A 56,079-nucleotide genomic window follows, 5' to 3' on the forward strand; every position below is an offset into this window, starting at 1 on the left:
GGGGCGCGGCACCTTCGTACTGTCGCGCAAGCGGCTGTCCTATCCGATCGGCGCGCGCACACGCTTTTCGACAGGGCTGCAAGGGCAAACGACGGAACGGCACATCGTCCTGCTCGCCTCGTCGATCGAGCCGGCCAGCCAGCGCGTTGCCGAGGGCCTTGGCCTTGCCAGGGGAGCCGATGTGATCCGGTTGGAAACGCGCGGCGAAGCCGACGGACGGCCGGTGTCGCGTGCTGCCGGCTGGTTCGAGGCCCGGCGCTTTGCCGGCATCGATGCCGCGATGGCGCAAACCGGCTCGATCACCGCATCGCTGGCGCGTTTCGGCATCGACGACTATCTCCGGCAATCGACCGTGCTGTCGGCGCGCCATGCCGATGCGGCGGACCTTGCCGACCTCGACCTGCTGCCGGGCGCCATCGTGCTGGTCACGGTTGCCGTCAACGTCACGCCGGACGGCCAGCCGATCCAGTTTTCCGAGTCGCGCTTCCCGGCCGAGCGGGTGGAGCTGAAGCTGTCGGCGCTGTAGCTAACGTCGTCGTCCTTGGGCGAAGCAGGAGCGCAGCTCCGTCGCGGAGACCCAAGGATCCATGCCGCGATCTCGGGCGAAGAGCGCAGCGGCGCAGAATTCTGCACCGAAGCAACGCTCTCAGGTCACGGCATGGATCCTATGGTCTGCGCCGCGTCGCTTCGCTCCTCGCTCCGCCATAGGATGACGAAGCGATGGATGTTGCGGCTAGTCGCCAAAGCATCAGATCTACCAAGTTGGGCGCTCAACGATCTCCGAATTCGTGTCGAACAGGCGCCTCTATCCGACCTCGATCACAGCCTTGATCAGGCCGGATTTCTCGTGTGCCCAGCGGGCGAGATCGCGCGGCGTGCCGGCGAGTGTGGTGCGGTGTGTGACGAGCTTGGCCAGGGGCACGGCGCCGTTGCGGATCGAGGCGGCGACGTGATCGAAGTCGGCGCGCAGCGCGTTGCGGCTGCCGATCAGCGTCATCTCGCGCTTGTGGAATTCCGGATCGGAAAAGCTGATGTCGTCCTTGACGACGGAGACCAGCACCAGCGTTCCGCCATGCGCGACATGGGCGAAAGCCGACTGCACCGATTGGGTGTTGCCGGTGGCGTCGAAGACGACATCGAAGCCTTCGCCTGATGTCGCTCCCTTGACCAGATCGGGCACCGCGCCGCGCGACCCGTCGAGGGTCTGGAAACCAAGCTCATTTGCGGCGAAGGCGAGCCTTTCACTGCTCATGTCGAGCAGCGTCACGTCGAGCCCGGCGATGCGGGCGAAGATGGCGGTGCCGAGCCCGATCGGGCCAGCGCCGATGACCAGCGTGCGGGCGCCGGGGTCGGCGCGGGCGCGCCGCACTGCATGCGCGCCGATGGCCAGGAACTCGACTGCGGCGGCGTCGGCCAGCGAAAGGCCGTTGGCGGGATAGAGATTTTGCGCCGGCACCAGAATCCGTTCGCACATGGCGCCGTCTCGATGCACGCCCAAGACCTCGATCCTGACGCAGCAATTGGGCTTGCCGTGCCGGCAGGCGATGCACTTGCCGCAGGAAAGATAGGGGTTGATCACCACGGGCTCACCAACGGCAAGATCGACGCCGTCGCCGGCCTCGACGATCGTTCCCGACACCTCATGGCCCATGATGCGGGGATAGGCGAGGAACGGGTGCTTGCCCTCGAAAATGTGGTAGTCGGTGCCGCAGATGCCGACATGGCTGACCGCCACCAGCGCCCAGCCGGGAGGCGGTGCCTCTGGTGCGGGCCGGTCTTCAAGGACAAGATCGCCGGGCGAACGGCAGAGGACGGCTTTCATGCGCTAATCCAGTCATGAAATCGCCGGCCCGTTGGTGTGGCGGGCCGGCGGTTGATTGCGGGATCGCTACTTGCCGCGGCGGCGCAGGCCGTCGAAGTAGACGATGATGATGATCAGCGCGCCAGTGATGATGCGCTGCCAGAACGAGTTGACGTTGAGCAGGTTGGCGCCGTTGTTGATGGTGGCCAGGATGAAGGCGCCGAGCAGCGGCCCATGCACCGAGCCGACGGCGCCGAACAGCGAGGTGCCGCCGATGACCGAAGACGCGATCGCCTGCAGCTCCCAGCCCTCGGCCTGCGTCGGGTTGCCGATGCCGATGCGGGCCGCCAGCAGCACGCCGACAAAGGCGGCGCACAGGCCCGACAGCGTGTAGGCCATGTAGATGGTGCGCTGGACATTGACGCCGGACAGGCGCGAGGCCTCGGCGTTGGAGCCGACCGAAAACAGGTATCGGCCCCAGCGGCTGTGGTGCAGGAAAATATAGGCCGGAATGCCGACCAGGATCACCATCCAGAACAGGTTGGGGATGCCGATGAAGGAATTGCGCGAGAAGGCGGTGAAGGTGTCGCTGTTGATGTTGATCGAATTGCCGTTGGTCATCAAAAGGCCGATGCCGCGCAGCGAGGTCAGCGTTGCCAGCGTGATGATGAAGGGCGGCAGGCCCATCTTGACGATGCCGAAGCCGTGGAACATGCCGATGGCGACGCCGACCAGCAGCGTCACCAGAATGGCGAGCCAGATGGGGAAGCCGGCATTGATCATCATGGCCACGACCACGGTGGCGAAACCGACCACGGCGCCGACCGACAGGTCGATGCCGCCGGTGATGATGACGAAAGTCTGGCCGACCGCCATGATGGCGATCATCGAGCCCTGGCGCAAGAGATTGGCCATGTTGTTGGCGGAGGCGAAGCTCGTCGTCGCCACGGAGAGAAGGATCCAGAGCAGAACCAGCAGCGCCAAAAGCGTCAGCCCAAACAGGACATTATAGTTGCGCTTCGGTTTTTCGACGGCAATCGCCTCGGTGCTCATATTTGTCCTCCCAGCTTTTCTTGTTTCTCGGCGAGCGCCTGAGTAAGAATATCCTCGTGGCTGGCGGCGTGAAAACCGTGCGTCGCCACCAGTTTGCCGCGCCGGAACACATGCAGCGTGTCGGCGAGTTCATAGACTTCCGGCAGATAGGACGAGATCAGGATGATGCCGGCGCCCTTTGACAAAAGTGCGCCGAACAGGCGGTAGATCTCGGCCTTGGTGCCGACATCGACGCCGACCGTCGGCTCGTCGAAGATGAACAGCTTGGCGCCGTGCGCCAGCCATTTGCCGATGACGATCTTCTGCTGGTTGCCGCCCGACAGGCTGGATGCCAGCGCGCCGCGCGTCGGTGTCTTGATGCGCAGATCGGCGATCTGGCGATCGGCTTGCGTCTTCTCCTGCGTGCTCGAAATCAGCAGATTGTTCGAGATACGCTTGTAGATCGGGAGGTTCAGGTTGAAGCCGACCGGCAGGTTGAGGCAGAGGCCCTGGTCGCGGCGGCTCTCCGGCGCCAGCGCCATGCCGAGCTTGATCGCGTCATGCTCGGAATTGACCTGCACCTCCTTGCCTTCCCAGAGGATCTGGCCGGCGGATTTGCGGTGGCGGCCGTAAAGCGTGGTGACGAACTCGCTGCGTCCGGCACCGATCAGGCCATAGAGTCCGACGATTTCGCCGGCGCGGACCGTCATCGAGACATTTTCGAAGCCCTTGCCGGACAGGCTCCTCGCCTCGATGATGGCGGCGCCCGGCGTGAAATGCTCCTTATGATAGACCTGCTCGATCGAGCGGTTGATCATCATCTTGACCAGCTCGGCATCGTTGGTCTCGGCGATGTTGCGGGTGCCGACCAGCGTGCCGTCGCGCAGCACGGAAACACGGTCGGCGAGCTCGAACACTTCCTCCATACGGTGGCTGATGTAGATGATCGTCACGCCTTCGCCCTTCAGCCGACGGATCAGGGTGAAAAGCTGGTCGGCCTCCTTGCGGGTGAGGTAGGCGGTCGGCTCGTCGAAGATCAGGAATTTGGTGCCGCGCACGGTGGCGCGGGCGGCGGCTATCAACTGCTGCTGGCCGATGGTCAGGTCGCCAAGCGTGACATGCGCCGGCAGGTCGAAACCGAGGTCGTCGATGATCGTCTGCGCCTGCCTGACCATGGCGCGCTGCTGCAGGATGCCGAAGCGTGAATTCTCCTCGCCTAGGAACATGTTGGCGGCGACCGTCAGGTGACGGCACAGCACGACTTCCTGGTGCACGGCATTGATGCCGAGCGCCATCGCCTCGTGCGGCGTGGCCAGGGCGGCCGGTTGGCCCTCCCAGGCGATCTCTCCGGAGGTGCGCGGCATGACGCCGGTCAGAAGCTTGATGAGCGTGGATTTGCCGGCGCCGTTCTCACCGACGATGGCGTGTATCTCACCGGACTTGAAGGCGAGGTCGACCGGCTTCAGCGCGTGGGTGCCGGGATAGCGCTTCTCCAGCCCGCGCAATTCGAGGATGGTCCGCCCCGGTTCCAGAACGGGTGTGGGATGCAGTTCCTGCGCCGTCGAAATCATGACAATCCTCCCAGATTGGCCTCCCGGATTGGCTTCCCAGGCTGGCCTCACGATTGGCACGCGGCGAGGCAAGGATATGCCTCGAAAACAGCCTAGCTCAGGCGTGCGGATTGCCAAGCCGTTTGTGCGGCAGCTTGTGTCTCCGGGGCGAGGTGCCCCGGAGACGATTGCGGATGCGACGGCTCAGAGCTTCGGATTGAGCAGCGCGTCGATCTTGGGGTCTTTCATGTTGTCCTTGGTCACCAGATTGGCGCCGGTGTCGACATTGGCTTCGACCTTCTCGCCTTTGGAGGCGGCGAGTGCGGTCTTGATGCCGTCATAGCCCATCCGGTACGGATCCTGGACGACGAGGGCGGAAATGACGCCGTCGTTGAGGAACTTGATCAGCTTCTCGTCGCTGTCGAAACCGACCAGCGCCAGTTTGCCGCCAAGGCTGTTTTCCGCGACAGCCTGGCCGACGCCCTGCGCCATGATCAGGTTGGAAGCGAAGATGCCCTTGAGGTTCGGGTTGGCGGTGATCAGGTCGGTGGCGATGTTGAGGCCGGTGGTGGCCTGGCCGTCGGCATATTTATCGGCGACCAGCTTGAGGCCCGGATATTTGGCGGCCAGCTGTTCGGTGAAGCCCTGCTTGCGCTGTTCGAGCGAGCCGGCGCCCGGTGCGTTGGTGATCAGGGCGACGTCGCCCTCGATCTTGCCGCCGTTGGCAGCGCCGATGGCGGCTGCGAGGCCGTCGGCGGCGACGCGGCCGCCCTGGACGTTGTCGGTGGTCAGGAACGAGGTGAAAGCCTTGGAGTCGGCGCCGGAGTCGATGCCGATGACCTTGACCTTGGCAGCGGCTTCATCGATCGGCTTGCCAAGCGCCTTGAACTCGGTCGGCGCAATGACGATGGCCGCCGGGTTGCTGGCAACGGCGTTCTCGAGGATCGAGACCTGGCCGTTGACGTCGGTTTCAGCCTGGGCACCGAGTTCCGGCACATTGACGCCGAGATCCTTGCCGGCCTTGCGGGCGCCGGCCAGAACGATCTGCCAGTAGAAGGACGTGGTGTCCTTGACGATGATCGGAATGGTGACGTCCGCCGCCGAAACCGGCGCCGAATGCATGACGCCGGCGAGCATCGAAGCTGCTGCCAGCGCCATGACGGCGCGGCGGTTGAGAATGCTGGTCGCGAATTTCATGAGGTTTCCTCCCTAAGTCGCCCGGTGAACGTTACGGAAGCTCCGTCCGGATAGGCGCGGCCCAAACAGAACTTTATCAATAAAAAACAATTGCCATGTTTTGATAATGCATCGAACAGATCGATGCAAGCGGTGTTTGATCAATCCTTGCGAGGTCTGGCAGAGGCAGATCCACCGCGCTGCTCCCCATTGACGCCGTCACGCTTCCGTTCCGTTCCGGGAATGTATGGAATATTAATTCCACCATTTCGTCAATATGGAATATCCATTCCTTCGTGTGACCGCAAGAATATGAAGTTTCACGCCAGCTCCTGCACCAGTGTGTAGGGACGATATCTGGCGTATTCCGTCTCCGGCACGTCGATGTCGAGCAGTTGGAGGTTACGCGTCAGGTTCGCCAGCTTGGCGGTGCCGGTCAGCACGGTGGCGACGGCAGGTTCATGCAAGGGGAATTGGAACGCTGCGGCGGCGAGCGGATAGCCACCCTCGGCGGCGATCCTTTCCATTGCGCCGACGCGGTCGAGCACGTCATGGCTGGCAGGGCGGTAGTCGAAATGCGCGTCTTGCACCGGCCCGGTCGCCAGGATGCCGGAGTTGAACACGCCGCCGATGACCAGGGAGGTCTGCCGCGCCCGGCATAGGGGCAGCAACTCCGCTTCGGCACTGCGGTCGAGCAGGGAATAGCGGCTGGCGAGCAGGATGCAGTCGAGCGGCGCCTCGCGCATCGCGTCCAGACAGATCTGCACCTCGTTGACGCCAAGCCCATAGGCGGAAATGACGCCGGACCGTTTCAGCTCTTCGAGTGCCTTGAGGCCGCCGTCCATCAGGTCGCGAAAGTGCAGCTTGGTCTTCTCGACACCATGGGTGTAGGCGCCGATGTCGTGGACAAACAGGATGTCTATCCTGTTTAGGCCAAGCCGCGCATAGCTGAACTCGACCGACCGCATGATGCCGTCGTAGGAATAGTCGTAGTCGAGCGCGAAGGGCAGCGGATCGACATAGGAGTGATCGGGAACCTGATCCTCCGACACCGGGCGGAACAGCCGGCCGACCTTGGTCGACAGCACATAGGAATCGCGCGGCTTGTAGCGCAGGAAGTCGCCGAAGCGGCGCTCCGACAGTCCGAAACCGTAAAAGGGTGCGGTGTCGAAATAGCGCAGGCCGGCATCCCAGGCGCCCTGCAGCGTCTCCATCGCCGCTTCGCGCGAACAGGCGCGGTAAAGGCCGCCAAGTGCAGCGCCGCCAAAGCTGACCTCGGTGACTTCCAGCGCTGTCTGGCCGATGCGGCGTCTTTCCATGCACAACCTCCCCGTGGCCAGCCAACTGGCCGGCGCGCAGTCTACTTTATATCAGTAAAATCTAAAGTGTGGCGCCCAGATGCCAGGGCACGAACTCGTTGTCGCCGTAGCCGAAGTCCTCGCTCTTGGTCTTGCGGCCGGAAGCCGTTTCGACGATCAGTTCGAAGATCTCGCGGCCCATGCCGGCGATGGTCTTTTCACCCGAGGCGATGACGCCGCAATTGACGTCCATGTCCTCCTCCATCTGGTGGTACATGGTCGAGTTGGTGGCGACCTTGATCGACGGCGTCGGACGGCAGCCGAAGCAGGAGCCACGGCCGGTGGTGAAGACGATGACGTTGGCGCCGCCCGCCACCTGGCCGGTCGCCGAAACCGGGTCGTAGCCGGGCGTGTCCATGAACACCAAGCCGCTGCCAGTGACTTTTTCGGCGTAGCCGAATACGCCGTTGAGCGGCGTCTGGCCGCCCTTGGCGACCGCACCGAGCGACTTCTCCAGGATGGTGGTGAGGCCGCCGCGCTTGTTGCCGGGCGAGGGATTGTTGTCGATCGAGGCGCCATGCTTGGCGACGTGGTCCTCCCACCATTTCACGAAGCCGTCGAGCTTCTGCGCGATCTCCGGCGTTGCCGCGCGGTAGGCAAGCAGATGCTCGGCGCCGTAGATCTCCGTCGTCTCGGAGAGGATGCCGATGCCGCCGACGCCAGCCAGGATATCGACAGCCGCGCCGAGCGCCGGATTGGCTGTAATGCCCGACATGCCGTCGGAGCCGCCGCATTGCAGGCCGACGACGATCTCGCTGACCGGGATCGGCTCACGCTTCAGCTGGCCCACTTCCTCGGCGATCTCGGCCAGCACGTCCATCGCCTTTTCCACCGATTTGCGCGATCCGCCGGCGTCCTGGATGTTGAAATGGCGCTTGCCGGCAGCGACGCCCTTTTGGCCGTAGAGGGTGAGCTGGTTGACCTCGCAGCCGAGGCCGACCATCAGCACGCCGCCGAAATTCGGGTGGCGGGCGTAGCCGGCGAGTGTACGGTGCAGCACCATCATGCCGTCGCCGGTGCCGCTCATGCCGCAGCCTTGGCCGTGCACGATCGGCACGAAGCCGTCGATGCCGGGGTATTTCGGCAAAAGCGTGCGGTTGGCGGTGTCGGCGATGGAATGGCAGACGGTGGCCGAGCAATTGACGCTGGCGACGATGCCGATGAAGTTGCGCGTGCCGGCGCGGCCATCGGCGCGGCGATAGCCCATGAAGGTGCGGGCGCGGTCGGCCTCCGTCGCGTGCTCGGCCTCGCTCGGCGGCACGACCGGCAAGCGGCCGGATTCGAACACCAGATTGTGCGAATGCACGTGCTCGCCCGCCGCAATATCCTGTGTCGCGCGACCGATCGCCTGGGCGTATTTCACCACGGCCTCGCCGGCGGCGATCGGCTTGATCGCCACCTTGTGGCCGGGCTCGACCAACACACTGGCGACGGCACCGCCCGGCAGCGCGGTGCCGATCTCGACGCGGCCGTTGGCGACGGCGACATTGTCGGCGGGGGACAGAAGAATGCAGTTGGAGGCGTTCACGGGCGGTTTCCTGGGTGATCCTGGGTTGCGCGGACGGATTGACACGCGTCTGTTTAGCGATATTGTCTTTTATCGTGAAAAAACAGTTTTGCGTCAATTGTTTTTTCACTGGGGAGTTCCGCATGCCTTGGGTGTTCCGGAAAGCGAATTCGCTTTTCAGGGCCATGGGAACGTCATATCGCGCTTCAAACCGGCCGCGGCAAGCGACGGGTGCAACGGATCAGGGATGTCGAAGAGCAACAACGTCTACAAGGATGCCTACAACCGCTGCCTGCGGCTACTCGACGAAACGCGCAGCCTGCCTTCGGAGCCGGAACTGGGCACCTTGCTTGGCGTCAGCCGGACCACGGTGCGCACCATTCTGGCGCGCATGGAAGAGACCGGGCTGATCGCCTGGAACAAGCGCGCCAAGACGGTGCTGCGCGAGACGCGTCCCGATGATTTCTTCCCCGAGGAAGAGACCGACACGCTGGCCGAGATCATCGAACGGTCGTTCATGCGTCGGCTGCTCGCCGGCGGCGCCGAAGCCGGCATGCAGATCAACGAACTCGAACTGGCGCGTGAGATCGGCGTCGGCACCACCAGCGTGCGCGAGTTCCTGATCCGCTTCTCCCGCTTCGGCCTGATCGAGAAGCGTCGCAACAGCCACTGGGTGCTGAAAGGTTTTACCCGCGCCTTCGCGCTGGAGCTGACCGAAATCCGCGAAATGTTCGAACTGCGCTCGGCGGCTGCCTTTGCCGCTTTACCGCAGGACAGCGCGGTCTGGACCGATCTCGACCGCCTGGAAGACGAGCATCGCCAGTTGGCAAACGACATCGCCGCCCGCTTCACCGAGTTCTCCGAGCTCGACGAGCGCTTCCACCGGCTCATCCACCGGGCGTCGCGCAACCGCTTCATCGTCGATTTCTACGATGTCATCGCCATGATCTTCCACTACCATTACCAGTGGAACAAGGCGCAGGAACGCGAGCGCAACGAAGTCGCGATCGGTGAGCATCTGGTCTACATAGAGGCGCTGAAATCACGCGATCTCGGCAAGGTCGACGCCGCTTGCCGCAAGCACCTGAAGTCGGCGCGCCAGACATTGCTGACCTCGATCCCGGAGAGCCGGTCGCTGCAAAAATCCTGAGCCGCATCGCGGCTCGGAGCCTTGTTTCATGCATGTCGTTGTCCCAAAACCGCTATACGCTTTTGGGCGGCATGCATTGAGCCTGCCGCGTCGGCGCCGCGGCGATTTGGCGATTTTCCACCCGCCGGCCCCGTGCTAGGAATGTCGCATTGCTGCGAAGAGGCAGGGCTTTGAGCGTATCGAGGAGACGATGGAGCATGCCGGTCGCGCTTGTCGCGGCCTATCTGCTGTTGCTCCAGTCGGCGCTTGGTGCATTCGCCTTCGGCGCCGGTCCCAATGCATCGCAGCTCGATGCCTTCGGCAACGTCATCTGCACCCATGAGGGCGCAACCCAGCTTCCGGACGGCAACCAGCCGCCGTCCCATCTTCCGGCATGCTGCGTGCTCGGCTGCAGCATGGTTTCGGCGGCCTTTGCGCCGCCGCCCGGCGCTGGCTTGGCGCTGGGCAGCCTTTCCTTCAAAACGGTCGCCTTTGTCTTTCCGGCCGCCATCCATCTCGACTTTGCGCGTGAGCGCTCGCCGTCGAACCCGCGCGCGCCGCCGCTGACGGCCTGAGCCTGTTTGCCCGGCGGAACCTTTGTGGGCGTACCCATCCAAAGATCAAACTGCTCGCGACCGACAACGGCGCGACCTTCACTCCATGGAGCAACCATGTCCTATTTTTTCCCTGACGCGGCGCGTCCTATGCTCGGCGGCATTCTACGCAGCGTCGAAGAGCGTGTCGGCATTGCCGTGCTGGCTCTTGCGCTGCTGTTCACAGGCGCCCAGTCCGTCCTCGCGCATGAGTTCAAGGTTGGCGATCTCGAGATCGGCCACCCCTGGTCGCGCGCCACGCCGGCCGGCGCCAAGGTCGCCGGCGGCTATTTCACCATCACCAACAACGGCAGTGCGCCGGACCGGCTGGTGTCGATTTCCTCCGATGTCTCTGAAAAGGCCGAGCTGCATCAGATGGGCGTCAAGGACGGCGTCATGACCATGCGTCCGGTTGCCGGCGGCCTGGAAATTCCGGCCGGCGGCAAGGTAGCCCTTGCGCCTGGCGGCTATCATTTGATGTTCATCGGCCTGAAGCGACAACCCAAACAGGGCGAAAAGTTCTCCGCTACCCTGACCTTCGAAAAGGCCGGCGCCGTCAGCGTCGATTTCGCTGTCGAAGGCATGGGCGGTGGCGCCATGGACGATCACGCCAATTGACCGCGCCAGTTCGACAAATTTTGAAATCCGAGGGACCATCATGAACAAATATCTTTTGTCAGCCGGCGCACTTCTCGCGCTCGGAACCAGTGCTGCCTTCGCGCATGTCACGTTCGAAACCCAGGAGGCGGCGGTCGGCTCGACCTACAAGGCCGTTTTGCGGGTGCCGCATGGCTGCGACGGCAAGGCGACGACCGCCGTGCGCGTGCAGATTCCGGAAGGGGTGATCGCGGTGAAGCCGATGCCGAAGCCTGGCTGGACGCTGCAGACCAAGAAGGGCAAGTACGACAAATCCTACCAGCTCTATGGTCAGGCGGTTGCCGACGGGGTCAAGGAGGTCGACTGGAGCGGCGGCAGCCTGCCAGATGAATTCTACGACGAGTTCGTCTTCCGCGCGACGCTGACGGCGGATCTCCCTGTCGGCCAGAAGCTTTACTTCCCAGTTGTGCAGGAATGCGATGGGGCCGCCGACCGCTGGATCGAAATCCCGGCAGCCGGCCAGGATGAGGACGCGCTGGAAAACCCGGCACCCGGCATCAAGGTGTTCCCTAATAAATGTTCCCCACGGCGGCGCGCTAATGCGAGCGCGCCGCTCTTTTTCGTGGCGGTGACATGAGCACGACCCCCCTCCTGCAAACGGCTTCCATGGCCTGCAAACCTGCCGGCCGGCTTGCCGCCGGCCTGTTGGCCGTGATCGTGTTTCTTGCCAGCCTTGCCGTGTCAGATCAGGCCTTTGCCCATGCCGCGCTGATCAAGACCGATCCGGCCGACGGCGCGGTGCTGGAACAGGGGCCGGCACAGTTCTCGCTGACCTTCAGTGAGCCGGTGTCGCCACTGGTGCTGACCCTGGTGAAGCCCGACGGAACGCCGGTTGCTCTGACGTCATTCCGTCTCAGCGACCAGACGCTCGAGATCGACAATCCGCAACCGCTCAAATCCGGTACGCATGTACTGAGCTGGCGTGTCATTTCGGCAGACGGTCATCCCGTCGGCGGATCGCTGCTGTTTTCCATCGGCGCGCCAAGCGAACCGCCGGCCGTGTCCGAAGCCGTCGACTGGCCGTTGCGGTCGGCGATCTGGCTCGGCAAGGTTTTTCTCTACCTCGGGCTTTTCCTCGGCGCCGGCGGCGCCTTCGCGCTTGCCTGGCTGGCCGGGGGCGGACAGGCTGGCCGGCGTTTCTCCATCGTTGCAATCCTGTGCGGGCTGGTCGCGGCACCCTTGTCGCTCGGCTTTCAGGGGCTGGACGCACTTGGGGCCCCGCTCTCGCATCTGGCGCAGCCGGTCATCTGGCGGACCGGGCTTAGCACCAGTTTCGGCTGGACAGTGCTGGTCGCGCTGATCGCGCTGGGCCTTGGCCTGCTGTCGCTGGCCGGCCCCCGCGCTACCGCCAAACCATTGGCGCTGGCCGGCCTGGCCGGGGTGGGGGTTGCCCTTGCCGCCAGCGGCCATGCCAGTGCCGCCGAACCGCAATGGCTGACACGGCCGATGGTGTTCCTGCACGGCGTCGGCATCGCATTGTGGGCCGGCGCATTGGTCCCACTCGGGCTGGCGCTGAAGGGGCAATCGGCGGGGGCCACGCCATTCCTGCGGCGGTTTTCTTGGGCGATCCTGCCGGTGGTGGCCGTGCTTGCCTCTGCCGGCATCGTGCTTGCCGTCGTCCAGGTGCAAACACCGTTGGCGCTGGTCGACACCGCCTATGGAAGGCTGCTGTTGATCAAGCTCGGGCTGCTGGTCTTTCTGTTCACGCTCGCCGCCGTCAACCGCTGGAAACTCACGGCATCGGCCGAGGCGGGATCGACGGAAGTTCAACGCAGGTTGGTCCGCTCGATCGGCGTCGAGATGTTGATCGTGTTGGCGATTTTCGGCGTTGCCGCGGGCTGGCGCTTCACGCCGCCGCCACGAGCCCTCGCGATTGCGGCAGCGCAACCGGTGTCGGTCCATATCCACGCGCTGAAAGCGATGGCCGATCTCAGCATCACGCCGGGCCATGCCGGACCGGTCGTCGCCTCGATGATCATCATGAGCGGCGATTTCGGCCCGCTCGACGCCAAGGAGGTGACGCTTGTGCTGTCGAAACCCGATTCGGGCATCGAGCCCTTGAAGCGCGCGGCGGCCAAGCCCGGCGACGGCAGTTGGCGTGTCGACAACCTCGTCATCCCGGTGGCCGGCCGGTGGACGGTGCGCATCGACATACTGGTCTCGGACTTCGAGATGGTGAAGATCGAGGCGCCCGTCGACATCCGCGCCGAGTGATATTCAGGTGATGCCGGCCTGCGAACGGCGGCTTCCTGCGCTTCCGGTGCTCACGTACTTTAAGTACGCTCCGCTCCGGTTCTCGGAAACCACCATTCTCGACTCGGCCTGACCTGAATCTCACACGCCGCGGCATCAACACAATTCGGCGAGGCGGTTGACGCAGCCCGAAAGGCCCGTCAATCATCGCGGCAAAACGCGATCTCAACAAAATCCGAAGGCAGGAAAAAAACGATGGAAAAAGCCGAAATCGGCCTGATCGGCCTTGGCACGATGGGCTCCAACCTGGCGCTCAACATCGCCGAGCACGGGCATCGCATCGCCGTCTTCAACCGCACCAGGGCGCGCACGGACGCTTTCATCGAGAATGCCGGCGCGCTCAGGGACATGGTCGTGCCCTGCTACAGCCTGGAAGAGCTTGCCGCCGCGATCCGGCCGCCGCGCCCGATCATCATCATGGTGCTGGCCGGCATGCCGGTCGACGAACAGATCGCGGCTCTGCGCGGCGTGCTGTCGGCCAACGACATCGTCATCGACGCCGGCAACGCCAATTTCCGCGACACGATGCGGCGCTTCTCCGAGCTTTCCAGCTCGGACCTCACTTTCATCGGTATGGGCGTGTCCGGGGGTGAGGAGGGCGCGCGCCATGGGCCGTCGATCATGGTCGGCGGCACGGAGGACTCATGGAAGCGCGTCGAGAAGGTGCTGACGGCGATCTCCGCCAAGTTCAAGGACGAACCCTGCGCGGCATGGCTCGGCACCGACGGCGCCGGACATTTCGTCAAGACCATCCATAACGGCATCGAATATGCCGACATGCAGATGATCGCGGAGATATACGGCATCCTGCGCGACGGCCTGGGCATGGACCCGAAGGAGATCGGCACGGTGTTCGCCAACTGGAACAAGGGCCGGCTCAATTCCTACCTGATCGAGATCACCGCCAAGGTGCTGGCATCAGACGATCCGAAGACCGGCAAGCCGGTGGTCGACATCATCCTTGATCGCGCCGGCCAGAAGGGCACCGGCAAATGGTCTGTCATCGAGGCGCAGCAGCTCGGCATCCCGGCCACCGCGATCGAGGCGGCGGTGGCGGCGCGCGTTCTATCGTCGATCAAGGACGAGCGGCTGGCGGCGGAAAAGGCCTATGGCAACATCGGCGTGACGAAGATTTCCGGTGACAAGGACGCCTTGCTGAAAGATCTGGAACTGGCGCTGTTCGCCGGCAAGATCGCCGCCTACGCCCAAGGTTTTGCGGTGATGAGCGGCGCCTCCAAGGAATTCAACTGGAACCTGCCAATGCCGACCATCGCCAGGATCTGGCGCGCCGGCTGCATCATCCGCTCGCAGATGCTCGACACCATGGCGGAGGCCTTCAGCAAGGGCGGCGCCTCGACCAACCTGCTGATGGCCCCGGCCTTCATCGCGCTGATGCAGGAAGCGCATCCGTCGCTGCGGCGCATCGTGGCGAGGGCTTCGGAGGCCGGCTCGCCGGTTCCGGCGCTGTCTTCCGCACTTGCCTATTTCGACAGCTACCGCCAGGGCCGCGGCACGTCGAACCTGATCCAGGCGCAGCGCGACTTTTTCGGCGCGCACGGCTTCGAGCGTATCGACGACAAAGGCGCGTTCCATGGGCCGTGGGGAAGCGGTGCGGCTGGTTAGCCCAAGGGCCTAAACGGAAACCGGCGGGCTGAACGCCCGAACCTCGCTGGTGGCGACCAGGCGCTGCAACGAGCCGGGTGCGGCGCCGCCGATCCAGCCGAGCACGGAGCGGGCGAGATCGGAGCCGGCCAGGCGGAAGTTCTCGTTGACGACGAGCAATTCCGGCCGGAACAGGTGCAACAGGTCCGACGACTGCTTGGACACGACATCGACGTCGCGGCCAAGCTTGAGGCCGGCATCCTCGATGCCGGCGACGATCGCCAGTGTCGCGGCGGCAGCGCTGCTGACGAAGCCGTCCGGCCTGTTCTCGCGGCGCATCACCTGCGCGGTTCTGGTCCTGATCTGCTCGATCGTGTGATCGATGGAAACGGTGTTGAACGGAATTTCGCTGGCTCCGACCTCGCTTAGCGCATCGGCAAAGCCGTTCAGCGTGTGGCCATAATAGGTCAGCCCGGGCGGCGGCGACAGAAGCGCCAGCTTGTGCCTGCCCATGCTCGCCAGGCGGCGCACGGCTTCCATCGCGAAAACATGGTTGTCGAAGTCATGGTAGGGATGGACGAGGCCCATGTCGGTGCGCCCATGCGTGGCAAAGGGCATGCCGTGCTCGAGCATGTAGCGGGCGCGCGGATCGTTCGGTTGGGTGCGCGAAATGATGACTCCGTCGGCCGAGCCGGTCTCGACGAGATAGCGGATCGGCTCCATCGGATCCTGCGAGCGGGAATAGGGCGTGACGATCAGGTGATAGGGCGTTTCGGCGAGCACTTCCGAAACGCCGTAGATGATGTCCGAGACGAAGCTCATGATCTCGCGGTCGGTGTTGAGCACGAGGCTGATGACATTGGTCCTGCCGGTGCGCAGACGCACGCCGGCGCGGTTCGGCCGGTAGCCGATCTGCTTGGCGACGAGCTGGACGCGACGCCTGGTTTCGGCGCCGATTTCCGGGGCATCCTTCAAGGCGCGTGACACAGTGGTGACGCCGAGCCCGGTCATGAAGGCAAGCGTCTTCAACGTCGGCCGTCCCTGTGCCGAGGTCTCCCCGTTCTTGTCCGTACGCTGTCTGTCCATTCGTCCCGCCCGTCAGGCGCATAGCAGCCGCGAGCCATGTCGGCAATCGCCGCCATAGCGGTACGATATGCGTTCCAGCCCCGGCAAAGCCTCAATATACTGAAACGTTACAGATTGCCATATCGAGTTACATGTCCATCGCCACGAGGTGGATGGTTCTTTTGCGAAACGCATTGGGATTCCAGGAGAAATCGCCTCTGCCGACGCCTTTTGCCCGTATCAGGCGGCATTTCGGTGTTTGCGCCGCAACAAACCATGCTGCAGTGCATGGGAAGCGCGATCATTCATGCGAATTTGTTCGCGGTCCGAAAAAATATCGAGGGCGCTTCGTTGATGGGTTGCACAGCCCGCGCAATTGCCGTATCGAAAATCTGTAACGTTTCAGATCTGGGAGGAGCCGAAATGCGATACAAACTTTTGACCGCTGCGCTGGCAGCGACGGCCGCGTTGCAGTTTGCCGGCCAAGCGGCCGCGACGGACCTGGAAGTCACCCATTGGTGGACGTCGGGCGGCGAGGCGGCGGCGGTTGCGGAACTTGCCAAGGCATTCGATGCAACCGGCAACCACTGGGTGGATGGCGCCATTGCCGGCTCCGGCGGCACGGCGCGGCCAATCATGATCAGCCGCATCACCGGTGGCGATCCGATGGGCGCCACGCAGTTCAACCATGGCCGGCAGGCGGAGGAACTGGTGCAGGCCGGCCTGATGCGCGACCTCACCGACGTCGCCACCAAGGGCAAGTGGACTGATGTCGTCCGGCCGAAGAGCCTGCTCGACGGCTGCACCATCGACGGCAAGATCTACTGCGTGCCCGTCAACATCCATTCCTGGCAGTGGCTGTGGCTGTCCAACGAAGCCTTCGCGAAGGCCGGCGTGCCGTTGCCGAAGGACTGGAATGAATTCGTGGCGGCAGCGCCGGCGCTGGAAAAGGCCGGCATCATCCCGCTCGCCGTCGGCGGTCAGGCCTGGCAATCCTCCGGTGCCTTCGACGTCCTGCTTGCGGCTGTGGGCGGTACGGACACATTCCTCAAGGTCTACAAGGACAAGGATGCCAAGTTCGCCGCCGGGCCCGAAGTCGCCAAGGTCTTCAAGGCCGCGGACGATGCCCGCAAGATGGCGAAGAACACCAATGTGCAGGACTGGAACCAGGCGACCAACCTGGTCATCACCGGCAAGGCCGCTGGCCAGATCATGGGCGACTGGGCGCAGGGCGAGTTCCAGGTTGCCGGCAAGACCGCCGGCAAGGATTATACCTGCCTGCCGGGCCTTGGGCTGAACGAGGTCATAGCCACGGGCGGTGACGCCTTCTATTTCCCGCTGCTCAAGGATGCCGACAAGAGCAAGGCGCAGGAGGTGCTGGCCGAGACGCTGCTCGATCCCAAGACGCAGGTTGCCTTCAATCTAAAGAAGGGATCCCTGCCGGTGCGCGGCGACGTCGATCTCAATGCGGCCAACGACTGCATGAAGAAGGGCCTCGCCATTCTTGCCAAGGGCGCCGTCATGCCGTGGACGGACCAACTGCTTTCACAGGACACCCAGAAACAGAAGGAAGACCTTTTCGCCGAATTCTTCGCCAAGCCGGAACTGACCATCGAAGACGCGCAGAAGCGCTTCGCCGACCTCATCGCTTCGGCGGACTGACGCTGGAGGCAACCCGCCTCATTCCCGGCCTTGCGAATGCAGGGCCGGGAATGCACCGCCCTTACCCAGCCGGCTGACGAGATGAGCAAGAGCGAACGCCCCAACCTTCTGTTCCGCAACCTCAATGCGAAGGTCGCCTCGATCCCGATGATCCTCACCGCCATGGTGGTTTTCGTCGGCGGCACCGTTTGGACGGTGCTCTATTCCTTCACCAATTCGAAGCTCCTGCCGCGCCTGAATTTCGTCGGGCTCGACCAGTATTACCGCCTGTGGGCGGCGCCGCGCTGGCTGATCTCGATCGAGAACCTGTTGATCTACGGCGCGATCTCCCTGGTGTTCTCGCTGGTCATCGGTTTTCTGCTTGCCGCGCTGCTCGATCAGAAGATCCGCTTCGAGGACACGTTCCGCACCATCTTCCTCTATCCTTTCGCGCTCTCCTTCATCGTCACCGGCCTGGTCTGGCAGTGGTTGCTCAATCCGGATTTCGGCATCCAGCATGTCGTGCGGGACTTGGGCTGGACGAGCTTCAGCTTCGACCCGCTCTACAATTCCAGCATCGTCATCTACGGCATATCGATCGCTGCGCTGTGGCAAGGCACCGGGCTCATCATGTGCCTGATGCTGGCCGGCCTGCGCGGTATCGACGAAGACATCTGGAAGGCGGCGCGCGTGGATGGGATCCCGATGTGGAAGACCTATCTGTTCATCGTCATCCCGATGATGCGGCCGGTCTTCATCACCACGCTCGTCATCATCGCTTCCGGCATCGTCAAGGTCTATGACCTGGTCGTGGCCCAGACCAGCGGCGGCCCGGGCATCGCATCCGAAGTGCCGGCCAAATACGTCTACGACTATATGTTCTTCGCCCAGAACCTCGGCCAGGGTTTTGCCGCCTCGACCATGATGCTGCTCTCGGTGGTGATCGTCATCGTGCCTTGGGCCTATCTCGAGTTCGGGCGACGCAAATGAGCATTGCAGACATCACCGCTCAAGCAAGCACTGCCGCCGGCGCGCGCCAGGACATCGCCGGGCCCTACGGTCCAAAGCCGCGCCGCGTGATTTCGCGCCGCAACGTCTTCCTCTACGGCACATTGTTCGTCATGGCGGTCTACTACCTCTTGCCGCTCTATGTCATGGTCGTCACCTCGCTCAAGGGCATGCCGGAGATCCGGCTCGGCAACATCTTCTCACCGCCGCTCGAGATCACCTTCGAGCCGTGGGTCAAGGCGTGGTCAACGGCCTGCACTGGCCTTAACTGCGACGGGCTCTCGCGCGGTTTCTGGAATTCGGTGCGGATCACCGTGCCGTCGGTGCTGCTGTCGATCGCCATCGCCTCGGTGAATGGTTATGCACTGGCCAATTGGCGCTTCAAGGGCGCCGATACGTTCTTCATCATCCTGATCGTCGGCGCCTTCATTCCCTACCAGGTGATGATCTATCCGATCGTCATCATCCTGCGCGAGATCGGCCTCTATGGCAGCCTCAGCGGGCTGGTGATCGTCCATTCCATTTTCGGCATGCCGATCCTGACGCTGCTGTTCCGCAATTATTTCGTCTCGATGCCGGAAGAGCTGTTCCGGGCGGCACGCGTCGACGGCGCCGGCTTCTGGGGCATCTTCCTGCGCATCATGCTGCCGATGTCGCTGCCGATCTTCGTCGTCGCCATCATCCTGCAGGTGACCGGCATCTGGAACGACTTCCTGTTCGGCGTCGTCTACACCCGCCCCGACACCTATCCGATGACGGTGCAGCTCAACAACATCGTCAATTCGGTGCAAGGCGTGAAGGAGTACAACGTCAACATGGCCGCAACCATCCTGACCGGGCTTGTGCCGCTCATCGTCTACTTCATTTCCGGCAAGCTTTTCGTACGCGGCATCGCCGCCGGCGCGGTGAAGGGGTGATGGCGATGACGGCAGCCAACGATACCAGCGTTTCGATCCAGGACCTGTCGCTGAATTTCGGCGCGGTGACCGTCCTGGAGACGCTCAATCTCGATGTCGCCGATGGCGAGTTCATCGTGCTGCTCGGGCCGTCCGGCTGCGGCAAGTCGACCTTGCTCAACTGCATTGCCGGCCTGCTCGATGTCTCCGAGGGCCGCATCTTCATCAAGGGCAAGAACGTCACCTGGGAAGAGCCCAAGGATCGCGGCATCGGCATGGTGTTCCAGTCCTATGCGCTCTATCCGCAAATGACGGTGGAGAAGAACCTGTCCTTCGGGCTGCGTGTCGCCGGCACGCCAAGAGAAGAGATCGCCAAGCGGATCGCGCGGGCGGCTGAAATCCTGCAGATCGAACCGCTGCTGCAACGCAAGCCGGCCGCCCTTTCCGGCGGCCAGCGTCAGCGCGTCGCGATCGGACGGGCGCTGGTGCGCGATGTCGATGTGTTTCTGTTCGACGAGCCGCTGTCCAATCTCGATGCCAAGCTGCGCGCCGAACTGCGCGTCGAGATCAAGCTGCTGCATCGCAAGCTGCAGAACACCATGATCTACGTCACCCACGACCAGATCGAGGCGATGACGCTGGCCGACCGCATCGCGGTGATGAAGGGCGGCGTCATCCAGCAGCTCGATGCGCCGCAGACCATCTACAACCGTCCGGTCAACCGCTTCGTCGCCGGCTTCCTCGGCTCGCCCGCAATGAACTTCGTCGATGGCCGTCTGGAAGACGCGGACGGCGGCTGGCGGTTCGCGGCCGACGATATCAAGATCCCGCTCGGCACTTACGACTTTGCCAAGCCTCCGGCTCCAGGCCCCGTCACATTCGGTATCAGGCCCGAGCATGTCAGTCTGAACAGTGGCACCGGCTGGCCGTTCTCGATAGCCGCCAATGTCGAGGTGGTCGAGCCCATGGGCTCCGACACGCTGGTCTGGCTGAAGCTTGCCCAGCAGAATTTCAGCGTCCGGGTGACCTCGGAACGCACGCCCAAGAACGACGAGGCGGTGACGCTTGGCTTCGATCCGATGCGCGCCTCGCTTTTCGACACGGCAACCGGCACACGCATCTAGCTTCCGAGAACCAACCTTCCAACGACAATCCCCAAGCGAAACGGACAGAGACGATGAATTGGTCATTCCAACTTTACAGCGCCCGCAATTTCCAACCCTGGGACGGTGTGCTCGCCACGCTCGGCAAGCTCGGCTACGCTCAGGTCGAAGGTTTTGGCGGCGTCTATGATGATCCCGAGGCATTCCGTGCCGAGCTCGACAAGAACGGGCTTGCCATGCCGACTGGGCATTTCTCGATCGACGCTCTCGAGAACGATTTCGACGGCGTGCGCAGAACCGCCGACGCACTCGGTATCACGCTGCTCATCTGCCCTTTCCTGATGCCCGACCAGCGGCCATCCGACGCCGCCGGCTGGAGCGGCTTTGGTGAGCGTCTGGCAAAGGTCGGCGACGCCGCGAAAAAGGCTGGCTACGGCTTTGCCTGGCACAACCATGATTTCGAGTTCAAGAAACTTGCCGACGGATCGGTGCCGCAGGACCACATCCTGTCATCCGCGCCCGATGTCAGCTGGGAGATGGACGTTGCCTGGGTGGTGCGCGGCGGCGATGATCCGTTGCCGTGGATCGAGAAACACGGCAAGCGCATCAGTGCCGTCCACGTCAAGGACATGGCCAAGCCCGGCGAGGGGCTGGATGAGGATGGCTGGTCGGATGTCGGCCATGGCACCATCGACTGGGCCGGTCTGATCAAGGTGCTGCGTGCCAAGAGTGCTGCCCAATACTACGTCATGGAACAGGACAACCCCAACGACATCGAGCGTTTCGCCCGCCGCTCCATCGCAGCCGCCAAAACCTATTAGGAGCAATCAGCATGGCAAAGAAACTTGGCATCGGCGTCATCGGCTGCGGCAACATCTCGAAAGCGTATTTTTCGCTGGCGCCGCTGTTTCGCGGCATCGAGATGCGTGCCTGCGCCGACATCAACATGGAGGCGGCCAGGGCTCGGGCGAAGGAGTTCAAGCTGCGCGCCGAGACCGTCGAAGACCTGCTCAGGGCCGACGACATCGACATCATCGTCAACCTGACCATCCCGGCGGTGCATTATGAGGTGTCGAAGCAGATACTCGACGCCGGCAAGCACGTTTATTCGGAAAAACCGTTCGTGCTGTCGGTCAAGGAAGGGCTCGACCTTAAGAAGCGGGCGCAGAAAAAGGGTCTTCGGATCGGCTCGGCGCCAGACACTTTCCTCGGCGGCGCGCACCAGCTGGTGCGCAACCTGATCGACACCGGCAAGCTTGGCAAGGTCACGAGTGGTACCTGTCATGTCATGGGCCACGGCATGGAGCATTGGCACCCCAATCCGGATTTCTTCTTCCAGCCGGGCGCCGGTCCCGTGCTCGATATCGGACCGTATTACATCACTAATCTGATCCAGCTGATCGGGCCGGTGAAGCAGGTCGCGGCCTTCGCGACGACGCCGGCCAAGGAGCGGACGATCAGTTCAAAGCCGCGCGCGGGTGAAAAGATACCGGTCAACACGCCGACGACCATCCATGGGCTGCTGGAGTTCGAGAACGGCGCCGTTATCACGCTCAACACCAGCTGGGACGTCTGGGCTCACGGCCACGCGCCGATGGAACTCTATGGCGAGACAGGCACGGTGTTCGTGCCGGATCCGAATTTCTTCGGCGGTGACGTTCGCTTCACCGACGCGGCCAAGCCGGTCAAGAAGCTGCCGAACTGGCCGCATCCGTTCGGCGTGCCCAACGAGATGCATTCGCAAGGCATGATGGCCAACTACCGCACATCAGGCCTCGCCGATATGGCGGTGGCAATCGCGGAAGGCCGGCCGCACCGCTGTTCGATGGAGCTGGCGCTGCACGCCGTCGACGTGATGACCGGGCTGTTGCGTTCCGGCGAAACCGGCAAGTTCGTCGCCATGCAGACCACCTGCGAACGGCCGGCGGCACTTGGCGTCAAGGAAGCCAAGGCGCTTTTGGCGAAGAAGAAATAGGCAGCACACCTCAACCCTCTCCCCGTTTCGACGGAGAGAGGGTAAGGGTGAGGGGCAGAGCCAACTCGCCGCGTTGTCGCGATGCAGCCGACCGGCTCGTTTCCATTTGAGGATTTTCCGATGCCCTACACGCCTGCCGAAAACCGCTATGAAAAGATGATCTACAACCGCTGTGGCCGCTCCGGCCTGAAGCTGCCGGCAATCTCGCTGGGGTTGTGGCATAATTTCGGCAACGACACGCCGCACAAGACCAAGCAGGCGATCGCGCGCAAGGCCTTCGACCTCGGCATCACGCATTTCGACCTCGCCAACAATTACGGTCCGCCGCCCGGTTCTGCCGAGACCGCTTTCGGCGAAATCCTGCGCACCGACTTCGCCGCCTACCGCGACGAACTGATCATCTCGACGAAGGCCGGCTACGAAATGTGGGCCGGCCCCTACGGCGAATGGGGCGGGCGCAAATACATTCTGGCCAGCCTCGACCAGAGCCTGAAGCGCATGGGGCTCGACTATGTCGATATCTTCTATTCGCACCGTTTCGACCCCGACACGCCGCTGGAAGAAACGATGGGTGCGCTCGACCATGCGGTGCGCTCGGGCAAGGCGCTCTATGCCGGCATCTCGTCCTACAATTCGCAGCGCACGCGCGAGGCCGCCGATATATTGAAGCAGCTTGGCACGCCTTGCGTCATCCACCAGCCGAGCTATTCGATGCTGAACCGCTGGGTGGAGGAAGACGGCCTGCTCGACACGCTCGAAGGGCTCGGCGTCGGCTCCATCGTGTTCTCGCCGCTGGCGCAAGGCATGCTGACCAACAAGTATCTCGGCGGCATTCCGGACGGCAGCCGTGCTTCCCAGGGCAAGTCGCTGAAGACAGCCTTCATCAACGACAAGACCATCGCCAACATCAAGGCGCTCGACGCCATCGCCAGCAAGCGTGGGCAGACGCTGGCGCAGATGGCGCTGGCCTGGGTGCTGCGCAAGGGCAGGGTGACCTCGGCGCTGATCGGTGCCAGCCGGCCGGAGCAGGTCGAGGACTGCGTCGGCGCGCTCAAGGTGCTCGACTTCAGCGATGCCGAACTCGCCGAGATCGATACCTACGCCCGGGAGTCCGATATCAATCTGTGGGCAGCTTCGGCCGAGCGCAAAGGCCCGCCGCGAAAATAAACCACTCAAGCCGGCAAAATAAGAGCGGCGGGCACTCCCGCCGTTTTTCATGGGAAGCCAAATGGCCGCGGTTCAGGGCGTTTTCGGTTTCTGCGCCGTGCCGAGTCCCGCCTTGGGTTTGGCAGGCGCCGGAGCAGAGCTTTTCATCTTCGCCTCGATCCAGCCGGTGTAGTTGGCCAGCCGCGTGTAGATGCCGTAGGCGTCCTTGTGGCCGCAGGCCGCACTGCCGTCAGCCGGGCCTTCGCCCCAGCTGACGACGCCGATTTGGACCGGGCCTTCGGCACCGGTCATGAACAGCGGGCCGCCACTGTCGCCGTTGCAGGCATCGCGCACGCCGCTGGAGGTGCCGGCGCAGATCATGTTGCCGGTCAGCGGGTCGGTCATGTCGGCGGCGATCGCATTGGCGGCCGCGTCGATGCCTTTTTCCGAATAGCGCATACGGCGGGACAGATCACCGAGCGCTGCCTTCAGATCACGCGCATAGATGGCCTTGATGCCGCTGTTGCAGGCCTGGTTGGGCTGCAGGTCGAGATCGACAACCATCAGCGTGGTCGGGAAGGTGCCATCCTGCATCTTGCCCCAGCCGGTGACCGTCGTTTTGCCTGTCTCGGGCGTTGCGTCATGGGTGACCTTGATGGTCGACGCATCGGCCGGTTCGGCAAGCCGGAGCAGGCCGATGTCGTTGTCGAGGGTCTGTTCGCTGTAGGCTTCGTTGACGATGACCTCCACCACCTTGTGGCGCTTGCCCTCGCTGAGATCGGTTGCACCGGTCAGCACGGTGACGCTCTCAGGCGAAACCGGCTGGCCCTTGTCGTTGAGGCAGTGTGCTGCCGTCAGCACCCATTCAGGCGCGATCAGGCTGCCGCCGCAGAATTGGGCGTTGGCCTGCGATGCCGGATTCTCGTCCAGCCTGTCGGTGGTGAGCAGCGCGACCTGGAACGGGTAGGCTCCCTTTTCGGCCTGGTTGCCGCCATAGACGCGGTCGGCCGCGTCGGGGTTCTCCGCCGCTGCTTTCGCTCTGGCTTCCGTCACGCGCTTCATTGGCGAGACCGCTGCCTCCGGTCGGGTGACCGCTTCGTCGGCCTGGGTGGAATTGGCTGCCGCAAGGGCGGCCGCGATGCCGAGCAGCGATGCGGCGGCGATCGGCCTGAACCGATGGATGATGTTCATCTGAAGCCCTCCTGATATGTTCCCGAGCGGACCAGCCCCTGCGCATGATCAACAAAGCAAGCCTCAGACTGATGGTCAGGCCGCGCAGCTTTTGTTGTAGCAGCACGGCAGGGACACCAAGTCAGGCACTGCTTCGCTTATCGCGTTCCTGTGCAGACCCCGCTCAAAACCCTATAGCCCCCCACGGGCTATGTGGAAGCTAATTGTCATTCCAATGTTGTATTAATTTAGGCAATATATCCGCGCCGGTGTCTTTGGCGGGGGCTTTGACCGACCGCATAGGCGATGGTCATATTTCAAGTGCGGTAACCAAACTCCTTTTTCGACCCCACCACGATCTCGACAATATTTCTGTATCTTGATCCAGTCCTTGCTGACTTTTGGGAGAGTCTCACCATGACAAAACTGACAAACGCACTCATTGCGTCCACATTACTTTCCGCCGCAATGTGGGCGGTTCCAGCTTTCGCCGCCGATCCTGGCTCCGCCAGTGCCGGCAATGGCGAAAGCGCGCGCGACGCGACTTCAGGCGACTACAAGCCCGGGCGGGCAAAGCCAATCGCGCCACCGAAGCTGACCGACGAAGACAGCCGCGCCGCGCCGCTTGCCGACGAGGCAATAGCTGTCAAATCCTACGGCATCGTCGGACGGTCCGCCGATGGCAAGGAGATCAAGATCGAGCCGAGCGAAGCGCTGCGGGAGCTTATCATCAAGGAACTGAACGCTCCGGCCACTGGAAAAGACGGGGCTGAGCGCAAGACCGAGGATCCGGACCTCGGCGAAGGCGAAGCCGGCCGCCAGGTTTTCGGCACCGACGATCGCGAGCAGGTCAAGAACACCAAGACCTATCCGTTCTCGGCAATAGGCTATCTCGAAGCCAAATCGCCGAAGACGGGCAGCTTCGGCAGCTGTTCGGCAACGCTGATCGGTCCGCGAACCGTACTCACCGCCGCGCACTGCCTCTACAGTCATGAGGACAAGGATTGGCTCTCCGACTACCTGTTCGTGCCGGGCCTTAACGGCAGCACGGCCGACGACGCACCGTTCGGCGCCTTCGCCTTCGAAAGCGCCTATGTGCTGCAAGGCTTCATCGACAACTACCAGGGTTATTATGGTTCGGTCCTGCTGTGGGATCTCGGCATCGTCACGCTGAAGCAGGATGTCGGCACCAATCTCGGCTGGCTGGGCTATGCGAACTATGACGATCTCGGCGACTTCACCGCCAATCTCGTCGGCTATCCCGGCGACAAGCCGATGGGCACGATGTGGAAGGCAAACTGCGAAGTGCACGCCGAAAACATCGCGCCGGAATATTTCCAGTACGACTGCGATACGTTCCCAGGGTCGAGCGGCAGCTCGGTCTATGCCTACGACAACAAGGCCAAGCAGCGCATCGTCACCGGTGTCAACGTGGCGGAAAGCCCCGACGCGAACACCGCCGTGCGCCTGAACGCCGCCAATGTCCAGTGGATCAACAGCCTGTATAAGTAATCACTGCGCCTTCGCGGTGGAAAAAGGCGGCGGAGCAATCCCGCCGCCTTTTTCGCGCCGCTATTTGGCTTCGGCTGCAGGCGTGCCGTTGCGCACGTAGCTCTCGATTGCCGAAGCGAAAGTGGGAGAACCCGCCTTGCGCTGCTTATCTATGTAGCCGGCAAAATAGCTCCAGAAAGAGACGGCATAGTCACGGAAATAAGCATCGGTCACTTTGCGCGAACACAAATCGCCGTCGATGCAGAAGGACAGCCGGTTGAGGAAATAGACGATGCGATCGAAATTCTCGCTGAAATCGGCGAGCGGCATGTCGCCGCCGGAGGCGGTCATCGCCTCGATGCCGATGCGTTGCCGGAACACCTGCTCCTCGGTTGGCGAGGGGTTGGCGCTGAGCAGATTGTCATATTTGGCGTTGAGCGCCGTCAGACGATCTTTCAGCGCGCGCTGCGCCTGCTGGTAGTCCTTGTTTTCCCAGAGCTCGACAAGCGACATGGTCTGCTCGACGCGCTTCTGCTCTTGGTTGGCCAGGAACTGGTAGACCGAGAACATCAAGGTGAAGATGATGGCGAGACGCACGGCCATGCCCGACCAGGCATAGACCAGCATGCGCCAATCGCGGTCTGTGAAGGGGTTGCTCTCCTTCTTGATCTCGTGGCTGCTTGGCCACGGGAAACCCTCGGTGGTTTCCTGCGGGGCCGGTTTGCCGGCCTGCGCTTTTGCGGGTGCGGTCATTGCTGTCTGCCTGGTGTTGCCCGTCGGCTTCTTCATCCGCAGCTGTCCAGTTCAATGGTGGCGGAGGGATCAAGCACAATGCCCGGCGTCTCCAGCTTCTTTTTCAGGCATTGCAACTGCAGGCGCGAAATCATGAACTGTACGTCAGGCTCCGCCGCCCCCTTGTTCGGGGACGGCAAGGCTTCGACGACGCCACGCGAGGCGCAGTTGCTGAGATCGACGACAACCGCGTCGCTGCCGCTTTTGGCGAACTGGTCGTACTGATCGAGAAAACATGTCGCCAGTTCCGAGTTGGTGACGATCTGCTTGACGCATAGGCCGCAGGCCTCGTCCGCCGACGCGTTGGCGATCAGCAACAGGCCGCCGGCAAGGCCGACTACCGTTCCACGCCAGGAAAACACAGAATTCTTCACAATCGATCCTATCCATTTCATCCGCCGTCATGCGTCAGCGGCCGGGAATGTTCTCATATCGCGCCGATCGCGCAAGAGCCGCCGCAGAGCCCTGCGCGCCGGCATCCGCTCAGGCGCGCGGCACCGTCTCCATCGGGAAGATCATCACCGCGCCTTTCGGGCCGCTCTTGTCGGCAAGCCGCATCACCGAGCGGGTTGCCGGCGCCATGCCGAGATCGGTCAGCATGTCGGAGAAGCTGGCGGAGCCCATTCCGCGTGTCGCCGAGGCGACGCCGTCCTGTGCCAGGAAGCTCAGATCCTGCTTCTCGCTCTCCGGCGGCGCCTCGGTCAAAACCGCGATCATCCGTTCCATGCCGAAGCTGGTGTCGGTGAAAGCCAGCAGCCCCTCTTCGAGTATGGCTTGCGGGGCGAGGCGTTCGGCAACGATATGGGTGATCGAATAGTCGCTGCCGACATAGAGCACGTTGATGTCGACCAGCAGATCCGAGCCGTTCTTGGCCAGCACATGCACTTCGTCGCCCGGCGAGACGCGCGGCACAACCGAAGCCTGCAGCGGTTCGAGGCCATCCTTGTCGCGACGTTTGACCTGGAACTGGACGTCGACGTCCTCGGGCCTGTAGTCCGAGGCCGCCGCCAGCCGCGAAAGCCCGGTGGCGCGGAAGATGGTGCGCAGGTTCCTGGTCGTTGCATCGGCCAGTTTCTGGCGGTCGTGAATGATGATCAGCGGCGGTTTGCCGCCCTCCTTCAAGGTCACGTCGCCCGACGCCGGCAGGAACCACAGCGCCGGCTTAGCGGTCGCATCCTTGGCGGCGCCGGGAACGGCATTCTCGCGCATCACCGCGAGGCGGAGGTCGGCGCTCTTGCCGGGCTCGACCAGCTCGATGTTGAAGCCGGTCTCCCTGGCTATGGCCAGTTCGTCGAGAACCGCATTGACCAGAGCGGTTTCCTTCTCAAGTCCCTTGGCCGCGGCCGGCCGCGCGACGATGAGCTTGTAGTCGACGGCGATCTCCGCCACCCGCGCATAGGAATTGGCGGGAATGTCGACGACTTTGAGCGCCGGCTTCTTGTCGAACTCGACCGGCTTGACGCGGCTTTCCAGGTTTTTTGCCGACTGCACTTCCAAAAATCCGACAGCGTCGGACAGCGGCGATAGCGCCGACGGCAGGATGGCGAGCTTGCTGCCGGGGGTGAGGCGGTGCAGCAGGCCGGCGCCGATCGTCGCTTCGCCGTCCTTGATGACGACAGGCCACTGCATGACCGCGTCTGTCTTGTCGGTGCCGAACACCCGCGCATCCAGTTCGCCCTCGAACAGCGGTGTCGGCCGGGTGCGGCTGTCGGCCGAATATTGCTGCAGCACGGCCTGGCCGAACTGGCGATAGGTGACGTTGGGATTCTCGGCCAGTTTCGACAGGATGGTGAAGGTGAACAGGCCGAACCGCGGCGCATCCGCGATGCCCTTGGGCAGCGGCATTTCCGGTGTCGTCTCCACCGTCTGCGCGGCATAGAAGGCGACCAGTTTGCCCTTGGTGATCGGTTCGCCACCGGTCGGCGTCAGGGTGAAGGCGGGCTTGCGCGTGCCATTGTCGTCGACGCCGCGCGAGCCGGCGACCGAAATCACCTCGTCATAGGCCTTGATCGCGGCAGCCCGCTCGGCCTCGTTGCCGCCGACCAGGTCGGCGAACTCGACCTTGCGCTCCAACTCGTCATCGACCTCGACGGCGCGTGTCGCGGTGCCGGAATGGCAGCAGTCGAACACGACCCAGACGAAAGCGCCCTTGTCGCGAATGGCGTCGAGTGCCGCGCCGATCTCGTTGTCGATCAGCGCATTGGGCACGCCGGCATCGCGGTTGATCCATTTGCCGATATCGACGGGCAGGAAGATCTCGTCGAGCCCGTCGGTTTCGTCGCCCTTGACCATCTGCGGCTGCTGGGCGCCGTGACCGGACAGATGCAGATAGACGAAATCGTCGCGCTGAACCTTGGCGGCAAGGTCGGCCAATGCGGCCTTGATGGCCGCATGGGTCGGCAGGCCACTGGCGCCGGGGACATCCTTGGCGAGCAGCGTGACGTTCTCCGGCGCGAACCGCACCGGGTCGGGCACATTCTTCAGGAGATAGTCGCGGACGAGGGCTGCATCGTTCTTCGGCCCGACCAGCCAATTCCTCTGCGGAAGGTTGGGATATTCGGTGCAGGCGACCAGCAGCGCATGATAGGTGCGCGATGCGGCCATGGTCCGGAACGACACCATGCCGGCCATGGTCAAAGCGGACGTGCCGACCAGCAGCGTCCGCCGCGTCAATTTGATCATGATTGCTTCCCCAAGCCCGACCGAAATTCCAAGCGCGGCAATCCTCGCTGAAGATATTGTCAGTATTTTGAACGTTACATCGCAGAGCAACCTGCCTGTTGCCCCGCTCCGATCGATGTTCTCGACCGCCTTGCGGGCAGAATGCTGGAAACAGTAGCAAAAATGCCTGTTCGTCGCTATCTGGATGGGACATGGATCGTTTGTGCGCGGCGCAAGCGACGCAAGGCGAGTTGGAAACAGGATCATGGCGGCAAGGGATGTGCTGACGAAGAACCAGCTGTGCGTGCTCGAGAAACTCGAGACCGCCAGCGGACCGCTCAGTGCCTATACCTTGCTCGACCAACTGCGCGAGCGCGGTTTTCGCGCGCCTCTGCAGGTCTATCGAGCGCTCGACACGCTGGTGAAGTCAGGTTTCGTGCATCGGCTCGAAAGCATCAATTCCTTCGTCGCCTGCGCCGAGCCGCACGACCACAGCCATTCGATGACTGCCTTCGCCATTTGCGACACATGCGGGCAGGTCACCGAAATGTCCGACCACGATGTCGGCCACCGGTTGGACGAATGGGTGCGCTCCACCGGCTTCGCCGCCAAGAAGGCGGTGATCGAGTTTCGCGGGACGTGTGCCAAGTGCCTCGCGGAAGCAGCTTAGGATCAGGCCAGCCAATCTATTGATGTTGGAGGGGCAGCACCCCCCTCTGTCCTGCCGGACATCTCCCGCAAGGGGGGAGATTGGCAGCTTCGGCGCTCCGCTCATTTCTGCAACGTTGGCGATTGGCGAAACCAGAAGTGACATCCGATCTCCCCCCTTGCGGGGGAGATGCCCGGCAGGGCAGAGGGGGGTGTGAAGGAACGCGATCTAGCCGGCCTGGGCGCACCCCACATCAGCCGCTAATGCGCCTCGTCCCAGTTGTTGGCGGCGCGCGCATCGACATGCAGCGGCACCGACATCGATACCGCTGGCATCGCCGCGTTTTCCATGACGTGACGCACGACCGGGATCGTCGCCTCGACTTCCGCCTCGACGGTCTCGAAAATCAGTTCGTCATGCACCTGCAGCAGCATGCGTGCGGAAAGCCCTGCTTTTTCCAGCGCCTCCTCCATGCGGATCATGGCACGGCGGATGATATCGGCGGCGGTGCCTTGCAGGCGGGCGTTGATCGAGGCGCGTTCGTTGAAGGCGCGAAGCGAGGGGTTGGACGATCTTATGTCGGGGTAATGGATGCGACGGCCGAAGATCGTTTCGACAAAGCCATGCTCGCGGGCATAGGCCTTGGTCTCCTCGATGTAATCGCGGATGCCGGGGAAGCGCTCGAAATATTTCTTGATGTAGTTGCCGGCCTCCTCGCGCGGGATCGACAGCTGGTTGGCGAGACCAAAGGCCGAAATGCCGTAGATGATGCCGAAATTGATCGCCTTGGCGCGGCGACGGACTTCCGAAGGCATGCCCTCGACCGGCACGTTGAACATCTCAGACGCGGTGATGGCGTGGATATCGGCGCCGTCGGCGAAAGCCTGCCGCAATTGCGGGATCTCGGCGACATGGGCGAGCACCCGCAGTTCGATCTGGCTGTAGTCGGCCGAGACCAGCCGATGGCTCTTGTCGGTGATGAAGGCGGTCCTGATCTTGCGGCCTTCGGCGGTGCGCACCGGGATGTTCTGCAGGTTCGGATCGGAGGACGACAGGCGTCCCGTCGTCGTCGCGGCCAGCGCGTAGGAGGTGTGAACGCGCTTGGTGTCGGGGTGGATGAAGCCCGGCAGCGCATCGGTATAGGTCGATTTCAGCTTGGTCAGCTGGCGCCAGTCGACGATCTTGCGCGGCAGTTCGTGACCTTCGGCGGCGAGATCTTCGAGAAGCTGCGCCGAGGTCGACCACTGGCCGGTCTTGGTCTTGGAACCGCCGGGCAGGCCCATGCGTCCGAACAGGATGTCGCCAAGCTGTTTTGGCGAGCCGATGTTGATGCGCTCGCCGATGAGCTGGTAGATTTCCTCTTCGAGGCGAGCGGCGCCCTGGGCCAGTTCGCCCGAGAGCCGCGACAGGATCTGCCGGTCGACCGAGATGCCGCGCTGTTCCATGCGCGCCAGCACCGGCACCAGCGGCCGCTCCAGCCGCTCATAGACCGACACTAGGCCTTTGGCGGCAAGCCGCGGTTTCAGCACCAGCCAGAGCCGCAGCGTCATATCGGCGTCTTCGGCGGCATGAGCGGTCGCCTTGTCGATGTCGACCTGATCGAAACCGACGGAGCTTTTGCCGGAGCCGGTGACGTCCTTGAGCAGGAGAGGGGTATGACCCAGCCATTTCTCGGCTAGCGAGTCCAGGCCGTGACCATGGGGCGTGCCGGCATCGAGCACGTAGGAGATCAGCATGGTGTCGTCGAACGGTGCGACATCGATGCCGTAGCGGCTCATGATGACAAGATCGTATTTCAGGTTCTGCGCGATCTTGAGAACCGATCTGTCTTCGAGCAGCGGTTTCAGCACAGCCAGCGCCTCGCGAAGCGGTATCTGGTTTTCGAGCGCGCCACCACCGAGCAGGTCGCCATTGCCGCTCATGTGGGCAAAGGGGATATAGGCGGCGCGCCCGGGCGCCGTGGCGATGGCCATGCCGATCAGTTCGGCCTGCATCGGATCAGCCGATGTTGCCCTGACATCGAAGGCGGTGATGCCGGCCTCTCGCGCCTCGGCGACCCAGGCTTTCAGGGCCGAGATATCGCGGATGCAGTGATAGGCCGAAGTGTCGATCTTGCCGGTGGCCGCGCGCTCCAGCCTTAGTGCCGCGAGCAGGGAAGGGGTATCGCCTTGTTTTGACGTCTCCGCCGTCCCGCCGGCTTCGTCCGATCCAGTGCCGGACGCGTTTCGGGCAACCGGCGGCAAACCGGCCCCAACATCCGGGCCATGGGCATGGTCGGCGCGTTCGACGGTGACCGCGACGGCCTGGACATCGCCGGCCTCGGTGCTGGTCGCCTCCGCGACACGGCGGGTCAGTGACGTGAATTCCATGGTCTTCAAGAAACCGATCAGCTTCGGGCCGTCCGGCGCGTGCAGGACGAAATCGTCCAGTCCCTCGGCGACCGGCACATCGTTCATCAGCGTCACCAGCTGACGCGAAATGCGCGCCTTGTCGGCGTTGGCGATGATCGATTCGCGCCTCTTGTCCTGCTTGATCTCGCCGGCCCGGGCCAGCAGCGTGTCGAGGTCACCGAACTGTTCGAGCAGTTGCGCCGCCGTCTTCGGCCCTATGCCGGGCACACCAGGCACATTGTCGACCGAATCGCCGGTCAGTGCCTGCAGATCGACCATCTTCTCCGGCGGCACGCCCCATTTTTCGATGACTTCCGGAATGCCGATCTGGCGGTCCTTCATCGGGTCGTACATGGCGACCGTGTCGCCGACCAGCTGCATCAGATCCTTGTCGGAGGAGATGATGGTGGTGTCGCCGCCAGCTTCGCAGGCCAGCCTCGCATAGGTGGCGATCAGATCGTCGGCCTCGTAGCCTTCGATCTCGACGCAGGGCAGGTTGAACGCCCTGGTCGCCTGGCGGATCAGGCCGAATTGCGGGATCAAATCTTCCGGCGGTGCCGAGCGGTTGGCCTTGTATTCGGGGTAGAGGTCGTTGCGGAAGGTTTTCGACGAATAGTCGAAAATGACGGCGAAATGCGTTGGCACAATGCCTACATCGGTGTTGCGGGCGTCGAGCATCAGCTTCCACAGCATGTTGCAGAAGCCGGAAACGGCGCCCACCGGCAGGCCGTCGGATTTGCGGGTCAGCGGCGGCAGCGCGTGATAGGCACGGAAGATGTAGCCGGAGCCGTCGACAAGGAAGAGATGATCGCCTTTTTTCATGTCGGCAGGGATAGCGCGGCGCGGCGGCTTGGTCCATGCCAAAGGCAGCCTCGACTATCGGTTCCGGCAACACCCTGACAGATCGCCGTCACCCCGCTCACGCCTATGTTACAAAACTGTAATTTTCGTGCCCTTGAATCGCCACGTTCAGAGACCCAAATACACGTCATCGGCAGTTTTCGCCGAGTCCGGAGCAAGGCCCGTCCCCCGCCTATCCCGGACACCTGCGGCAGCCTATCCCCCCTCTCCGGGCTGCCGCATCGTTTCGAGTAGAAGGCCGCCGTGGTTCCCCCTCCACCACGGCGGTCTTTTTTATCCCAGACAGACGTTTGCAGCCCGTGGTCCAATGATCGCGGGCTTTTCGTTTTGCTGTCCTGCCTTTACGGTTCGGGTTCTGAATCGAAAGGCTTCACATATGTCCGCAGTTTCCCCCGTCCTCGACCGTCTCGACAAGAATCTCGACCAGAGCCTCGAACGCCTGTTCGGCCTGCTCAGGATCAAGTCGATCTCCACCGATCCGGCCTATGCCGCCGACTGCCGCAAGGCGGCGGAATGGCTCGTGGCGGAGCTCAAGCTGATCGGCTTCGATGCCAGTGTGCGCGACACGCCCGGACACCCGATGGTGGTCGCCCATCACGATGGCCCGGCCGGTTCGCCGCATGTGCTGTTTTACGGCCATTATGACGTGCAGCCGGTCGATCCGATCGAATTGTGGGAAAGCGACCCGTTCGCCCCCGCGGTCAAGGAGGTCGGCCCGGATCACAAGGTGATCACCGGACGCGGCTCGGCCGACGACAAGGGCCAGCTGATGACCTTCGTCGAGGCCTGCCGCGCCTGGAAGCAGGTGCACGGCAATTTGCCTTGCCGCATCACCATCCTGTTCGAGGGCGAAGAGGAATCCGGCTCGCCCTCGTTGAAGCCGTTCCTCGAAGCCAATGCCGACGAACTCAAGGCCGATTTCGCGCTGGTCTGCGATACCGGCATGTGGGACCGCGACACGCCGTCGATCTGCGTCGGGCTGCGCGGGCTGGTCGGTGAGGAGATCACGGTGAAGGCGGCCGATCGCGACCTACATTCGGGCCTCTATGGGGGTGCCGCCGCCAACCCGATCCGCATCCTGGCCAAGGTGCTGGCCGATATCCACGACAAGGACGGTCACATCACCATTCCCGGCTTCTATGACGGCGTCGAGGAAACGCCTTCGCAGATCCTGAAATCTTGGGAGACGCTGGGCGAGACGGCCGAGACGTTCCTCGGGCCAGTCGGCCTGTCGATCCCGTCGGGCGAAAAGGGCCGCTCCGTGCTGGAGTTGACCTGGGCGCGGCCGACGGCCGAGTTCAACGGCATCATCGGCGGCTACACCGGCAAGGGCTTCAAGACGGTGATCGCGGCCGAAGCCTCGGCGAAGGTGTCGTTTCGCCTCGTACACAAGCAGGATCCCAAGAAAATCCGCGCGGCGTTCCAGAAATTCGTCAAGGAGCGGATTCCGGCCGACTGCTCGGTCGAATTCCATCCGCATGGCGGCTCGCCGGCAATCCAGCTTTCCTACGACTCGCCCTTCCTGGCCAAGGCCAAGGATGCGCTGTCCGACGAATGGCCGAAGCCGGCGGTGACGACGGGCAGCGGCGGGTCGATCCCGGTGGTCGGCGACTTCCAGACCTATCTCGGTATGGAATCGCTGCTGGTCGGGTTCGGCCTCGACGACGACCGCATCCACTCGCCCAACGAGAAATACGAGCTCAGCTCCTTCCACAAGGGCCAGCGCTCCTGGGCGCGGATTCTCGATGCGCTGACCCGCTGACGCGGCGTGAAAATCAACTTTCAGTTGATTTTTCAGCGGAACGCGGCGAGGACGGGCCACAAGACAAAGCGCTACAGCGTCCCTTGCGGGTCAAGGGACGCGCAAGGCTCGACCGGAGAAGACAATGGCCGATATCCGTTTCCACAAGCATGATCTGCCCGACCTCTCGCACTACAATGTCGGGGCAGTGGCCATCGACACCGAAACGCTGGGGCTCAATCCGCATCGCGACCGGCTGTGCGTGGTGCAGATTTCGCCTGGCGACGGCACGGCCGATGTGATCCAGATCGCGCCCGGCCAGAAGAAGGCGCCGAACCTCGTCAGCCTGCTGCGGAACCGCGGCGTAACCAAGCTGTTCCACTACGGACGCTTCGACCTTGCCGTGCTCTACAATGCGTTCGGCGTCATGCCCGAGCCGGTGTTCTGCACCAAGATCGCCTCGCGGCTGACCCGCACCTACACCGACCGCCACGGGCTGAAGGACATCTGCTTCGAGCTTCTTGGCGTCGGCCTCTCCAAGGCGCAGCAATCGTCGGACTGGGCGGCCGAGACGCTGTCGCCCGAACAGCTCGAATATGCAGCTTCCGATGTGCTCTATCTGCACCGGTTGCGCGATGTGCTTGCCGGACGGCTGGCGCGCGATGGGCGGATCAAGGAAGCCGATGCCTGCTTCCGCTTCCTGCCGACGCGTGCCAAGCTTGACCTGATGGGCTGGGACGAAGAGGATATCTTCGCCCATAGCTGACGGTCGTCGGCGCGCTCCGCGGCTGGAACCGATGCGGGCCGCGGCGTTCTGTCGGCTCAGCTTTGCCGGCTCAAAAGGGGATGACATGACGGACAGAAAGCCGATTGCGACCGCACCGACAGACGGCTCCAAGGTCTCCGTGACCTGGAAGGACAGCGACGGGGTCATCAATGAATCCATCGCGCAATATCGCGACGACGGCTGGTGGGTCTATATCGACAGTCACACGCAAAAGAAGGTCGAGCCGACCAGTTGGCGCCCTGCCGCAAGCGACGATGACGATCAATGATGGCGCCGCTGGTGAGGCCGACCGCTTTCGAATAGCCTGAAGCCGTTGATATCGAGGCCGATTCGGAGCTTTCCGTTCCGCCGTCGCCCTCTTGCTCGGAGGAACTCTCTATGGGTGTCGAAAGCCTGCTCGTCTTCATCATCATCGGTGCCATCGCCGGCTGGCTCGCCGGTCTTATCGTTTCCGGCTTCGGCTTCGGTCTGATCGGCAACATCATTGTCGGTATCGTCGGCGCGTTCATCGCTGGCTGGCTGTTTCCGAGGATCGGATTTTCCATCGGCGGCGGCACTCTCGCCGCGATCATCCATGCCACGATCGGCGCCATCATCCTGCTGGTGCTGGTCAAGGTCCTGAAAAGAGCCTGAGGCTCGACAACGCAAAGAGCGCGCCATGAAACAGAATACGCTCTATCTCGTCATTGGCGCGCTCGTCGTCGTGGTCATTGCGCTCGGCATCTACGTCTATCGCGAGCAGACCAAACCCAAAGGCGTCGAACTCAAGATCGACGACAAGGGCATTTCGATCCAGCAGAACTAGCCTGCACCGGTGGGGCAGATGCAGGAGCGCGACATGGGGGCTTCCGACGCGCCGGAAGACGACGATCCGCCCAGAATTACCGTCGCGGAATGGGAGAGGCTGAACAGGCCGCCAAGGCGCGAGGCGCTGTTGCGCTATCATTGGCGGGTGTTTCGCTTTCTGAGGACATCCGCGCCGGTCAGCGAATTGCAAGGGCAAGAGCAGGTATTCCGCGGTGCGGTCGTCGCCACCGTGGCCTTCAACCGGCCCGAAATGATCGAATGGCAGATCCACCTGGTGCGCCGATACGTTGCCGAGCACGAGAGCTACATCGTCTTCGACAACAGCAAGAAGGACGAGGCGAGGCAAGCGATCCGCGATCTCTGCCGTCGCCAGCATGTTCCCTATGTGGCATTGCCGAAGAACAGGCTGGTCGTCAGCAGATCGCACGGTCAAGCGCTCAACTGGATCGTGCGGAATTTCTTGCCTGGGTTCGGGCCGAAGCTTTTCGGCTTCATCGATCATGACATCTTTCCAACTGAACCATTTTCGATCCGCGACCGGATGGAGGGCAAGAGCCTCTACGGCAGCGTGCGGCGCGATACGCCGACACCAGGCGGCTGGTTTTTGTGGCCCGGCTTCTGTTTTTTCGATGGAAGCCTGTTGCGACGGCGGCTGGATTTCGCCCCGAGCTACAAGTTTCATATGGATTCCGGCGGCGGCAACTGGCCGGTGCTCTACAGGTCGATCGACCCGGCGATGGTTCGGTTCGCTGAAAACAAATCGCTTCGCTTCGGCGCTGGACATGATCAATCCGAGGATTTTTTCATGGTGGTCGATGGCTGGCTGCATGTAACGAACGCCTCGAACTGGAGGCGACAGCAGGTTGACAGGAGCGAACACATTCTCGCGCTGTTGCGGCAAGCGGGCGGTCCCGACCAGCCGGATGTGAAGTTCGAGCCCATCTGAAATCAGGTCTGAGGCGGGTGGTGTTGACAGAAAACGCTGAGGGGCCTGTTGCATTGCGGCCTGAAATCCAGGGGCTGCGTGGCATTGCCGTTGCCCTGGTGGTGGTTTTCCACATCTGGCCCGCGGTTCTTCCTGGTGGGTATGTCGGGGTCGATGTGTTCTTCGTCATCTCGGGCTATCTCATCACCGGTCTGCTTGCCCGCATGGCGTTGCGCGATGGTCGCATCTCGCTGATGGCCTTTTATTCGCGGCGAGTGCGGCGACTGCTGCCGACTGCGATCCTGGCCCTTCTTGCCACGCTCGCCGGAACGCTGGTCTTCCTGTCCATGGCCCGTTGGGAAGAGACGGCGATCCAGGTCGCTGCCAGTGCGCTCTATGTGCAGAACTGGCGGCTTGCCTGGCAGGCGGTCGACTATCTCGGCGCCGAGGAGGCGGCGAGCCCGGTACAACATTACTGGTCTCTATCGATCGAGGAGCAGTTCTATATCGTCTGGCCATTGCTGATGGTGGCAGGCCTTTGGCTGGCGCGCCGTCTCGGGCGGCCAGCGAAAGGCGTATTCCTCGTAGGGCTGACCGCGGTTTTTGCCGGATCGCTGATCGCCTCGGTTCTCATCACCCGGAGCGATCCGGCCGCCGCTTATTTCGTAACCCATACCCGTCTGTGGGAGCTGGCGCTCGGTGGCCTGCTGGCGCTGACGGTCCATCGGTTCAGGGCAGGGCTGCCATTGCGCACCGCAATGGCGATGACCGGTATTGGCGCTATCGGGTTTTCAGCGCTTTTCCTTTCCGCCTCGACGCCATTTCCTGGCGCTCTTGCGTTGCTGCCGACCCTGGGAACGGTGCTCATCATTGCCGCCGGCGGCATCAAACTAGGTCGGTTTCGCGCACTTGACGCCAGCATCCTTTGCTATGTCGGCGACCGGTCGTATTCGATCTACCTCTGGCATTGGCCGCTGGTTGTTTTCTATTCGGCGCATCGCCCCGCCGCCGGGCTCTTTGCAGGTGTCGTGCTGATCGCCCTGACGCTGGCAATCTCGGACCTGTCCTACCGATATGTCGAACAGCGCTACCGGCAGCCGCGGCCGGATACGGAACGGAAACCTCTGGCCTATGCCACTGCCGCCGTTGCCGTCTGCGTGATGGTGTCGGGTGGGTTCGGCTATGCGCTCGACAGGCAAGACGTCGATATCACCCTGATCGGGACACCGAATTATCCAGGGCCGGCAGCGCTGCTTGCCAACGCTTCGGTTCCGCGCGACGTGGAACTGCTGCCATCCCTCGGCAAACTCAGGCGTGACGTACCGATCGTCTATCGACTGAAATGCCATCAGGAGCAGGACAGCACGCAAGCTGTGGGCTGCCAGCTCGGCGATCCCCAGGGAACCAGGACCATTGTCGTCGCAGGCGATTCACACGCAGCACAATGGATCCCGGCCATCGACGAGATTGCCAGGGACCGCAAGTGGAAACTGGTCACCTTCACCAAGGCTGCATGCCCTTTCACCCTTGCCGCGGTGACGGATGACGGTAAGCCGTATGAGGCCTGCGCAACATGGCGCGACAACGTTCTCGCCGAGATCAGGAAATTGCGGCCAGACCTGATGTTCACCAGCCAGTCTCGCTATTCCGACACACCGGAGCCAGCAATGATCGACGGTTTGCGCGGCATCTGGAGCGACTTGAACAGAGCCGGCGTGCGCATTATCGCCATCCGGAACACGCCTTTCGTCAAGTTCGATCCCGGTGATTGCCTGGCCGCCGATCCCGACAAATGCGTCAACGCGCGACACGAGGTGGAGACGAGCGACGTCTTCGCCCTCGCCGCAGGGGCATTGCCGGGGGTCCGCGTCGTTGACATGAACGATGCCTTATGTGGCAAGAACAGCTGTTCGGCCGTGGTCGGCAACATCATCGTCTGGCGCGACCATCACCATATGACGGCCACCTATGCGCTGGCGCTGGCGCCCTATCTGGCGAAGGCGGCGGGTCTCTAGCGAGATATCAAGGCGTAGCGGCTTTTTCGCATCAACATCGTTGACCAATGCCAAGGCCGGCATTCGGACACGACTTAACCCGCCCTTAAATCGCCGCATCTACTCTTCAACCCGAACGCCATAGGCATCGGGGATATCAAGCACAGCGCATGGCGAACCGCAGGGACAGTCGCATCGAACCCAGTTTCGAGGGGCCGCCGCAGGCGCGGTCCTCGGCGGGTCTTTCGGTGAACGAGGAGGATCGCGTCGTGCCGAGCAATCGCAAAGCCTCCGCAAAACGCAAGCCGGCCAAAGGGAAATCGTCGCGGGCCAAGCGCGGCAGAAGCCGGCGCGGCCTGTTCGGTGTGCTCGGCCGGCTGTTCTACTGGTGCTTCGTGCTGGCCATCTGGGGCGGCATCGGCGTGGCCGGCATCGTCGTCTACTATGGCGCCAAGATGCCGGCGGCGACGACCTGGTCGATTCCCGACCGCGCCCCCAACATCAAGATCGTTTCGGCAGATGGCCAATTGCTCGCCAATCGCGGCATGAGCGGTGGCGAGGCCGTCGGCCTGCATGAAATGTCGCCCTATATCCCGGAAGCCGTCATCGCTATTGAAGATCGGCGCTTCTACTCGCATTTCGGTATCGACCCGATCGGGCTTTCTCGCGCCATGGTCACCAATGTGCTTGGCGGGCATTTCTCGCAGGGCGGTTCGACGCTGACCCAGCAATTGGCGAAGAACCTGTTCCTGACACCCGACCGCACGCTGGAGCGCAAGGTGCAGGAAGTGCTGCTGGCGCTGTGGCTGGAGCACAAGCACACCAAGGACCAGATCCTCGAAATGTACCTCAACCGGGTTTATTTCGGTTCCGGCGCCTATGGCGTCGAGGCCGCCTCGCGCCGCTATTTCGGCAAGAGCGCGCGTGACGTCACCCTGTCGGAAGCCGCATTGCTTGCCGGCCTGTTGAAGGCGCCGTCGCGGCTGTCGCCGGCACGCGATCCGAAGGCCGCCGAGGAACGCTCGCAACTGGTGCTTGCCGCCATGCGCGACGAGGGAAAGATCAGCGCCAAGGAACTGACCTCGGCAATGAGCGCGCCGGCAACGCGTGCGCCGTCCTACTGGACCGGCTCGGAGAATTACGTCGCCGATACCATCATGGAGGAACTGCCCGACCTGATCGGCGACGTACGCGGCGACATCGTCATCGACAGCACCGTCGACCTGAACCTGCAGAAGCTCGCCGAACAATCGATCCGCAGGCTGATCGACGACAGCGGCAAGAAGCTCAACGTCAGCCAGGGCGCCCTGGTGTCGATCGACGATTCCGGCGCGGTGCGCGCCATGGTCGGCGGCTACGACTATTCGACGAGCCAGTTCGACCGTGCTTCGGAGGCACGTCGCCAGCCGGGCTCGGCGTTCAAGCCGTTCGTCTATATGGCCGCGCTCGAAGCCGGTCGCACGCCCGACAGCATCCGCAACGATGCGCCGATCAAGATCGGCAATTGGACGCCCGACAATTACGGCGGCAAGTATTTCGGCAAGGTGACGCTGGCCACCGCGCTGGCCAAGTCGCTGAACTCGGTGGCGGCGCAACTGACCATGGAGGTCGGGCCGAACGCGGTCGTCGAGGCGGCGCACCGCATGGGCATCCAGTCCGATCTGCAGTCCAACACCTCGATCGCGCTCGGCACTTCGGAAGTGACGCCGCTGGAGCTGACCTCGGCCTATGTCCCCTTTGCCAATGGCGGCTACAAGCCCGACATCCATTTCATCCGGCGCGTGACGACCACCGAGGGCAAGGTGCTTTACGACAGCGGCGGCGGCAGCGCGCCGCGCGTCGTCAAGCCTGAGATCGTGGGCATGATGAACTCGATGATGACGGGCACGGTTGAGATCGGCACTGCCCGGAAAGCGGCTTTCGCCTGGCCATCGGCCGGCAAGACCGGCACCAGTCAGAATTCGCGCGACGCCTGGTTCGTGGGCTACACCGCCAACCTCACCACCGGTGTGTGGTTCGGCAATGACGATGGCAGCCCGATGAAGAAGGTCACCGGCGGCGCACTGCCGGCGCAGGCCTGGCACGAGTTCATGGTTGCGGCCCACGAGGGTGTGCCGGTGCGGCCACTGCCCGGCACCTGGAAATCGACGCCGGCCGACACATTCGTCCCCGACGAGATACCCTCGGCGAACAACACGGCGCCGGTTCCGTCAACGTCGGTCGGCCAGCAGGCTCCGGCGCGGCCAGCAGCGCCGGTTGCCCAAGCGCCGTCCCGCGCGGCCCGTCCCGCCCAAACCGTAGATGCCGATGGCCTTTCCATGCCAGAGGATGACGGCGCCACCGCATCGATCAAGCACCCGGTGCCGCCAGGCGACGTCGGCGGTCCGCGCAAAAAGCGGCAGACCTCCATCCTCGACCTCCTTGGCGGCTGATCCGATCCGCTAATTCCGTGGTTTGGCGTTGCCCAATTTCTTGCTGTCAAAGGTCAGGTTGTCGCTGTGAATCTTGCCATCGCGGACGGTAAGGTGCTTGGCGCAGGAAAGCGCGCCGGACGACTTTGTCATCAAGTCATACATCAGCAGCGCCTGGTGATCGTCGCCGAAAGCAGCGATCATGCGCACACCGGTCACATCCTGTGAAAGTTTGGTCAGGCCCTTCAGGTAGGGGGCCTTGCCGGTCGATTGCTGCATCGGCCCATCAAAAACGACGTCGTCGGCGACATAGGATGCTGGCTTTTCGAGGTCGTGGCCTGTCCACGCCTTGGTGAAGGCCGTGGCGATGTCGAGGGGTGCTGTCTGTGTCATGGCTCTGTCCGATTGATTTGATGTGAAACCCCGCACCCTTGTCCTGCACTCCCGAACCAACGGCGAGTTGGCTTCCCGGTTCCTCCTTTGACGTGAATGGTGACATTTCGGCCTCTCGCCACCTCGGCGGCGTTCGGCTACATCTGCCGGCCGGAGACCTTGAAATGACTGAACTCGACACCAGAAAGACCATCGTGCTGACCGGCGCCAGCCGCGGCATCGGCCACGCCACCGTCAAGCGTTTTTCGCGCGAGGGCTGGCGCGTCATCACCTGCTCCAGGCAGGCTTTCGCCGAGGATTGCCCGTGGCCGGCCGGGCCGGAAGACCACATCAAGGTCGATCTCGCCGATCAGGAGGATGTCGGCATCGCCGTCTCCGAAATCCGCCACCGGCTGGAAGCGCATGGCGGCCAGCTGCATGCACTGGTCAACAATGCCGGCATTTCGCCGAAGCTCAAGGACGGCAACAGCCGCATGGATTCGATCGACACGCCGATGCATGTCTGGCGCGACGTGTTCCAGGTCAATTTCTTCGCGCCGATCATGCTGGCGCGCGGCCTGTTCAAGGAACTGGCGGCGGCCAAGGGCTCGATCGTCAACGTAACCTCGATCGCCGGAACCCGCGTGCATCCCTTCGCCGGCACGGCCTACGCCACATCGAAAGCGGCACTCGGCTCGCTGACGCGCGAGATGGCACATGATTTCGGCCCGCACGGCATCCGCGTCAATGCCATTGCGCCCGGCGAGATCGACACCGCGATCCTGTCGCCGGGCACTGACAAGATCGTCGAGACCATCCCTCTCAGGCGCCTTGGCACCACGGCGGAAGTCGCCGACATCATCTTCTTCCTGTGTTCGCAGCAGGCGTCCTACGTGACCGGCTCGGAAATCCACATCAATGGCGGTCAGCATGTGTGACAAATCAGGGTGCTCATCCGGTTATTGTGAGAACGGCCTTGCCGCTGAAGCTGCGCTGTCGCAGTGCGTCCAGCACTTGGGCGATGTCTGTCCACGGCACGGTCAAGGCCACGCGCGTTTCGAGCCGGCCGGCTGCGACCAGAGCGAGCAGCGAGGCGATGTCCTCGCCAATGCCTGGACCAGACGTGTAGTACGCGAAAGTCTGAAGCCTCGCTCCTTCACGATCCGGAACGAACTGGCGGAATCCGACGGGCGTCAGTTCGCCGCTGCTCGAACCGAACATGACGATGGTCCCGCCAGGTGCGATGCGCTCGATCGCGTGAGCGAGGCTTTTGCCGCCCACCGACTCCGTGATCAGCGAGAACGGTCCCTCGGCCAGATCGATCGCTTCGACAACCTGCTCGGCTCCAAGGCCGCGGAGATCCTCGGCGTGCCGGGCGGCGGCGATTGCCGTCACCGAGGCGCCCTGCTCGCGGGCAAGCTGGACCTGGAAACGGCCGACCGCGCCGCTTGCACCGGTAATCAGCACCTGCTGGCCGGTCAGGTCGCCGCCATGGCGTAGAGTCCTCAGCGCCGTCGTGCCCGCGACTGGCAACGTGGCGGCGGCGGCAAAGCTGACGTCATCGGGCAGGACGGCGAGACGGTCGGTCGGAACGGCGACACGTTGCGCCCATCCGGCTTCATCGACCAAAGCCGCGACGCGGGCGCCAACGGCCGGTCCTGAGCCATCGGCTGCTGCCCGTTCGACGATCCCACCGATGTCCTGGCCGGGTATCCAGCCGTTCGGACGTATGCTGAGCAGGCGCAGTTCGCCGCGATTCAACGAGGTCGCGTGGACCGAGACAAGCGCCTCGTTCGAGGCCGGTTGAGGCTCGGCAAGCTCTGAGATCCTCAGTCCGGTCGCGCTGTCGGAGGAGATGACGAGGGCGAGCATGGTTGATACCTCCTGGCTGCGCGGCGGTCGCACCGCTCATTCGCAAGTGTACCTTATCGACTTTTGCCTTTGAATAATTTAGATATGAAAGCAATTGATCGCTAAAAACTGTCAATCATGAGACAGCCCCTCAGCTACCCCTGGCTCGATTTCGATGTGGATGACCTTTCCGCGCCTGCGATTGCCGTGCGCGTCGATATCCCAGAGACCAGAGCGGAGGTACCCTCCCATTGGCACCGCAAGGGCCAACTCGTTTTCGCGCTTGCAGGCGGCGTCACATGCCGCGTCCCAAGCGGTTTATGGATGGTGCCGCCGCATTGCGGGGTGTGGATCCCCGGCGGCATGGAGCACAGCAATGTCGCAACCGCCAACGCCCGGATTTTTTTCGTCTACATAGAGCCGGGAGCCGCCGATCTGCCGGAGCGGTGCTGCACGCTTTCGATCTCGCCACTGCTGCGCGAATTGATCATCGAGCTTTCCGATCGGCTGCAGGACGACGAGGCGAGGGGCGAACTCTTGATCAAGATACTGCTCACCGAATTGCCACGCATGGCTGTCCAGCAGCTACACCTGCCGATCTCGTCCGAGCCGCGCTTGAACAGGATCGCCGAGGCGTTGGCGCAGGATCCCGCCGACCGCAGCACACTGGCGGAATGGGCCAATCGCGTGGCGCTCAGCGAAAGCAGCCTCGCCCGCCTTGTGGCAAAGGAGACAGGGCTGAGTTTCGGGCGCTGGCGCCAGCAATTGCACTTGATCGTTGCAATTCGGGAACTGGCTTCCGGCAAAAGTGTCCAGCAGGTCTCGGGCGATCTCGGCTATGGTTCCGTTACGGCCTTCATCACCATGTTCAAGAAGGCGCTTGGGAAGCCGCCGGCCAAATACCTCAGTGGCATCGCGCAAAATGGCGGCTCTGCATTCGTGGCGTGATGCTCGCTTGAAAGGGTGGTCGAGCCGATCACGGTGCCAGCGTGCGAGAGTGCAGCCTGGGCTTTGGAACTCAGGCCACCGATGGCTCGGCGGTTTCGCGCCTCAACTCCGGTTTGGGACCGAGAACTTCTTCCACAATCCCGCGCGCAATCTCGCGTTCACCCATGATCACCGTATCGGCGCCCAAACCCTTGAGATGTTCGACCTCGGCGTCGGAATGGGCACGAGCGATGACGTTGATGCCAGGGTTGGCGGTGCGGGCTCGGAGCACGATCTGGCCGGCTTCGAAGGCATTGGGGATGGCAAGGATCAGCCGGCTGGCGCCTTCGGGATTGGCGGCGGCGAACACTTCGGCATTGGCCGCATTGCCGGCGACGGTCTCGATGCTGTCCGCTTTCAATTTCGCCAGCGTCTTGTCGGCGTCCTCGATGACCAGGAAGGGCATTGCCGCGTCTTTCAGCGCCGAGCCGACCAGGCCACCGACACGGCCGTAGCCGATCAGGATAGCATGGCCGGTGAGTGCCGTCTTTGGAGGCGGGCCGTCCTCCTTTTTCGTCGTTGCCGCGACAGAGGCTACCTGGCCCGGCTCCGTCGCCGGACCAACCGGTTTTGCCTCGACCGGTGGTGCCGTCCTGGCGGCGCGCCGTTCCAGCCACGGCTTCATCCAGTCGATGGCCAGGAACATCAGCGGGTTGAGGACAATCGACAAGATCGCACCGGCCAGAATGAGGTCGCGGCCCTGTTCCGGCAGCAGCTTCAGCCCGACGCCGAGTTCAGCCAGAATGAAGGAGAATTCGCCGATCTGGGCAAGGCTTGCCGAAATTATCAGCGCCGTGGCGATGGGATAGCCGAAGGCGACAACGATTGCGAATGCGGCCAGTGATTTGCCAATGACGATGATGGCCAGCGTCGCCAGGATCGGCCAGCCATTGCTGATCAGGCTGAACGGGTCGAACAGCATGCCGACCGAGACGAAGAACAGCACGGAGAAGGCATCGCGCAGCGGCAGCGATTCCTCGGCGGCGCGGTGGCTGAGCTCGGACTCGCTCATGATCATGCCGGCGAAGAAGGCGCCCAGCGCCAGCGAGACACCGAATAGTTTTGCCGCACCGAAGGCGACGCCGAGCGCGATGGCCAAAACCGCCAGCCGGAACAGTTCGCGCGAGCCGGTATGGGCGACGTAATGCAGGATCCAGGGAATGACCCGGCGGCCGACCACCAGCATGACGATCACGAAAGCGGCGACCTTGGCCAGCGTGATGCCGACGACGCCCCAGATGCCGTAGCTGGCCGGCAGCGACAGCAGGCCGCTCGCATGGGCGTCAGCCTGCTCCTGACCGCCGAGCACGCCAGCGAGCGCCGGCAGCAGCACCAGCGCCAGCACCATGGCCAGATCCTCGACGATCAGCCAGCCGACGGCGATGCGGCCGCGCTCGGTCTCGATCATCCGCCGTTCCTGCAGGGCACGCAGCAGCACCACGGTCGAGGCCACCGACAGCGCCAGGCCGAACACCAGCCCCGCGCCCATCGACCAGCCAAGCATCCAGGCAAGACCGGCGCCAAGTGCGGTGGCGAAGCCGATCTGGACGATGGCGCCCGGCACGGCGATGGCACGCACCGACAGCAGATCCTTCAGCGAGAAGTGCAGCCCGACGCCGAACATCAGGAGGATGACGCCGATTTCGGCCAGTTCGTTGGCAAGGCCGGCATCGGCGACGAAGCCAGGCGTGTTCGGCCCGACCAGCACGCCGGCTACGAGATAGCCGACCAGCGGCGGAATGCGGAAGCGATTGGCGAGAGCCCCGAAGACGAAAGCCAGCCCCAGACCGGCGACGATGGTGGCGATAAGGGGCGTGTCATGCGGCATTGTCTATGGAGCGCCTTTCAAAAACAGCGATGTTGGATGAGCGCCGCCCAAAGCCGCCGCCTGTTTGCAATATGGTGGATGGTATGTCGGCGATGCAACCCGCAAAGCCATGAAATCGACGGCGCTGCCGCAAATATTTGACCGGCAGCTGAGAAAGCTGCCGGTCAAATCGGAATTTGTGCGGTGCTATTCGTCTCGATCGGTCAGGGCCGATCGACAATGATCAGGCTGCCTGCAGCAAGGCCTCGATTTCCGGTATGGCATGGTTGGTCAATGTCTTGGGAATTTCGGCGGTCACCTTGTCCCCGACCTCCTTGTGCAGCTTTTTGCGCATTGTCCCAAGCACCACCGGCGGTGCGACCAGCACGATCTCGCTGAATTCGCCGTCATGCGCGAGCTTGTAGAGCCGGGCGGCGATTTCATCGGCGAAACGCTCCTTGCCGATGCGGTGCCAATCCGTATCCTCGACCGCGCTGCGGTGTACGGAGGGACCATCATTGTATCGGCCCGGGCTGTCACTGCCTTGCTCGCGGGTGGGCGGGTTGTCCTGCTGCATTTCCTGCACCACCTCGAGATTCGGATATTTATTGTCGCCAGCGTTCCTGAGGAAAAGCGCCTTCTCGCCATCGGCCACCATGACCCAGATACCGTGCTTGAGTATGATTGTGTTCATGATGACAGGCTCCTTTTCAGCCGCGTGGTGGCCTTTCGTGGCGTTCCGCAGCCGGGTTTCGATCCGATATGACAGGCCTTTTGAGAACGCGCCCGGAGCCACTAATGTTCCAGTCGGCAGCCGCGTCGGCGTTGGACATTCTGGCTATCCAGAGTTCGCGGCTTTAATCTACTAATTTGGTAGAATTTAGAAAAAACGGTTTTGCGGCTTTTCTCCCCAGGCGCTAAAAGACCCGGAAAACAAGGCCTGCGACAGCAGCTTGAATCCGCTCCATCTGTAAACGAGAAATATTTTTCTCTTGGCCGGGATGCTTTCAGAAAAGCAATTGCATCCCGATAAGGGATGCGCGAGTGCGTTCCTTCTGGTTTCTCGCGCCCGCGCGTAGAACTGCAAGCTCATTCAGGATTCCGCTCGCGTCCATGTCGCACACTGCTCCCAAGCTCAACGCCTTCCCCGTGTTCATGCGGGTCGAGGGCGAAGCCGTGGCCATCGTCGGCGGCGGCGAAGAGGCGCTGGCCAAGGCGCGGCTGATCGGACAGTCGAGTGCGGTCCTGCGGATTATCGCGGAACACGCCGAGCCCGACCTGCTCGCCTTCGTCGCCCAGGCCGGCGCGAGCCATTTTGCCGCCGCTTACGACGCATCGCAGCTCGAAGGCGCGATCATGGTGTTTGCCGCCAGCGGCGACGAGGAACTCGACCGTCGGGTGGCTGCGGATGCGCGCCGCCTAAGCATTCCGGTCAATGCCGTCGATCGGCCTGAGCTTTGCGATTTCTTCACCCCGGCGCTGGTCAACCGCGCGCCAGTCGCCATCGCCATCGGCACCGAAGGCGCCGGGCCGGTGCTTGCGCAGATGCTGCGCGGCCGCATCGACCGTATGCTGTCGCCGTCGCTCGGGCCGCTGGCAACGCTTGCCGCTTCGTTTCGCGGGGCTGCCGAGAAGCTGCTGCCGAGAGGCAATGCCCGGCGCCGCTTCTGGAATGATTTCTTCACTGGTGCTCCTGCACGCGCGGCTGAAATCGGTCAGCTTTCGCAGGCGCATGATGCTGCCGTCGATATTCTGCTGTCGAACACGCCCGCTTGCGGTCACATCGCGCTGGTTGGCGCCGGTCCGGGCGCCGAGGATCTACTGACCTTGCGGGCCCATCGTCTGCTGATGGAAGCCGATGTCATCGTCCATGACGCGCTGGTGCCGGAGGCGGTCGTTGCCATGGGTCGCCGCGATGCCGAGCGCCTGCCGGTCGGAAAGCGCAAGGGCTGCCACACCAAGAGCCAGGCTGAGATCAATGCGCTGCTGGTCGAGCTTGGCCGTGAAGGCAAGCGTGTCGTGCGGCTGAAGTCAGGCGATCCGCTGGTGTTCGGCCGGGCCGGCGAAGAGATGGCGGCACTTCGCGATGCCGGCATCGCCTATGAGGTGGTTCCGGGTGTCACCGCGGCCTTTGCTGCCGCCGCCGATTTCGAACTGCCGCTGACCTTGCGCGGTGTCTCCTCGTCGATGGTGTTCACCACCGGCCACGATCTCAAGGGCAATTCGCTGCCCGACTGGGCCAAGCTCGCCATTTCCGGCGCCACCGTCGCCGTTTATATGGGCCGCTCGGTGGCCGCCGAGGTTGCCGGACGGCTGATCGAGGCCGGTCTGTCGCCAGATACGGCGGTGGCCGTGGTCGAGAATGCCAGCCTCGCCAACCGGCGTCGCTTCCACGGCACGCTTGCCGACCTGCCGTCGCTGGAAACGCGCGCCGATCTTTCCGGCCCGGTCATGACCATCATCGGCGATGCGGTCGCCGGCGCCAACTTTGAACGGTCCGAGCCGCTGGCGGCACACAGGCATGAAGGCGCGTCCAGTTCGGTCGCCGAAGGAGTTCAGCAATGAAGATACTGACCGCCAACCGCCTCACCGACGGTATTGCCGTCTGGTACGCCGATGGCGGCTGGGCCGAGACGGTGGACCATGCCGACCTCGCCCATGACAAGGCAGCCGAGGACAGGCTCGAGGCGATCGGCGCCAAGGCCTATGCCGCCAACGAAGTGGTCGACGTCAATTTGATCGACGCTGAAGTCGTCAACGGCGTCGTCCAACCGGTGCGGCTGCGCGAGAAGATCCGCGCCGCCGGCCCGACAATCCGCAACGATCTCGGCAAGCAGGCTGCGCGGGCAGCATAACCGAGACACCAGGCATGGGCGGACGCGCCCTGAAAGACCAAGCATGTACCGTTACGATGAGTTCGACCACGATTTTGTCCAGGCCCGCGTCGCGGAGTTCAGCGACCAGGTGCAGCGTCGTCTTGCCGGCGAGATCACCGAGGACCAGTTCCGGCCATTGAGGCTGATGAACGGCGTCTATCTCCAACTGCACGCCTACATGCTGCGCATCGCGGTGCCTTACGGCACGCTGAACGGCAAGCAGTTGCGCATGCTTGGCCACATCGCCCGCAAATACGATAAGGGCTATGGCCATTTCACCACGCGCCAGAACATCCAGTTCAACTGGCCGGCGCTGTCGGACATTCCGGCGATCCTGGCGGATCTCGCGAGCGTTGAGATGCATGCCATCCAGACCAGCGGCAATTGCATCCGCAACGTCACCGCAGACCACTTCGCTGGCGCTGCCGCCGACGAAGTCGCCGATCCGCGTCCCTACGCGGAAATCCTGCGCCAGTGGTCGTCGGTGCATCCGGAATTCTCGTTCCTGCCGCGCAAATTCAAGATCGCGGTGACGGGTGCCGAGCGCGACCGCGCCGCCATTCAGACCCACGACATCGGCCTGCACCTGAAGAAGAACGCCGCCGGCGAACTCGGTTTTGCCGTCTATATCGGCGGCGGCCAGGGTCGCACGCCAATGGTTGCCCGGAAAATCCGCGACTTCCTGCCGGAAGCCGATCTTTTGTCTTACTGCACGGCGATCCTGCGCGTTTACAACCTCTATGGCCGCCGCGACAACAAATACAAGGCGCGCATCAAGATCCTCGTCCATGAGACCGGCGTCGAGGAGATCACCCGCCAGGTCGAGGCCGAGTGGCAGGAGTTGAAGGACGCCGAGTTGAAGCTGCCGGAAGCCGACATCCGCGCCATCGAGGCCTATTTCGCGCCACCGGTGCTCGCTGGGCGGCCGGAAGGCGACCAGGCGGTCAAGCTGGCGCGGCTCGATTCCAAGGGGTTTTCGGAGTGGCTCGACCAGAACGTCGTGACGCACCGCCATCCCGACTATGCGGCGGTGACGATCTCGCTGAAGGGCATCGGCGAGGTGCCCGGCGACGCTTCGGACAGCCAGATGGAAGCGATCGCCGACATCGCCGAGAAATATGGCTTTGACGAGCTGCGTGTCAGCCATGAGCAGAACCTGATCCTGCCGCATGTGGCCCGCGCCGACCTCAAGGCGGTCTATGATGCGCTGGTCGGCATCGGTCTGGCGACAGCCAACTCCAACCTGATATCGGACATCATCGCTTGCCCGGGCCTCGATTATTGCGCGCTGGCCACGGCGCGCTCGATCCCGATCGCGCAGGAAATCTCGCAACGCTTCGCCTCGCTGGAACGGCAGCGCGAGATCGGCGAACTGAAGCTGAAGATCTCCGGCTGCATCAACGCCTGCGGTCATCACCATGTCGGCCACATCGGCATCCTCGGCGTCGAGAAGAAGGGCTCCGAACTCTATCAGGTGACGCTGGGCGGCTCGGCAGACGAGAACACCTCGGTCGGCGAGATCATCGGCCGCGGCTTCTCGTCGGAAGAGATCACCGACGCCATCGAACAGATCGTCGAGACCTATCTCGGCCTTCGGCTCGACCCACAAGAGAAATTCATCGACGCCTACCGCCGAGTCGGTCCCGCGCCGTTCAAGGAGGCGCTCTATGCTGGCGAAGCCAAGGCCGCTTGACCGTATCGGAGACGTCGATGACGGCATCGCCGCCAAAGCGGCGGGGCTCGACGCGCTCTACGGTCATCTGAAGCCGATCGAGATCATCGAACGCTCGGCCCGCGAACTGTTCCTCGACGAGATCGCTGCGGTGTCGTCGTTCGGCGCGGACTCGGCTGTGCTGCTGCACATGATCGCCAAGATCGACCGGACACTGCCGGTCATCTTCCTCGACACCGGCAAGCATTTCGAGGAGACGCTCGGCTATCGCGACGCGCTCGCCGCCGATTTCGGGCTGACCAACATAAGGGTGATCAAACCCGAGGAAGCAGCACTCGAACGGATCGATCCGACGGGCAATCTGCATCAGAGCAACACCGACGCCTGCTGCGATGTACGCAAGGTCGAGCCGTTGGCGCGTGGCGTTGCACCCTTCCGCGCCTGGTTAACCGGCCGCAAGCGCTTTCAGGCCGCGACACGGGCAGCGCTGCCGGTGTTCGAGGCCGTCGGTCCGCGCATCCGCATCAATCCGCTGGCACACTGGACGACATCGGATCAGGCCGACTACATGCGCGCGCATGCGCTGCGCGAAAATCCACTGGTCGCCTATGGCTATCTGTCGATCGGCTGCTTCCCGTGCACGCAGCCGGTGCAGCCGGGCGAGGACGCGCGCAGCGGCCGCTGGGCTGGTCACGCCAAGACCGAGTGCGGCATTCACCTGTCGGGGCTGGAGAAGTCGCTGACCGACGCATCACTATAGGGTATGCTGAAATTCAGCCGGCCTGCGAACGGCGACCTTCATCCGGAGGCCGCCGGCTTTGCGTGGGATGGACTTTCAGCGGACCTGGATCTTGGGGCTTTAGGAATCTTTATGACTGGACCGACGACACCGGAGACCCGGCTCTGGACCCCTGCGGGTTTTCACGAGGATGAGTGGACGCATGCCGAAAGCGCCGATGCGCTGTCCGGCAACGGCCGCTTCATCCTGCCGTTGCAAGTCTTCCTCGATCTGGATCCGGAGGTGCGCCGCTCGGCCAAGGAACGGCTCGGCGTCCTGCTGCAGCCGGGTGATCAGCTCGAGAAGATTGCCGACCTGCTCGACCAGCTGTCGCTGGTGGCATTGGCCTTCCCGGCCTTCAGCGACGGCCGCTCCTTCTCTAAGGGAGAACTGCTGCGCGGCCGCTACCATTTCGAAGGTGCCGTTCGCGCCACGGGCCAAGTGCTGGTGGACCAGCTGCCGCATATGCTGCGGCTGGGCTTCGACGAGTTCGAGATTTCCAATCCGGTGCTGTTGAAGCGCCTGGCGGAGGACCGTACCGGCGGATTGGGGCTCTACTACCAGCCAGCCGCCGTGCCGGAACCAAAAGGCCCGAAATACTCCTGGCGGCGCGTTCGCAGCAGCTGACGTTGCGGTAATTCCGCGCGTCTTTACATCAGTCGTGTTCAGGCCTTTTCTTGATAATCCGGATGGAAATCCGTGGACGATCGGGGAGGGGTCTTCATGCGTTACGACTATGTCATAGCCGGCGGTGGGTCCGCCGGCTGTGCGCTTGCCGCGCGGCTTTCGGAAGATCCATCGAAAACGGTCTGCCTGATCGAAGCTGGCGGCGAGGGCAGGGATATGCTGATCCGCGCTCCTGCTGGCATTATCAGCATGCTTTCCGGCCGGCCCAGAATCAACAACTGGGCCTTCGAGACCGTGCCGCAGCAAGGTCTTGGCGGCCGCAAGGGCTACCAGCCGCGCGGCAAGGCGCTGGGCGGCTCCAGCGCAATCAATGCAATGCTCTATGTCAGGGGCCATCGCAGCGACTATGACGAATGGGCAAATCTAGGCTGCGAGGGCTGGTCGTGGGATGAGGTGCTGCCCTATTTCCGGCGCGCCGAGGGCAATGAGCGCGGCACTGATGCGTTGCATGGCGGGGACGGCCCGCTGAAAGTGTCGAACCAGCGCTCGCCGAGGCCGATCGCCAAGGCCTTCATAGAGGCTTGTGCCGAAAACCAGATTCGCGCCTCGGACGATTTCAACGGACCGGAACAAGAGGGCGCCGGCTATTTCCAGGTGACCCAGTTTGCCGGTGGCGCCCGTAATGGCGAGCGCTGTTCGACTGCCGCCGCCTATCTCCATCCGGTGATGCAGCGGACCAATCTGACCGTGGTCACGCGGGCGCACGCCACAGGCATCGTCCTTGACGGCAAGCGCGCCACCGGCATCCGCTACCGGACACGCAAAGGCGAGACAGTGGCACAGGCGTCGCGCGAGGTGATCCTCTGTGGCGGTGCCTTCGGTTCGCCGCAGCTTCTGTTGCTGTCGGGTATCGGCCCGGCGGCCGAACTTGCCGTGCATGGCATTCCCGTCGTCCACGAATTGCCGGGCGTCGGCAAGAACCTGCAGGATCACCTCGATTTCATCGTCGGCTGGAGATCGAAGGACACCGATATGCTTGGCATGAGCCCGCGCGGCGCGTTGAGTTTCCTCAGGCACATCGCGCAGTGGCGCCGGGATGGAACCGGGCTGATCGCCTCGCCGGCGGCCGAGAGCGGCGCTTTCGTCAAATCCGACCCGGCGCTTGAACGCCCTGACCTGCAGCTGCAATTCGTCATCGGCCTGGTCGAAAACCATGCGCGCACGCTGCACTACGGCTTCGGTTTTTCCTGTCATGTCTGCATATTGCGGCCGCACTCACGTGGCGAGGTTGGGCTGGCCAGCGCCGATCCATTTGCCGCGCCACGCATCGATCCGCGCTTTCTCGGCGACCAGCGCGATGCGGAACTGCTGCTGAAAGGCGTGAGGATCACCCGGCAGGTGCTGGCTTCGCCGGCGCTGACGCGCTACCGGCACAAGGAAATGCACATCGCCGGCGAGCCGAGCGATGCCGATCTGATGACCCATATCCGTACCCGCGCCGACACGGTCTATCACCCGGTCGGCTCCTGTCGGATGGGAGTCGACGAGATGGCGGTGGTCGATCCGCAACTCAAGGTGCGCGGGCTTGAAGCCTTGCGTGTCGTCGACGCCTCGGTGATGCCGACACTGATTGGTGGCAACACCAATGCCCCAACCATCATGATCGCCGAAAAGGCCGCCGACATGATCAGGGCTGCCTGATCGGAGCTCCAGGCCGCGGCGCCCATAGCGCGGCGGTCCTTTTGTTATGACGCAATTGCCCAGGGAAAACGTTACGCGCTTTCCCTGGAAAACCGTTCAAACTTCTCCTGGAATTGCTTAAGCCGCCGCCCGTGCCTCGCGGAACGACACCAGCTTGCGGCGGTTTTCGTCCCACAATGCCAGTTTGACGCAGCGCAAGCTTTCGAGCAGCGTGACACGGCCGATGTCGCGCAACTCGGGATAATCCCGCAGCACTTCCTGCAACCGGTAGCACGGCACCTTGGCGGAGAGATGATGGACGTGATGGACACCGATGTTGCCGGTGAGCCAGTTCAGCACCGGCGGTAGATCGTAATAGGACGATCCGTGCAGGGCAGCGTGCTGGAATTCCCAGTCGGCATCCTTCGCCCATTCCGTTTCCTCGAACTGGTGCTGGACGTAGAACAGCCAGATGCCGGCCGAACCGGCGAGGATGACGATCGGCAGGTGGACCACCAGGAAAGCGCCCGGGCCGACGAACCAGATGAGGATGGCTGCTGCGACCGCGATGCCAAGATTGGTGGTCATCGACGACACCCAAGGGGTCAGGCCGCCGCGCATCATGCCGACGGGGAGCCTTTGCTCGAAGATGAACAGCCAGATCGGACCGAGCCCGAACATCACCAGCGGGTGGCGATAGAGACGGTAGGCGAGGCGGCCTCGCCACGACATCTGCCGGTATTCTGCAACGGTCAGCGTCCGGATGTCGCCCATGCCGCGTTCGTCAAGATTGCCGGCGCTGGCGTGGTGCGTCGCGTGGGCACGCCGCCAGCAATCGTAGGGCGTCAGCGTCAGGATGCCGAGCGCGCGGCCAATCCAGTCGTCGGCGTAGCGATTGGCGAAGAAGGAGCCGTGGCCGCAGTCGTGCTGGATCATGAAGATGCGCACCAGAAACCCGGCCGCGGGAAGGATGAGGACCAGTCCCCACCAATGGCCATAGGCATAAGCCGCCGAGGACAGTCCCCAGAGTATGGCGAATGGAATGAGGGTGATGGCGAGTTCGACGGCGCTGCGCCGCCTGTCGGGCTTCTTGTAGCGGGCGAGAATCTTCAGCCAGGCGCGCTTGCTGTTGGCCACCGCCTCAGGGGAAATCATGTTCATCAGGAAGCATAGGCGCGGTGCTTCGCCGCCGCAAGGCAACATCACGCAAAATTACTGTGCGTAATTGTCGCGTGGCTTGGCGGTCGAGCCAGCCAAC

50 protein-coding genes (1 of these 50 cut by a window edge) are annotated in these 56,079 nt (G+C 63.1%); 32 read left to right on the plus strand and 18 right to left on the minus strand.

Annotated elements, in window-relative coordinates:
• Window positions 1–526: the 3' portion of a phosphonate metabolism transcriptional regulator PhnF gene (gene phnF / locus NKJ11_RS12910; protein WP_023812477.1), read on the plus strand. 224 nt of this gene lie to the left of the window's left edge; only the last 526 of its 750 coding nucleotides appear in the window; its start codon lies off the left edge, out of view; the stop codon is at window positions 524–526.
• A 279-nt stretch (window positions 527–805) separates the two neighbouring features.
• On the opposite strand, the gene NKJ11_RS12915 is transcribed toward phnF, so the two are convergent.
• The 6 genes from NKJ11_RS12915 to NKJ11_RS12940 form a co-directional block, all read right to left on the minus strand.
• Window positions 806–1,822: a zinc-binding alcohol dehydrogenase family protein gene (locus NKJ11_RS12915; RefSeq protein WP_023812478.1), complete on the minus strand. Its 1,017-nt coding sequence runs from the start codon at window positions 1,820–1,822 to the stop codon at window positions 806–808.
• A gap of 66 nt (window positions 1,823–1,888) precedes the next feature.
• Window positions 1,889–2,854: an ABC transporter permease gene (locus tag NKJ11_RS12920; RefSeq protein WP_023812479.1), complete on the minus strand. Its 966-nt coding sequence runs from the start codon at window positions 2,852–2,854 to the stop codon at window positions 1,889–1,891.
• Window positions 2,851–4,404, minus strand: coding sequence for a sugar ABC transporter ATP-binding protein (locus NKJ11_RS12925; RefSeq protein ID WP_352440832.1), 1,554 nt, complete (start codon window positions 4,402–4,404; stop codon window positions 2,851–2,853). The genes NKJ11_RS12920 and NKJ11_RS12925 overlap by 4 nt, the downstream gene beginning before the upstream one ends.
• 183 nt (window positions 4,405–4,587) lie before the next feature.
• On the minus strand, window positions 4,588–5,580 hold the full coding sequence (locus tag NKJ11_RS12930; protein WP_023812481.1) for an ABC transporter substrate-binding protein: 993 nt from the start codon (window positions 5,578–5,580) through the stop codon (window positions 4,588–4,590).
• Window positions 5,581–5,879: 299 nt separating this feature from the next.
• A complete protein-coding gene (locus NKJ11_RS12935; protein ID WP_352793469.1) occupies window positions 5,880–6,878 on the minus strand; it encodes an aldo/keto reductase in 999 nt (332 codons plus the stop codon).
• A 61-nt stretch (window positions 6,879–6,939) separates the two neighbouring features.
• Window positions 6,940–8,445, minus strand: coding sequence for a UxaA family hydrolase (locus NKJ11_RS12940; RefSeq protein ID WP_352612911.1), 1,506 nt, complete (start codon window positions 8,443–8,445; stop codon window positions 6,940–6,942).
• Window positions 8,446–8,671: 226 nt separating this feature from the next.
• On the opposite strand from NKJ11_RS12940, the gene NKJ11_RS12945 reads away from it, so the two are divergent.
• The 6 genes from NKJ11_RS12945 (at window position 8,672) to gnd (ending at window position 14,679) form a co-directional block, all read left to right on the plus strand.
• Window positions 8,672–9,574 carry a GntR family transcriptional regulator gene (locus tag NKJ11_RS12945; protein ID WP_352612913.1) on the plus strand — a complete coding sequence of 301 codons (903 nt, stop codon included), beginning with the start codon at window positions 8,672–8,674 and terminating at the stop codon, window positions 9,572–9,574.
• Window positions 9,575–9,771: 197 nt separating this feature from the next.
• Entirely contained in the window at window positions 9,772–10,128 is a 357-nt protein-coding gene (locus NKJ11_RS12950) for a DUF2946 family protein (protein ID WP_352612915.1), read from the plus strand.
• A gap of 96 nt (window positions 10,129–10,224) precedes the next feature.
• The gene (locus NKJ11_RS12955) at window positions 10,225–10,764 is read left to right on the plus strand and encodes a copper chaperone PCu(A)C (protein ID WP_352612917.1); all 540 of its coding nucleotides are present in this window, start codon (window positions 10,225–10,227) and stop codon (window positions 10,762–10,764) included.
• Window positions 10,765–10,804: 40 nt separating this feature from the next.
• On the plus strand, window positions 10,805–11,380 hold the full coding sequence (locus tag NKJ11_RS12960) for a YcnI family copper-binding membrane protein (RefSeq protein WP_352793470.1): 576 nt from the start codon (window positions 10,805–10,807) through the stop codon (window positions 11,378–11,380).
• Window positions 11,377–13,017, plus strand: a complete 1,641-nt coding sequence (locus NKJ11_RS12965; protein ID WP_352793471.1) for a copper resistance CopC/CopD family protein — start codon at window positions 11,377–11,379, stop codon at window positions 13,015–13,017. The genes NKJ11_RS12960 and NKJ11_RS12965 overlap by 4 nt, the downstream gene beginning before the upstream one ends.
• A 234-nt stretch (window positions 13,018–13,251) precedes the next feature.
• Window positions 13,252–14,679: an NADP-dependent phosphogluconate dehydrogenase gene (gene gnd / locus NKJ11_RS12970; protein WP_352610122.1), complete on the plus strand. Its 1,428-nt coding sequence runs from the start codon at window positions 13,252–13,254 to the stop codon at window positions 14,677–14,679.
• Between the two features lie 9 nt (window positions 14,680–14,688).
• Here the strand turns inward: gnd and NKJ11_RS12975 are convergent, their stop codons facing one another.
• Window positions 14,689–15,744: a LacI family DNA-binding transcriptional regulator gene (locus NKJ11_RS12975; protein WP_023812490.1), complete on the minus strand. Its 1,056-nt coding sequence runs from the start codon at window positions 15,742–15,744 to the stop codon at window positions 14,689–14,691.
• A 402-nt stretch (window positions 15,745–16,146) separates the two neighbouring features.
• On the opposite strand from NKJ11_RS12975, the gene NKJ11_RS12980 reads away from it, so the two are divergent.
• From NKJ11_RS12980 to mgrA, 7 genes are all read left to right on the plus strand, one after another.
• Entirely contained in the window at window positions 16,147–17,385 is a 1,239-nt protein-coding gene (locus NKJ11_RS12980; RefSeq protein WP_023812491.1) for an ABC transporter substrate-binding protein, read from the plus strand.
• 81 nt (window positions 17,386–17,466) lie between these two features.
• Window positions 17,467–18,354 carry a carbohydrate ABC transporter permease gene (locus NKJ11_RS12985; protein ID WP_027037757.1) on the plus strand — a complete coding sequence of 296 codons (888 nt, stop codon included), beginning with the start codon at window positions 17,467–17,469 and terminating at the stop codon, window positions 18,352–18,354.
• Complete coding sequence (locus NKJ11_RS12990; protein WP_128303237.1) at window positions 18,351–19,289, plus strand: carbohydrate ABC transporter permease; 939 nt, start codon at window positions 18,351–18,353, stop codon at window positions 19,287–19,289. The genes NKJ11_RS12985 and NKJ11_RS12990 overlap by 4 nt, the downstream gene beginning before the upstream one ends.
• Window positions 19,290–19,294: 5 nt before the next feature.
• Window positions 19,295–20,392: an ABC transporter ATP-binding protein gene (locus NKJ11_RS12995; protein ID WP_352793472.1), complete on the plus strand. Its 1,098-nt coding sequence runs from the start codon at window positions 19,295–19,297 to the stop codon at window positions 20,390–20,392.
• Window positions 20,393–20,445: 53 nt separating this feature from the next.
• Entirely contained in the window at window positions 20,446–21,192 is a 747-nt protein-coding gene (locus NKJ11_RS13000) for a sugar phosphate isomerase/epimerase family protein (RefSeq protein WP_128303236.1), read from the plus strand.
• 11 nt (window positions 21,193–21,203) lie between these two features.
• The gene (locus tag NKJ11_RS13005) at window positions 21,204–22,346 is read left to right on the plus strand and encodes a Gfo/Idh/MocA family protein (RefSeq protein ID WP_023812496.1); all 1,143 of its coding nucleotides are present in this window, start codon (window positions 21,204–21,206) and stop codon (window positions 22,344–22,346) included.
• Window positions 22,347–22,466: 120 nt separating this feature from the next.
• On the plus strand, window positions 22,467–23,513 hold the full coding sequence (mgrA, locus tag NKJ11_RS13010; RefSeq protein WP_023812497.1) for an L-glyceraldehyde 3-phosphate reductase: 1,047 nt from the start codon (window positions 22,467–22,469) through the stop codon (window positions 23,511–23,513).
• Window positions 23,514–23,585: 72 nt separating this feature from the next.
• On the opposite strand, the gene NKJ11_RS13015 is transcribed toward mgrA, so the two are convergent.
• Window positions 23,586–24,683, minus strand: coding sequence for a S1 family serine peptidase (locus NKJ11_RS13015; RefSeq protein ID WP_352793473.1), 1,098 nt, complete (start codon window positions 24,681–24,683; stop codon window positions 23,586–23,588).
• Window positions 24,684–25,079: 396 nt separating this feature from the next.
• Here NKJ11_RS13015 and NKJ11_RS13020 point away from each other — a divergent pair, with 396 nt between their 5' ends.
• Window positions 25,080–26,174 carry a trypsin-like serine peptidase gene (locus NKJ11_RS13020; RefSeq protein WP_352793474.1) on the plus strand — a complete coding sequence of 365 codons (1,095 nt, stop codon included), beginning with the start codon at window positions 25,080–25,082 and terminating at the stop codon, window positions 26,172–26,174.
• Between the two features lie 60 nt (window positions 26,175–26,234).
• Here the strand turns inward: NKJ11_RS13020 and NKJ11_RS13025 are convergent, their stop codons facing one another.
• From NKJ11_RS13025 to NKJ11_RS13035, 3 genes are all read right to left on the minus strand, one after another.
• A complete protein-coding gene (locus NKJ11_RS13025; protein WP_352793475.1) occupies window positions 26,235–26,942 on the minus strand; it encodes a DUF4760 domain-containing protein in 708 nt (235 codons plus the stop codon).
• Window positions 26,939–27,319: a hypothetical protein gene (locus NKJ11_RS13030; protein ID WP_352440845.1), complete on the minus strand. Its 381-nt coding sequence runs from the start codon at window positions 27,317–27,319 to the stop codon at window positions 26,939–26,941. The genes NKJ11_RS13025 and NKJ11_RS13030 overlap by 4 nt, the downstream gene beginning before the upstream one ends.
• Window positions 27,320–27,428: 109 nt before the next feature.
• Complete coding sequence (locus tag NKJ11_RS13035) at window positions 27,429–29,627, minus strand: caspase family protein (protein WP_352793477.1); 2,199 nt, start codon at window positions 29,625–29,627, stop codon at window positions 27,429–27,431.
• Between the two features lie 244 nt (window positions 29,628–29,871).
• Between NKJ11_RS13035 and NKJ11_RS13040 the strand changes: the two genes are divergently transcribed.
• Entirely contained in the window at window positions 29,872–30,276 is a 405-nt protein-coding gene (locus NKJ11_RS13040) for a Fur family transcriptional regulator (RefSeq protein ID WP_027037743.1), read from the plus strand.
• A 239-nt stretch (window positions 30,277–30,515) separates the two neighbouring features.
• Here the strand turns inward: NKJ11_RS13040 and polA are convergent, their stop codons facing one another.
• Window positions 30,516–33,467, minus strand: coding sequence for a DNA polymerase I (gene polA, locus NKJ11_RS13045; protein ID WP_023812503.1), 2,952 nt, complete (start codon window positions 33,465–33,467; stop codon window positions 30,516–30,518).
• A gap of 415 nt (window positions 33,468–33,882) precedes the next feature.
• On the opposite strand from polA, the gene NKJ11_RS13050 reads away from it, so the two are divergent.
• The 8 genes from NKJ11_RS13050 to NKJ11_RS13085 all read left to right on the plus strand — a co-directional run bounded on the left by NKJ11_RS13050 (window position 33,883) and on the right by NKJ11_RS13085 (window position 42,192).
• Window positions 33,883–35,268: a M20/M25/M40 family metallo-hydrolase gene (locus NKJ11_RS13050; RefSeq protein WP_352610150.1), complete on the plus strand. Its 1,386-nt coding sequence runs from the start codon at window positions 33,883–33,885 to the stop codon at window positions 35,266–35,268.
• 124 nt (window positions 35,269–35,392) lie between these two features.
• A complete protein-coding gene (locus tag NKJ11_RS13055; protein ID WP_031213535.1) occupies window positions 35,393–36,013 on the plus strand; it encodes a ribonuclease D in 621 nt (206 codons plus the stop codon).
• Window positions 36,014–36,098: 85 nt separating this feature from the next.
• Window positions 36,099–36,302 carry a hypothetical protein gene (locus tag NKJ11_RS13060; protein ID WP_127296410.1) on the plus strand — a complete coding sequence of 68 codons (204 nt, stop codon included), beginning with the start codon at window positions 36,099–36,101 and terminating at the stop codon, window positions 36,300–36,302.
• Between the two features lie 110 nt (window positions 36,303–36,412).
• Window positions 36,413–36,667: a GlsB/YeaQ/YmgE family stress response membrane protein gene (locus NKJ11_RS13065; RefSeq protein ID WP_013529551.1), complete on the plus strand. Its 255-nt coding sequence runs from the start codon at window positions 36,413–36,415 to the stop codon at window positions 36,665–36,667.
• 25 nt (window positions 36,668–36,692) lie between these two features.
• A complete protein-coding gene (locus NKJ11_RS13070) occupies window positions 36,693–36,839 on the plus strand; it encodes a hypothetical protein (protein ID WP_013529552.1) in 147 nt (48 codons plus the stop codon).
• A gap of 33 nt (window positions 36,840–36,872) precedes the next feature.
• Window positions 36,873–37,787 carry a hypothetical protein gene (locus NKJ11_RS13075; protein ID WP_352610152.1) on the plus strand — a complete coding sequence of 305 codons (915 nt, stop codon included), beginning with the start codon at window positions 36,873–36,875 and terminating at the stop codon, window positions 37,785–37,787.
• Between the two features lie 23 nt (window positions 37,788–37,810).
• Window positions 37,811–39,781 (plus strand): acyltransferase family protein, encoded by a 1,971-nt coding sequence (locus NKJ11_RS13080; protein ID WP_352610154.1) that lies wholly within the window; start codon window positions 37,811–37,813, stop codon window positions 39,779–39,781.
• 149 nt (window positions 39,782–39,930) lie between these two features.
• Complete coding sequence (locus NKJ11_RS13085; protein WP_127296407.1) at window positions 39,931–42,192, plus strand: transglycosylase domain-containing protein; 2,262 nt, start codon at window positions 39,931–39,933, stop codon at window positions 42,190–42,192.
• Window positions 42,193–42,201: 9 nt separating this feature from the next.
• Here the strand turns inward: NKJ11_RS13085 and NKJ11_RS13090 are convergent, their stop codons facing one another.
• Window positions 42,202–42,564, minus strand: a complete 363-nt coding sequence (locus tag NKJ11_RS13090; protein WP_352610157.1) for a nuclear transport factor 2 family protein — start codon at window positions 42,562–42,564, stop codon at window positions 42,202–42,204.
• A gap of 164 nt (window positions 42,565–42,728) precedes the next feature.
• Here NKJ11_RS13090 and NKJ11_RS13095 point away from each other — a divergent pair, with 164 nt between their 5' ends.
• The gene (locus NKJ11_RS13095) at window positions 42,729–43,481 is read left to right on the plus strand and encodes an SDR family NAD(P)-dependent oxidoreductase (protein ID WP_023812510.1); all 753 of its coding nucleotides are present in this window, start codon (window positions 42,729–42,731) and stop codon (window positions 43,479–43,481) included.
• Between the two features lie 13 nt (window positions 43,482–43,494).
• Here NKJ11_RS13095 and NKJ11_RS13100 read toward each other — a convergent pair whose 3' ends face one another.
• Window positions 43,495–44,415 (minus strand): zinc-binding dehydrogenase, encoded by a 921-nt coding sequence (locus tag NKJ11_RS13100; protein WP_352610160.1) that lies wholly within the window; start codon window positions 44,413–44,415, stop codon window positions 43,495–43,497.
• A 117-nt stretch (window positions 44,416–44,532) separates the two neighbouring features.
• Here NKJ11_RS13100 and NKJ11_RS13105 point away from each other — a divergent pair, with 117 nt between their 5' ends.
• Entirely contained in the window at window positions 44,533–45,342 is an 810-nt protein-coding gene (locus NKJ11_RS13105) for an AraC family transcriptional regulator (RefSeq protein WP_352610161.1), read from the plus strand.
• Between the two features lie 70 nt (window positions 45,343–45,412).
• Here the strand turns inward: NKJ11_RS13105 and NKJ11_RS13110 are convergent, their stop codons facing one another.
• The 3 genes from NKJ11_RS13110 to NKJ11_RS13120 form a co-directional block, all read right to left on the minus strand.
• Window positions 45,413–47,209, minus strand: a complete 1,797-nt coding sequence (locus NKJ11_RS13110; RefSeq protein WP_352610164.1) for a cation:proton antiporter domain-containing protein — start codon at window positions 47,207–47,209, stop codon at window positions 45,413–45,415.
• Between the two features lie 223 nt (window positions 47,210–47,432).
• Entirely contained in the window at window positions 47,433–47,882 is a 450-nt protein-coding gene (locus tag NKJ11_RS13115; RefSeq protein WP_023812513.1) for a baeRF12 domain-containing protein, read from the minus strand.
• A gap of 186 nt (window positions 47,883–48,068) precedes the next feature.
• On the minus strand, window positions 48,069–48,281 hold the full coding sequence (locus tag NKJ11_RS13120) for a hypothetical protein (RefSeq protein WP_352793478.1): 213 nt from the start codon (window positions 48,279–48,281) through the stop codon (window positions 48,069–48,071).
• 20 nt (window positions 48,282–48,301) lie between these two features.
• On the opposite strand from NKJ11_RS13120, the gene cysG reads away from it, so the two are divergent.
• The 6 genes from cysG (at window position 48,302) to NKJ11_RS13150 (ending at window position 54,842) form a co-directional block, all read left to right on the plus strand.
• On the plus strand, window positions 48,302–49,753 hold the full coding sequence (gene cysG, locus NKJ11_RS13125; RefSeq protein ID WP_352610166.1) for a siroheme synthase CysG: 1,452 nt from the start codon (window positions 48,302–48,304) through the stop codon (window positions 49,751–49,753).
• Window positions 49,750–50,043, plus strand: coding sequence for a DUF2849 domain-containing protein (locus tag NKJ11_RS13130; protein WP_027037731.1), 294 nt, complete (start codon window positions 49,750–49,752; stop codon window positions 50,041–50,043). The genes cysG and NKJ11_RS13130 overlap by 4 nt, the downstream gene beginning before the upstream one ends.
• Before the next feature lie 43 nt (window positions 50,044–50,086).
• Window positions 50,087–51,757, plus strand: coding sequence for a nitrite/sulfite reductase (locus NKJ11_RS13135; protein ID WP_128303223.1), 1,671 nt, complete (start codon window positions 50,087–50,089; stop codon window positions 51,755–51,757).
• Complete coding sequence (locus tag NKJ11_RS13140; protein ID WP_127272509.1) at window positions 51,732–52,496, plus strand: phosphoadenylyl-sulfate reductase; 765 nt, start codon at window positions 51,732–51,734, stop codon at window positions 52,494–52,496. The genes NKJ11_RS13135 and NKJ11_RS13140 overlap by 26 nt, the downstream gene beginning before the upstream one ends.
• 111 nt (window positions 52,497–52,607) lie before the next feature.
• Window positions 52,608–53,141: a DUF934 domain-containing protein gene (locus tag NKJ11_RS13145; RefSeq protein WP_352610169.1), complete on the plus strand. Its 534-nt coding sequence runs from the start codon at window positions 52,608–52,610 to the stop codon at window positions 53,139–53,141.
• Window positions 53,142–53,237: 96 nt separating this feature from the next.
• Window positions 53,238–54,842 carry a GMC family oxidoreductase gene (locus tag NKJ11_RS13150; RefSeq protein ID WP_128303220.1) on the plus strand — a complete coding sequence of 535 codons (1,605 nt, stop codon included), beginning with the start codon at window positions 53,238–53,240 and terminating at the stop codon, window positions 54,840–54,842.
• A 117-nt stretch (window positions 54,843–54,959) separates the two neighbouring features.
• Here the strand turns inward: NKJ11_RS13150 and NKJ11_RS13155 are convergent, their stop codons facing one another.
• Entirely contained in the window at window positions 54,960–55,982 is a 1,023-nt protein-coding gene (locus NKJ11_RS13155; protein ID WP_023812521.1) for a fatty acid desaturase, read from the minus strand.
• Window positions 55,983–56,079: the final 97 nt, after the last annotated feature.

The sequence above is a fragment of the Mesorhizobium sp. M0243 genome (assembly GCF_040321775.1).
In the GTDB taxonomy this organism is placed as follows: Bacteria; Pseudomonadota; Alphaproteobacteria; order Rhizobiales; family Rhizobiaceae; genus Mesorhizobium.

Excerpts from the sequence above, each read along its gene's own strand:
- NKJ11_RS12915 (WP_023812478.1), bottom strand. The coding sequence starts at position 1,822 with ATGAAAGCCGTCCTCTGCCGTTCGCCCGGCGATCTTGTCCTTGAAGAC.
- NKJ11_RS12920 (WP_023812479.1), bottom strand. The coding sequence starts at position 2,854 with ATGAGCACCGAGGCGATTGCCGTCGAAAAACCGAAGCGCAACTATAAT.
- NKJ11_RS12925 (WP_352440832.1), bottom strand. The coding sequence starts at position 4,404 with ATGATTTCGACGGCGCAGGAACTGCATCCCACACCCGTTCTGGAACCG.
- NKJ11_RS12930 (WP_023812481.1), bottom strand. The coding sequence starts at position 5,580 with ATGAAATTCGCGACCAGCATTCTCAACCGCCGCGCCGTCATGGCGCTG.
- NKJ11_RS12935 (WP_352793469.1), bottom strand. The coding sequence starts at position 6,878 with ATGGAAAGACGCCGCATCGGCCAGACAGCGCTGGAAGTCACCGAGGTC.
- NKJ11_RS12945 (WP_352612913.1), top strand. The coding sequence starts at position 8,672 with ATGTCGAAGAGCAACAACGTCTACAAGGATGCCTACAACCGCTGCCTG.
- NKJ11_RS12950 (WP_352612915.1), top strand. The coding sequence starts at position 9,772 with ATGCCGGTCGCGCTTGTCGCGGCCTATCTGCTGTTGCTCCAGTCGGCG.
- NKJ11_RS12955 (WP_352612917.1), top strand. The coding sequence starts at position 10,225 with ATGTCCTATTTTTTCCCTGACGCGGCGCGTCCTATGCTCGGCGGCATT.
- NKJ11_RS12960 (WP_352793470.1), top strand. The coding sequence starts at position 10,805 with ATGAACAAATATCTTTTGTCAGCCGGCGCACTTCTCGCGCTCGGAACC.
- NKJ11_RS12965 (WP_352793471.1), top strand. The coding sequence starts at position 11,377 with ATGAGCACGACCCCCCTCCTGCAAACGGCTTCCATGGCCTGCAAACCT.
- gnd (WP_352610122.1), top strand. The coding sequence starts at position 13,252 with ATGGAAAAAGCCGAAATCGGCCTGATCGGCCTTGGCACGATGGGCTCC.
- NKJ11_RS12975 (WP_023812490.1), bottom strand. The coding sequence starts at position 15,744 with ATGGACAGACAGCGTACGGACAAGAACGGGGAGACCTCGGCACAGGGA.
- NKJ11_RS12980 (WP_023812491.1), top strand. The coding sequence starts at position 16,147 with ATGCGATACAAACTTTTGACCGCTGCGCTGGCAGCGACGGCCGCGTTG.
- NKJ11_RS12985 (WP_027037757.1), top strand. The coding sequence starts at position 17,467 with ATGAGCAAGAGCGAACGCCCCAACCTTCTGTTCCGCAACCTCAATGCG.
- NKJ11_RS12990 (WP_128303237.1), top strand. The coding sequence starts at position 18,351 with ATGAGCATTGCAGACATCACCGCTCAAGCAAGCACTGCCGCCGGCGCG.
- NKJ11_RS12995 (WP_352793472.1), top strand. The coding sequence starts at position 19,295 with ATGACGGCAGCCAACGATACCAGCGTTTCGATCCAGGACCTGTCGCTG.
- NKJ11_RS13000 (WP_128303236.1), top strand. The coding sequence starts at position 20,446 with ATGAATTGGTCATTCCAACTTTACAGCGCCCGCAATTTCCAACCCTGG.
- NKJ11_RS13005 (WP_023812496.1), top strand. The coding sequence starts at position 21,204 with ATGGCAAAGAAACTTGGCATCGGCGTCATCGGCTGCGGCAACATCTCG.
- mgrA (WP_023812497.1), top strand. The coding sequence starts at position 22,467 with ATGCCCTACACGCCTGCCGAAAACCGCTATGAAAAGATGATCTACAAC.
- NKJ11_RS13015 (WP_352793473.1), bottom strand. The coding sequence starts at position 24,683 with ATGAACATCATCCATCGGTTCAGGCCGATCGCCGCCGCATCGCTGCTC.
- NKJ11_RS13020 (WP_352793474.1), top strand. The coding sequence starts at position 25,080 with ATGACAAAACTGACAAACGCACTCATTGCGTCCACATTACTTTCCGCC.
- NKJ11_RS13025 (WP_352793475.1), bottom strand. The coding sequence starts at position 26,942 with ATGAAGAAGCCGACGGGCAACACCAGGCAGACAGCAATGACCGCACCC.
- NKJ11_RS13035 (WP_352793477.1), bottom strand. The coding sequence starts at position 29,627 with ATGATCAAATTGACGCGGCGGACGCTGCTGGTCGGCACGTCCGCTTTG.
- NKJ11_RS13040 (WP_027037743.1), top strand. The coding sequence starts at position 29,872 with ATGGCGGCAAGGGATGTGCTGACGAAGAACCAGCTGTGCGTGCTCGAG.
- polA (WP_023812503.1), bottom strand. The coding sequence starts at position 33,467 with ATGAAAAAAGGCGATCATCTCTTCCTTGTCGACGGCTCCGGCTACATC.
- NKJ11_RS13050 (WP_352610150.1), top strand. The coding sequence starts at position 33,883 with ATGTCCGCAGTTTCCCCCGTCCTCGACCGTCTCGACAAGAATCTCGAC.
- NKJ11_RS13055 (WP_031213535.1), top strand. The coding sequence starts at position 35,393 with ATGGCCGATATCCGTTTCCACAAGCATGATCTGCCCGACCTCTCGCAC.
- NKJ11_RS13060 (WP_127296410.1), top strand. The coding sequence starts at position 36,099 with ATGACGGACAGAAAGCCGATTGCGACCGCACCGACAGACGGCTCCAAG.
- NKJ11_RS13065 (WP_013529551.1), top strand. The coding sequence starts at position 36,413 with ATGGGTGTCGAAAGCCTGCTCGTCTTCATCATCATCGGTGCCATCGCC.
- NKJ11_RS13070 (WP_013529552.1), top strand. The coding sequence starts at position 36,693 with ATGAAACAGAATACGCTCTATCTCGTCATTGGCGCGCTCGTCGTCGTG.
- NKJ11_RS13075 (WP_352610152.1), top strand. The coding sequence starts at position 36,873 with ATGGGGGCTTCCGACGCGCCGGAAGACGACGATCCGCCCAGAATTACC.
- NKJ11_RS13085 (WP_127296407.1), top strand. The coding sequence starts at position 39,931 with ATGGCGAACCGCAGGGACAGTCGCATCGAACCCAGTTTCGAGGGGCCG.
- NKJ11_RS13090 (WP_352610157.1), bottom strand. The coding sequence starts at position 42,564 with ATGACACAGACAGCACCCCTCGACATCGCCACGGCCTTCACCAAGGCG.
- NKJ11_RS13095 (WP_023812510.1), top strand. The coding sequence starts at position 42,729 with ATGACTGAACTCGACACCAGAAAGACCATCGTGCTGACCGGCGCCAGC.
- NKJ11_RS13100 (WP_352610160.1), bottom strand. The coding sequence starts at position 44,415 with ATGCTCGCCCTCGTCATCTCCTCCGACAGCGCGACCGGACTGAGGATC.
- NKJ11_RS13105 (WP_352610161.1), top strand. The coding sequence starts at position 44,533 with ATGAGACAGCCCCTCAGCTACCCCTGGCTCGATTTCGATGTGGATGAC.
- NKJ11_RS13110 (WP_352610164.1), bottom strand. The coding sequence starts at position 47,209 with ATGCCGCATGACACGCCCCTTATCGCCACCATCGTCGCCGGTCTGGGG.
- NKJ11_RS13115 (WP_023812513.1), bottom strand. The coding sequence starts at position 47,882 with ATGAACACAATCATACTCAAGCACGGTATCTGGGTCATGGTGGCCGAT.
- NKJ11_RS13120 (WP_352793478.1), bottom strand. The coding sequence starts at position 48,281 with ATGAGCTTGCAGTTCTACGCGCGGGCGCGAGAAACCAGAAGGAACGCA.
- cysG (WP_352610166.1), top strand. The coding sequence starts at position 48,302 with ATGTCGCACACTGCTCCCAAGCTCAACGCCTTCCCCGTGTTCATGCGG.
- NKJ11_RS13130 (WP_027037731.1), top strand. The coding sequence starts at position 49,750 with ATGAAGATACTGACCGCCAACCGCCTCACCGACGGTATTGCCGTCTGG.
- NKJ11_RS13135 (WP_128303223.1), top strand. The coding sequence starts at position 50,087 with ATGTACCGTTACGATGAGTTCGACCACGATTTTGTCCAGGCCCGCGTC.
- NKJ11_RS13140 (WP_127272509.1), top strand. The coding sequence starts at position 51,732 with ATGCTGGCGAAGCCAAGGCCGCTTGACCGTATCGGAGACGTCGATGAC.
- NKJ11_RS13145 (WP_352610169.1), top strand. The coding sequence starts at position 52,608 with ATGACTGGACCGACGACACCGGAGACCCGGCTCTGGACCCCTGCGGGT.
- NKJ11_RS13150 (WP_128303220.1), top strand. The coding sequence starts at position 53,238 with ATGCGTTACGACTATGTCATAGCCGGCGGTGGGTCCGCCGGCTGTGCG.
- NKJ11_RS13155 (WP_023812521.1), bottom strand. The coding sequence starts at position 55,982 with ATGAACATGATTTCCCCTGAGGCGGTGGCCAACAGCAAGCGCGCCTGG.